General features: G+C 72.5%; 46 protein-coding genes and 5 pseudogenes (1 of these 51 running past the window's edge). 24 read left to right on the forward strand and 27 right to left on the reverse strand.

The features are described 5' to 3' along the window. Positions 1-177: 177 nt before the first annotated feature. From I8N67_RS05525 to I8N67_RS05540, 4 genes are all read right to left on the reverse strand, one after another. Complete coding sequence (locus I8N67_RS05525) at positions 178-369, reverse strand: hypothetical protein (RefSeq protein WP_200301447.1); 192 nt, start codon at positions 367-369, stop codon at positions 178-180. 99 nt (positions 370-468) lie between these two features. Then, on the reverse strand, positions 469-912 hold the full coding sequence (locus I8N67_RS05530) for an STAS domain-containing protein (protein WP_200301448.1): 444 nt from the start codon (positions 910-912) through the stop codon (positions 469-471). A 246-nt stretch (positions 913-1,158) separates the two neighbouring features. Continuing rightward, positions 1,159-1,344 (reverse strand): hypothetical protein, encoded by a 186-nt coding sequence (locus tag I8N67_RS05535; protein ID WP_200301449.1) that lies wholly within the window; start codon positions 1,342-1,344, stop codon positions 1,159-1,161. Positions 1,345-1,400: 56 nt separating this feature from the next. Further along, positions 1,401-2,435, reverse strand: coding sequence for a Ppx/GppA family phosphatase (locus I8N67_RS05540; protein ID WP_234045157.1), 1,035 nt, complete (start codon positions 2,433-2,435; stop codon positions 1,401-1,403). 200 nt (positions 2,436-2,635) lie between these two features. On the opposite strand from I8N67_RS05540, the gene I8N67_RS05545 reads away from it, so the two are divergent. The 5 genes and pseudogenes from I8N67_RS05545 to I8N67_RS44510 form a co-directional block, all read left to right on the forward strand. After that, the gene (locus tag I8N67_RS05545; protein WP_200301450.1) at positions 2,636-3,205 is read left to right on the forward strand and encodes a GNAT family N-acetyltransferase; all 570 of its coding nucleotides are present in this window, start codon (positions 2,636-2,638) and stop codon (positions 3,203-3,205) included. Positions 3,206-3,256: 51 nt separating this feature from the next. Beyond that, on the forward strand, positions 3,257-4,744 hold the full coding sequence (locus I8N67_RS05550) for an ABC transporter substrate-binding protein (protein ID WP_200301451.1): 1,488 nt from the start codon (positions 3,257-3,259) through the stop codon (positions 4,742-4,744). 299 nt (positions 4,745-5,043) lie between these two features. Next, positions 5,044-6,507 (forward strand): ABC transporter permease subunit, encoded by a 1,464-nt coding sequence (locus I8N67_RS05555; RefSeq protein ID WP_234045176.1) that lies wholly within the window; start codon positions 5,044-5,046, stop codon positions 6,505-6,507. Between the two features lie 158 nt (positions 6,508-6,665). Continuing rightward, positions 6,666-7,904, forward strand: a complete 1,239-nt coding sequence (locus I8N67_RS05560) for an MDR family MFS transporter (RefSeq protein WP_504740363.1) — start codon at positions 6,666-6,668, stop codon at positions 7,902-7,904. 583 nt (positions 7,905-8,487) lie between these two features. Continuing rightward, positions 8,488-9,084, forward strand: a pseudogene (locus I8N67_RS44510) (alpha/beta fold hydrolase); the annotation flags it as partial. Between the two features lie 56 nt (positions 9,085-9,140). Here the strand turns inward: I8N67_RS44510 and I8N67_RS44515 are convergent. Further along, positions 9,141-9,302: a hypothetical protein gene (locus tag I8N67_RS44515; protein WP_372443640.1), complete on the reverse strand. Its 162-nt coding sequence runs from the start codon at positions 9,300-9,302 to the stop codon at positions 9,141-9,143. A gap of 46 nt (positions 9,303-9,348) precedes the next feature. Between I8N67_RS44515 and I8N67_RS44520 the strand changes: the two are divergent. Together I8N67_RS44520 and I8N67_RS44525 are read left to right on the forward strand one after the other, a co-directional pair. Further along, a pseudogene (locus I8N67_RS44520) lies at positions 9,349-9,441 on the forward strand (hypothetical protein); the annotation flags it as partial. 116 nt (positions 9,442-9,557) lie between these two features. Further along, the gene (locus tag I8N67_RS44525) at positions 9,558-9,638 is read left to right on the forward strand and encodes a hypothetical protein (RefSeq protein ID WP_372443648.1); all 81 of its coding nucleotides are present in this window, start codon (positions 9,558-9,560) and stop codon (positions 9,636-9,638) included. A gap of 73 nt (positions 9,639-9,711) precedes the next feature. Here I8N67_RS44525 and I8N67_RS05570 read toward each other — a convergent pair whose 3' ends face one another. The 4 genes from I8N67_RS05570 to I8N67_RS05585 all read right to left on the reverse strand — a co-directional run bounded on the left by I8N67_RS05570 (position 9,712) and on the right by I8N67_RS05585 (position 15,896). Then, positions 9,712-12,534 (reverse strand): NHLP bacteriocin export ABC transporter permease/ATPase subunit, encoded by a 2,823-nt coding sequence (locus I8N67_RS05570; protein ID WP_200301453.1) that lies wholly within the window; start codon positions 12,532-12,534, stop codon positions 9,712-9,714. A gap of 1 nt (position 12,535) precedes the next feature. Beyond that, positions 12,536-14,773 (reverse strand): NHLP family bacteriocin export ABC transporter peptidase/permease/ATPase subunit, encoded by a 2,238-nt coding sequence (locus tag I8N67_RS05575; protein WP_200301454.1) that lies wholly within the window; start codon positions 14,771-14,773, stop codon positions 12,536-12,538. Beyond that, positions 14,770-15,576, reverse strand: coding sequence for an HlyD family efflux transporter periplasmic adaptor subunit (locus tag I8N67_RS05580; RefSeq protein WP_200301455.1), 807 nt, complete (start codon positions 15,574-15,576; stop codon positions 14,770-14,772). The genes I8N67_RS05575 and I8N67_RS05580 overlap by 4 nt, the downstream gene beginning before the upstream one ends. A 104-nt stretch (positions 15,577-15,680) precedes the next feature. Then, positions 15,681-15,896 (reverse strand): type A2 lantipeptide, encoded by a 216-nt coding sequence (locus I8N67_RS05585; protein WP_200301456.1) that lies wholly within the window; start codon positions 15,894-15,896, stop codon positions 15,681-15,683. A gap of 790 nt (positions 15,897-16,686) precedes the next feature. Between I8N67_RS05585 and I8N67_RS05590 the strand changes: the two genes are divergently transcribed. Continuing rightward, positions 16,687-18,042 (forward strand): S1 family peptidase, encoded by a 1,356-nt coding sequence (locus tag I8N67_RS05590; RefSeq protein WP_200301457.1) that lies wholly within the window; start codon positions 16,687-16,689, stop codon positions 18,040-18,042. A gap of 203 nt (positions 18,043-18,245) precedes the next feature. On the opposite strand, the gene I8N67_RS05595 is transcribed toward I8N67_RS05590, so the two are convergent. Further along, positions 18,246-20,390, reverse strand: a complete 2,145-nt coding sequence (locus I8N67_RS05595) for a SpoIIE family protein phosphatase (RefSeq protein ID WP_200301458.1) — start codon at positions 20,388-20,390, stop codon at positions 18,246-18,248. Positions 20,391-20,576: 186 nt separating this feature from the next. On the opposite strand from I8N67_RS05595, the pseudogene I8N67_RS05600 reads away from it, so the two are divergent. Further along, positions 20,577-21,200, forward strand: a pseudogene (locus tag I8N67_RS05600) (LuxR C-terminal-related transcriptional regulator); the annotation flags it as partial. On the opposite strand, the gene I8N67_RS44125 reads toward I8N67_RS05600, so the two are convergent. The 4 genes from I8N67_RS44125 to lanKC form a co-directional block, all read right to left on the reverse strand. Continuing rightward, positions 21,126-22,967 (reverse strand): ATP-binding cassette domain-containing protein, encoded by a 1,842-nt coding sequence (locus I8N67_RS44125; protein ID WP_307835162.1) that lies wholly within the window; start codon positions 22,965-22,967, stop codon positions 21,126-21,128. The pseudogene I8N67_RS05600 and the gene I8N67_RS44125 overlap by 75 nt on opposite strands. 116 nt (positions 22,968-23,083) lie before the next feature. Then, complete coding sequence (locus tag I8N67_RS05610) at positions 23,084-24,799, reverse strand: ABC transporter ATP-binding protein (protein ID WP_200301460.1); 1,716 nt, start codon at positions 24,797-24,799, stop codon at positions 23,084-23,086. Between the two features lie 112 nt (positions 24,800-24,911). Further along, entirely contained in the window at positions 24,912-25,028 is a 117-nt protein-coding gene (locus tag I8N67_RS05615; protein ID WP_005483995.1) for a SapB/AmfS family lanthipeptide, read from the reverse strand. Positions 25,029-25,123: 95 nt separating this feature from the next. Continuing rightward, positions 25,124-28,534, reverse strand: a complete 3,411-nt coding sequence (lanKC, locus tag I8N67_RS05625; protein ID WP_234045159.1) for a class III lanthionine synthetase LanKC — start codon at positions 28,532-28,534, stop codon at positions 25,124-25,126. A 273-nt stretch (positions 28,535-28,807) separates the two neighbouring features. Between lanKC and I8N67_RS05630 the strand changes: the two genes are divergently transcribed. Further along, positions 28,808-31,246 (forward strand): SpoIIE family protein phosphatase, encoded by a 2,439-nt coding sequence (locus I8N67_RS05630; protein WP_200301461.1) that lies wholly within the window; start codon positions 28,808-28,810, stop codon positions 31,244-31,246. A 4-nt stretch (positions 31,247-31,250) separates the two neighbouring features. Further along, on the forward strand, positions 31,251-31,754 hold the full coding sequence (locus I8N67_RS05635) for a metallophosphoesterase family protein (protein WP_200301462.1): 504 nt from the start codon (positions 31,251-31,253) through the stop codon (positions 31,752-31,754). A gap of 4 nt (positions 31,755-31,758) precedes the next feature. Here the strand turns inward: I8N67_RS05635 and I8N67_RS05640 are convergent, their stop codons facing one another. After that, entirely contained in the window at positions 31,759-32,883 is a 1,125-nt protein-coding gene (locus tag I8N67_RS05640) for an XdhC family protein (RefSeq protein ID WP_200301463.1), read from the reverse strand. A 410-nt stretch (positions 32,884-33,293) separates the two neighbouring features. Between I8N67_RS05640 and I8N67_RS05645 the strand changes: the two genes are divergently transcribed. Then, entirely contained in the window at positions 33,294-35,165 is a 1,872-nt protein-coding gene (locus tag I8N67_RS05645; protein WP_234045160.1) for a glycoside hydrolase family 5 protein, read from the forward strand. 3 nt (positions 35,166-35,168) lie between these two features. Here I8N67_RS05645 and I8N67_RS05650 read toward each other — a convergent pair whose 3' ends face one another. Further along, positions 35,169-36,431 carry a YncE family protein gene (locus I8N67_RS05650; RefSeq protein ID WP_200301465.1) on the reverse strand — a complete coding sequence of 421 codons (1,263 nt, stop codon included), beginning with the start codon at positions 36,429-36,431 and terminating at the stop codon, positions 35,169-35,171. 182 nt (positions 36,432-36,613) lie between these two features. After that, complete coding sequence (locus tag I8N67_RS05655) at positions 36,614-37,843, reverse strand: glycosyltransferase (RefSeq protein ID WP_200301579.1); 1,230 nt, start codon at positions 37,841-37,843, stop codon at positions 36,614-36,616. Between the two features lie 341 nt (positions 37,844-38,184). Between I8N67_RS05655 and I8N67_RS05660 the strand changes: the two genes are divergently transcribed. From I8N67_RS05660 to I8N67_RS05670, 3 genes and pseudogenes are all read left to right on the forward strand, one after another. Beyond that, a complete protein-coding gene (locus I8N67_RS05660; protein WP_200301466.1) occupies positions 38,185-38,643 on the forward strand; it encodes a HEAT repeat domain-containing protein in 459 nt (152 codons plus the stop codon). Then, the gene (locus I8N67_RS05665; protein WP_200301467.1) at positions 38,544-39,266 is read left to right on the forward strand and encodes a hypothetical protein; all 723 of its coding nucleotides are present in this window, start codon (positions 38,544-38,546) and stop codon (positions 39,264-39,266) included. The genes I8N67_RS05660 and I8N67_RS05665 overlap by 100 nt, the downstream gene beginning before the upstream one ends. Continuing rightward, positions 39,259-39,774, forward strand: a pseudogene (locus I8N67_RS05670) (RNA-guided endonuclease TnpB family protein); the annotation flags it as partial. The gene I8N67_RS05665 and the pseudogene I8N67_RS05670, both read left to right, overlap by 8 nt. A 57-nt stretch (positions 39,775-39,831) precedes the next feature. Here the strand turns inward: I8N67_RS05670 and I8N67_RS05675 are convergent. Further along, positions 39,832-40,197 carry a nuclear transport factor 2 family protein gene (locus I8N67_RS05675; protein WP_200301468.1) on the reverse strand — a complete coding sequence of 122 codons (366 nt, stop codon included), beginning with the start codon at positions 40,195-40,197 and terminating at the stop codon, positions 39,832-39,834. A gap of 305 nt (positions 40,198-40,502) precedes the next feature. Here I8N67_RS05675 and I8N67_RS05680 point away from each other — a divergent pair, with 305 nt between their 5' ends. Next, positions 40,503-41,963 (forward strand): aldehyde dehydrogenase family protein, encoded by a 1,461-nt coding sequence (locus I8N67_RS05680; RefSeq protein ID WP_200301469.1) that lies wholly within the window; start codon positions 40,503-40,505, stop codon positions 41,961-41,963. 9 nt (positions 41,964-41,972) lie between these two features. Here I8N67_RS05680 and I8N67_RS05685 read toward each other — a convergent pair whose 3' ends face one another. The 4 genes from I8N67_RS05685 to I8N67_RS05700 form a co-directional block, all read right to left on the reverse strand. After that, the gene (locus I8N67_RS05685; protein ID WP_200301470.1) at positions 41,973-43,733 is read right to left on the reverse strand and encodes an ABC transporter ATP-binding protein; all 1,761 of its coding nucleotides are present in this window, start codon (positions 43,731-43,733) and stop codon (positions 41,973-41,975) included. Positions 43,734-43,820: 87 nt separating this feature from the next. Next, a complete protein-coding gene (locus I8N67_RS05690; RefSeq protein ID WP_307835156.1) occupies positions 43,821-45,329 on the reverse strand; it encodes a TIGR00730 family Rossman fold protein in 1,509 nt (502 codons plus the stop codon). Continuing rightward, positions 45,326-46,672: an FAD-binding protein gene (locus tag I8N67_RS05695; RefSeq protein WP_200301472.1), complete on the reverse strand. Its 1,347-nt coding sequence runs from the start codon at positions 46,670-46,672 to the stop codon at positions 45,326-45,328. Before I8N67_RS05695 ends, I8N67_RS05690 begins: the two co-directional genes overlap by 4 nt. After that, the gene (locus tag I8N67_RS05700; protein WP_200301473.1) at positions 46,669-47,445 is read right to left on the reverse strand and encodes an isopentenyl transferase family protein; all 777 of its coding nucleotides are present in this window, start codon (positions 47,443-47,445) and stop codon (positions 46,669-46,671) included. The genes I8N67_RS05695 and I8N67_RS05700 overlap by 4 nt, the downstream gene beginning before the upstream one ends. Before the next feature lie 298 nt (positions 47,446-47,743). On the opposite strand from I8N67_RS05700, the gene I8N67_RS05705 reads away from it, so the two are divergent. Next, entirely contained in the window at positions 47,744-48,352 is a 609-nt protein-coding gene (locus tag I8N67_RS05705; RefSeq protein WP_200301474.1) for a transketolase, read from the forward strand. A 78-nt stretch (positions 48,353-48,430) separates the two neighbouring features. On the opposite strand, the gene I8N67_RS05710 is transcribed toward I8N67_RS05705, so the two are convergent. Further along, positions 48,431-49,090 (reverse strand): rhodanese-like domain-containing protein, encoded by a 660-nt coding sequence (locus tag I8N67_RS05710; protein ID WP_200301475.1) that lies wholly within the window; start codon positions 49,088-49,090, stop codon positions 48,431-48,433. A gap of 70 nt (positions 49,091-49,160) precedes the next feature. Here I8N67_RS05710 and I8N67_RS05715 point away from each other — a divergent pair, with 70 nt between their 5' ends. Continuing rightward, positions 49,161-49,448, forward strand: a complete 288-nt coding sequence (locus I8N67_RS05715) for a metal-sensitive transcriptional regulator (RefSeq protein WP_200301476.1) — start codon at positions 49,161-49,163, stop codon at positions 49,446-49,448. An 87-nt stretch (positions 49,449-49,535) separates the two neighbouring features. On the opposite strand, the gene I8N67_RS05720 is transcribed toward I8N67_RS05715, so the two are convergent. Continuing rightward, positions 49,536-50,282 (reverse strand): sulfite exporter TauE/SafE family protein, encoded by a 747-nt coding sequence (locus tag I8N67_RS05720; protein ID WP_200301477.1) that lies wholly within the window; start codon positions 50,280-50,282, stop codon positions 49,536-49,538. Then, the gene (locus tag I8N67_RS05725; protein ID WP_200301478.1) at positions 50,279-51,691 is read right to left on the reverse strand and encodes an MBL fold metallo-hydrolase; all 1,413 of its coding nucleotides are present in this window, start codon (positions 51,689-51,691) and stop codon (positions 50,279-50,281) included. The genes I8N67_RS05720 and I8N67_RS05725 overlap by 4 nt, the downstream gene beginning before the upstream one ends. A 222-nt stretch (positions 51,692-51,913) precedes the next feature. Between I8N67_RS05725 and I8N67_RS05730 the strand changes: the two genes are divergently transcribed. The 3 genes from I8N67_RS05730 (at position 51,914) to I8N67_RS05740 (ending at position 54,780) form a co-directional block, all read left to right on the forward strand. Then, positions 51,914-53,002 (forward strand): S-(hydroxymethyl)mycothiol dehydrogenase, encoded by a 1,089-nt coding sequence (locus tag I8N67_RS05730; RefSeq protein WP_200301479.1) that lies wholly within the window; start codon positions 51,914-51,916, stop codon positions 53,000-53,002. After that, positions 53,002-53,634, forward strand: a complete 633-nt coding sequence (locus tag I8N67_RS05735; protein ID WP_200301480.1) for an MBL fold metallo-hydrolase — start codon at positions 53,002-53,004, stop codon at positions 53,632-53,634. Before I8N67_RS05730 ends, I8N67_RS05735 begins: the two co-directional genes overlap by 1 nt. A 231-nt stretch (positions 53,635-53,865) precedes the next feature. Continuing rightward, entirely contained in the window at positions 53,866-54,780 is a 915-nt protein-coding gene (locus tag I8N67_RS05740; RefSeq protein ID WP_200301580.1) for an SDR family oxidoreductase, read from the forward strand. 8 nt (positions 54,781-54,788) lie between these two features. Here I8N67_RS05740 and I8N67_RS05745 read toward each other — a convergent pair whose 3' ends face one another. Beyond that, positions 54,789-55,379, reverse strand: coding sequence for a hypothetical protein (locus I8N67_RS05745; protein WP_200301481.1), 591 nt, complete (start codon positions 55,377-55,379; stop codon positions 54,789-54,791). Positions 55,380-55,522: 143 nt separating this feature from the next. On the opposite strand from I8N67_RS05745, the pseudogene I8N67_RS42300 reads away from it, so the two are divergent. Further along, positions 55,523-55,666: pseudogene (locus I8N67_RS42300) on the forward strand (oxidoreductase); the annotation flags it as partial. A 113-nt stretch (positions 55,667-55,779) separates the two neighbouring features. Here the strand turns inward: I8N67_RS42300 and I8N67_RS05750 are convergent. Then, on the reverse strand, positions 55,780-56,559 hold the full coding sequence (locus I8N67_RS05750; RefSeq protein ID WP_200301482.1) for a DUF3050 domain-containing protein: 780 nt from the start codon (positions 56,557-56,559) through the stop codon (positions 55,780-55,782). Between the two features lie 236 nt (positions 56,560-56,795). Here I8N67_RS05750 and I8N67_RS05755 point away from each other — a divergent pair, with 236 nt between their 5' ends. Further along, positions 56,796-57,380, forward strand: a complete 585-nt coding sequence (locus I8N67_RS05755) for a putative antibiotic biosynthesis monooxygenase (RefSeq protein WP_307835163.1) — start codon at positions 56,796-56,798, stop codon at positions 57,378-57,380. 31 nt (positions 57,381-57,411) lie between these two features. Next, positions 57,412-57,671, forward strand: the 5' end (the start) of a protein-coding gene (gene pabB / locus I8N67_RS05760) for an aminodeoxychorismate synthase component I (protein WP_200301483.1). It continues 1,861 nt past the right edge of the window; only the first 260 of its 2,121 coding nucleotides appear in the window; it begins with the start codon at positions 57,412-57,414; its stop codon lies beyond the right edge, outside the window.

Here is a 57,671-nt window from a genome sequence, read left to right on the forward strand (position 1 = left end):
CTAGCCGTACCTTCCGGAGCCGGGGTCGCGTGGACCCGCGAATGATGAGCGAGGGCCCGTGGCTGGGGAGCGCGAGCCCTGTCGCGGTGTGTCACGCGATCCCTGTCCGGGGGCCGGCCGAGCAGAGTGGGGCTGACGGCCGGCCCCCGGCATCACACGCCGATGACTCTCAACGGGTCACTCGGAGGTGACCGTCCAGCGTCCGACCTCCTGATGGCCGGAGTCGTACAGGGGCTGGCCGTCGCCGGGTTCGATCTCGCAGTGCCGGAGGTTGCCGCCCCAGTAGCGCAGGATGCGCTCCAACTCCTGGACGGTGGTGCCTTCGTCCCAGTCCGTGCTGTCCAGGTCGACCTCGAGAAGGAACTTCACTTCACGCGTCTCCACTTCTGTATGGCTCGGATTCCGCGCCGGGGTCGGGCGGAACGGTGTGCGCCTGCCGGTAGGTCCTTCAATCGTTTCATTGAACTGCTACTTGAGACTTGGCCGGTGCGGCGGCTGGGACGCCGGGGGCGCCGGCGGCAGGTCCGGGAGCGGCGGGAAGCGGCCGAGCAACCGGGCGGCGCGCAGGAGCCGGTGGATCCGATGCTGGTCGGAGACGAGACGGAGCCGGCCGCCGCGCGCCTGCGCCGTGGCCTCCGCCCGGCACAGCACGCGCAGACCCGAGCAGTCGAAGAAGGTGACCCGGCGCAGGTCGACGAGGACGTCCGGCGCTGCGGCCCCGGTGGTGGCGGCCGTCAGATGTTCGGCCACGAAGCCCGCCGACGCCATGTCGATCTCGCCCGAGACCTCGACCACGGTGAACGCGCCGGTGCGGCGGGTGCGGGCGTACGGGTTCGCCGCCGCGGGGCCGGCTCCGGCGGCCGCGCCGCCCTCGGGCGGCGGAGCGGCACGGTCGTGGGCTTCCGGAGTCATGGCGGCTCCACCTTGTCAGGGGCAGGCGCATTCGAGCCCGGAAGCTACCCCAGCGCGGTCCCTGCCATCCCTGTCGCGCCCCGCGCAAGATCTGCAACACCCGAAATGGTGAATTCCGGTTCCCGGTATTGACATTTCATGGGGCCAGTAAGCAAAGCGCTCTGATCGAGCGGATGTTGGACGGTCCCAGCCGACCAGGACGGCTGGGACCACTGCCGGGCGGCGTACCGGGGCCTGTAACAGGCCCTAGTCGTGGCGGGACTGCTCCTGTGCCTGCTCGTTGGGCGTGATGGCCTCGCCTGCCTCGCCCCGGCGGCGGCGCTGTTCCTCGGAGTCGGTGACACGGGTCTCGGCCTCTTCCACTTCGTGGAGGACCTCGCCCAGGGCGGTGTCGGGCTTGTCGTCGGGGTTTCGCCTGTTCCGGTGGGCCATGGGGTTCTCCTCGCCTGTGAAGTCGGCGTGTGTCCGAAGCCGGCGGTCCGGGGGAGTCAGCGGGCCGGGGTGGCGATGCGTAGCGCCGTCGTGCCCGCTGAATTCGGCGTCGGGACGGCGGTCGTCGTGCCGTCGGGGGTCACCTTGCGGGTGACCTCCGACCACCAGGCCGGGCCGTCCTCTATGTGCCGCAGGAGCACACCCTCGCGGATCGCCCAGGGGCAGATGGTCACGGTCCTCAGGCCGGTGAGCTTCATGGTGGTGTGCCCGACGAGAGCGCCGGCGAGGCTCTGCGCCGCGCGCGGGGCGGAGATGCCGGGGAGTGCGGACCGCTCGGCGACCGGGAGAGCGGACAGGCGGGTGATCGCGCGGCTCAGGTCGGCGCGGCTCAACTCCCGCTCCACGAACGGCCCGTGGCGGCCGGGCGCCGATCCGCACAGCCGTGACAGCTGCTGGAAGGTGCGCGAGGTGGCCACGGCGGTGCGCGGCCCCTCCCAACGGATGCGCGCGGAGACGTCCCGGAGTTCATGACGGACCTTGCGTCGCAGCGCCTTGACGCTGTCCGCCGACGGCGGGTCCTGGCCTTGGAAGTACTCATGGGTCAACCGGCCCGCGCCCAGCGGCAGCGACGCCACGAAGTCCGGCAGCCGGCCACGCCCGAAGGCCACTTCCAGCGAACCGCCCCCGATGTCCAGCAGCGCGAGCGGCCCCGATCGCCAGCCCATCCACCGCCGCGCCCCGAGGAAGGTCAGCTCCGCCTCCACCTCGCCGGGCAGGGTGCAGATCCGTACCCCGGTCTCCGCACGTACGGTACGCAGCACGTCCTGGCAGTTCGGCGCGGAGCGCACCACGGCGGTCGCGAACGCCAGCGGGGTCGACGCCCCCCACCGCTCCGCCGTGCGCGCCGCGGCCGTGACCGCGTCGCACAGCTGCCGTACGGCCTCCTCGGGCACATTCCCGCCGGGCGGGACCTGTTCGGACAGCCTCAGGCGCCACTTGGCGGTGTGTGCCGGCAGCGGTACACCCCCCTCGGCGTCCGCCACCACAAGCCGTACGGTGTTCGATCCCACATCAACCACGCTCATCCGCATGACCGACGGAGTACCCGAAAGCCGTCTCGGCACGCACGTTCCGTACGGCGGCCGGTGACGCACGGTCGTGTACAGGCCGTCGGGGCGCTCTCGTTCACCACCCCGGGGAGTGCGCACACCACGTGGCGGAGGCCGGCCGATCGCAGGCCTGAATCGCACCCCTGATCGGAACGATCAGAGTTATTGCATATGATGCGCAGGTGCAGTACTACGACATCAGGGTGGCAGGCCCCGACGAACTCGACAGCGCCCGGACGGTGATGCTCGACACCGTCTACCGGGATTTCGGCACGGGCTATGTGCCGCGCTGGCACGGGGACATCATCGATCTCCACGGCGCGTACGTCGCCCCCGACCGCCATGTGCTCCTGGTGGCGGTCGACGGACGGGACGGCACGGTCGTCGCCACCGGCGCGCTGGACTCCCGGGGGCCCGCCCATCCGCCCAACCCCCGTTGGCTGGCCGAGCGTTACCCGTCCGGGGAGACCGCCCAGCTGCGGCGCGTGTACGTGCGCCCCGAGCACCGGCGGCGCGGACTGGCCCGGCGGCTGGTCGCCGCGCTGCTGGACTTCGTGGCGGCCGACGGCGGTTACCGCTCCGTCTATCTGCACACCGACCCCGCGGTGCGCGGCGCCGAGGACTTCTGGCTCTCGCAGGGCGTGGCCGTGTGCGACGAGCGCGAGGCGACCGGGGAGCGGGTCGTGCACTTCGAGATACCGGTACCGCCTGTCACCCGCACCCTCGCCGGCTGGTGCCGCGGCACCAGCTGAGAGTCATGTCCCGCCGGCACCCCATCCGTCCCCCACAGAGAACCAAGGACCATGCGCTCTCCCCGCCGCCGCGTCGTCGCCGGCCTGCTCCTCGCCCCCGTGCTGACCGGCTGCTTCGCCTCGGGCGGTGACACCGACGTCGACTCCGCCGAGGGCTCGCGGCTGCGGGTGGCGCTCGCCTTCCCGCCCGCCGAGAACTTCTCCCCGTACGGCGCCGACGCCACCCTCCTCAGCCGGCTCGGCGTCACCGAAGGGCTCACGAAACTGGACGCCAACGGCGCCGCCGCACCCGCGCTCGCCGAGTCCTGGACCCGCGAGAACGACCGGAACTGGCTCTTCACTCTGCGAGAGGCCACCTTCCAGGACGGCACCGAGGTCACCCCGGCCACCGTGGCCGCCGCCCTCACCCATGCCACCGAGGCCGAGCCCGTCACCGCCGCGCTCTCCGGCGTCACGCTCACCGCGAAGAAGAGCGGCGACCGCCAGGTCCGCGTCACCACCGAGGATCCGGACCCGGCCCTGCCGCTCCGCCTCACCAGCCCCGGCCTCGCGATCCTCTCCGCCAAGGCCTACGCCGCCGAGCGCGTGAACCCGGTCGGCACGGCCACCGGCCCCTTCGAGGTCACCAAGGTGACCGGCACCACCGCGGCCACCCTGGACCGCTTCGACGAGTACTGGGGCGGCCGTGCCCAGGCCTCCGGCGTCGACGCCCGGTTCATAGCCGACGGCACCGCCCGCACCAACGCCCTGCGCACCGACCAGGTCGACCTGGCGGAGGCCGTCCCGGTGTCACAGGCGTCCACCCTCGACAAGGGCACCCGCCACGAGACGGCCACCACCCGCACCACCAGCCTCCTCCTCAACACCAAGAGCGGCGCCTTCAAGGACCCGAAGCTCCGGGCCGCCGCCCGCGAGGCCGTCGACGGCTCCGTACTCGCCAAGGACGTGTACGAGGGATACGCGGACGCCGGCGCCGGCATCTTCGGGCCCGCCGTGACCTGGGCAGCGGACAAGCGTCTCGAACCGTCCGGGCGGGCGAAGGCCACCGATCCCGACGGCACCTCGGTGACCATCGCGACGTACGACAACCGGCCCGAACTGCCCGAGGTCGCCCAGGTGCTGCAACAGCAGCTCCAGAAGGCCGGATTCAAGGTGAAGCTGGAGGTGCGCGAGTACTCGCGGCTGGAGAGCGACGCCCTGGCCGGCGAGTTCGACGCCTTCGTCGGCGCTCGCAACTCCCTGCTGGACACCGGTGATCCCGTCTCCATCCTCGCCAGCGACTTCAGCTGCGCCGGCAGCTACAACCTCGCCCTGCTGTGCGACAAGAAGGTGGACCGGGCCGTCGCCGCCGCCGAGAAGGAGTCCGACACCGCGAAGCGGCAGCAGGCGGCCATGAACGCCGAGGCGGCGATCCTCGCCACCGACGCCACCGTCCCGCTCGTCCACCAGCAGATCATCACCGGCGTCGCCACCTCCGTGCGGGGCGTGACCTACGACCCCTACGAGCGCACTCTCATCGGAACGGGGACCCGGCGCTGAGGCGGGCACTCTGGCGCCTCCTGCTTGCCGCCGCCCTGCTGTGCGGCATCGGCCTGCTGCCGTGGCTGTCGCACACGGATCCGGCGCTCACGGTCCTCAAGGCGCGCTCGGCCGAACGCGACCCCACGCCGGAGGTGCTGGCGGCCGTACGGGACGAACTCGGGCTCGACGCGGGCCCGTCGAAGCTGCTGGGGGAGTGGCTCGGCGGGCTGGCGCGGGGGGACGCGGGGCGCTCGTGGATCTCCGGCGGCGAGGTCACGCCGTCCGTCGTCCAGGCGCTGGGCGTCTCGCTGCTGCTGATGGCCGCCGCGCTCGTCGTGGCGGCGGTCACCGCCGCCGCGGTGTGCGCCCGCACCCTGTGGCTGGGCGCGCACCGCCGACTCGGCGACCGTTCCGGCGGCAGCGTGGCCGCGATGACGGCCGCCCTGCCGGAGTTCCTCACCGCGTCCGTGCTCGCCACCGCCGTCGGCGTGCACCTCGGCTGGCTGCCCGCGCTCGGCTGGTACGGACCGCGGTGGATGGTGCTGCCCGCCCTCGCCCTCGGTCTGCCCGCCGGCGCGCTGCTCGGCCGGATGCTCGACGACCTGCTGCCCGGCGCCTTCGCCGAGCCCTGGGCACTGGCCGCCGCCGCCCGAGGCATACCCGGGCGGGTCATCGCCCGCCAGACCGTACGCCGCTGCATACCCGGACTGCTGCCGAACACCGGCCTGTTCGTGGTCGGCCTCACCGGCGGCGCGGTCACCGTCGAGCAGATATTCGACATACCCGGTCTGGGCCGCACCACCCTCCAGGCCGCCATCGCCCAGGACCTCCCCGTCCTCCAGGCCGGCACCCTCGCCCTCGTCCTGCTGGCCGCCGTCGCCGGAGCCCTCGCCCGGCCCGCCGCCCGGCTCCTCATCGGCCCGGCCCTGCGTGACGGTGCCCTCCACTCCCTGCACCGCCCGAAGCCACCCGCACCACGACGCACCCCGCTGCTCCACGGAACGCTGCTCCTCGCGGTCGTCGTGCTCGGCCTGGCCCGCGACCCGCTCGCCCTCGACACCGGCGCCCGGCTCCAACCCCCTTCCTGGGCCCACCCGTTGGGCACCGACGCCCTCGGCCGTGACCTCCTCGCCCGGATCGGCCACGGCGCGTTCACGACCCTCGCCCTGGCCGTCGCGATCAGCGCGGCGGCGCTGCTGACGGGCCTCCTGCTCGGACTGCTGCCCCGGCTCTCCGGACCGCTCGTCGACACCGTCAACGCCGTACCGGCCGTCCTCGCGGGCCTCCTCGTCGCCGGTGTCGCCGGCAGCGGAGCGGCGACACCCGCGCCGGCCGTGGCCGCCGTCGCCTGGGTGCCCCTCGCCGCGCACACCACGGCCCTGCTCGAACAGGAACGGGCCACCACACACATCACCGCCACCAAGGGCCTCGGCGCGGGCCACGCCCATCTGCTCCGCCATGAACTCCTCCCCGCCGTCCTGCCTCCGGTCGCCCGCCACGCCCTCCTCCGGCTGCCCGCCGTGGCCCTCGCCCTGACCTCCCTCGGCTTCCTCGGCCTCGGCAGCCGGCCCCCGGCCCCCGAGTGGGGCCTCCTCCTCGCCGAGAACCAGCCGTACGCCGAACGCGCCCCCTGGGCCGTCCTCGCCCCCGCCGCCGCACTCGCCCTGCTGGGCGCGCTCGCCGTCACCGCGGCGGACGGCGTTCGCCTGCCCCGCCCCTTCGCCGGCGCCCCGCGCCGACCGAAGCCCGCCGTCGCCCCCCTCGTCGGAGAAACCGGATGACCGAGCCCCAGCAGCAACCGCGCGGCACAGCTCGGCGCCAACCGACCGGGACGCCTGAACGATGTCCGTCCGAGACGCCGGTGCGATATCCGTCCGAGACACCTGAGGGAGAACCGTCCGAGACGCCGGAGCGGCAACCCACCGCCCCGCCCCGGCCGGTGGCCGGCAAGCGCTCCCGCCGGCACACCTGGGCGCGGCTCAACCCGCTCCTGAGGCTGCTGATCCTCACCCAACTCGCCTTCAACATCGGCTTCTACGCCGTGCTGCCGTTCCTCGCCGAACACCTCGGCACGGCGATCGGCATGGCCGGCTGGATGGTCGGCTTCGTGCTCGGGCTGCGGACCTTCAGCCAGCAGGGCCTGTTCGTGGTGGGCGGCGCGCTCGCCGACCGCTACGGCGTACGGCCCGTCGTCCTCGCCGGGTGTGTGCTGCGGATCGCCGGGTTCGCGTGGCTCGGATACGCCGACGCGGACTGGTCGGTCATCGGCTCCGTCCTCCTCATCGGTTTCGCCGCCGCGCTGTTCTCCCCGGCCGTCGAGTCCGAGGTCGCCCGGCAGGCCGTCGTCTGGGAGGAGTCGGGCGGCGGCCCCCGTACGGGCGTGCTCGCGCTGTTCACGGTGGCGGGACAGGCCGGGGCGTTCGTCGGACCGCTCATCGGCGCGCTGCTGCTCGCCGTGGACTACCGCGTGGTGTGTCTCGTGGGCGCGGGGGTCTTCGTCCTCGTCCTGGCCGGGCACTTCTGGCTGCTGCCGCAGCACATCCCGGGCCGGGAGCGGGTGGCGGTGAAGGGCGGTCTGGGCGGGCTGCTGCGCAACCGCCGCTTCCTCGCGCTGTGCTGCGCGTACGGCGCCTACCTGCTCGCGTACAACCAGCTGTACCTCCTCCTCCCCGACGAGGTCGAGCGGGCCACGGGCTCCCAGTCGGCGCTGGCCTGGCTGTTCGGGCTGTCCTCGCTGCTCGTCGTCACCGCCCAGCTGCCGGTGACCCGCTGGGCGGCGGACCGGCTCGACCTGCGCCGGTCCATGTCCGCGGGGCTGCTGTTGATATCCGCCGGGTTCGCGGTGGTGGCCGCGGCCCGGCCCGCCGAGTGGACCGGCGACGCGGGGCTGCTGCCCGCCGCCGGTCTCGTGGTCCTGCTGACGCTCGGGCAGATGCTGGTGGCTCCGGCCGCCCGCGCGTGGGTGCCGGATCTCGCGGTGGAGGGGCGACTGGGCCTCTACACCGGCGCGATGTCCTCCGTCTCGGGCCTGATCGTGCTGGTCGGCAGCGCGGGCACGGGTTCCCTCATGGACACGGGGTTGCCCGGGGCCGTGCCGTGGCTGGTCCTCGCCGTGATTCCGGTCGCCGCGATCGTGCTGATCCCGCGCGGGGGAACGGTCCGGGGCCAGGCCGTGTAGTCCTGGGCGTACTGACCCGTGAGGTTGGGGACGCGGCTGACGGGCCGTCCGAGACTGCGACAGAGCCCTTCCCCTGACCAGACCCCGACCGTTTTCGCCTGCGCCCCGATCGCCCCTGAGCGGTCCCCGAGCCGACCCGGAAATGTCCCTGAGAGGGGCACCACAGGGGCGACAGGACACCTGACGTGACGACGGTGCCCCGGCCGGGTCCGCACGCCTGACACAACCGCTCTCTTCACGAGGAGGACCCATGCCGTTCAGGGGCAGATCCGCACTGCCGCGCATCGCCGCGCGGGGCACGGCCATGGCCGTGGGCGCCACCATGGCCGTCATCACCGGCCTCGCCGCCGCTCCCGCGGTCCACGCGGCGCCGTCTGCCACCGGGGCCCTGCGGTGGGCACCGTGTGACGAGCCGGCAGAGCCGGGAGCCGAGTGCGCCACGCTTTCGGTGCCGGTCGACCGGGCCCGCCCGGACAGGCCGAGACTCGACCTGGCCGTGGCCCGCCGCAAGGCCACCGACCCCGGCGCACGCGTCGGCTCGATGGTGTTCGGCCCCGGCGGGCCGGGCGACTCGGGCGTGGAGATGGTGGTGCGCCGTATCAGCCGGTTCAGCCCCGAGGTCCGCCGCAGGTTCGACATCGTCAGCTTCGACCCGCGCGGCGTGGGCGGCAGCAACCCGGTCACCTGCTCCGGCGACCTGCTCGCCGAGCGGCCGTCACCGGAGCTGAAGAGCCAGGCGGACTTCGACGCCACCATGGCGTACAACAGGCGGCTCCGTGCCGACTGCCGGGCCCGTACCGGCCCGGTGTTCGACCACCTTGACACCGCCCAGACGGTCCGGGACCTGGACGCCCTCCGGGCCGCCCTCGGTGAGCGGAAACTGACCTTCCACGGCAGCTCGTACGGCACGCTGCTCGGCGCGCAGTACGCCGAGACCTACCCCCGCCGCGTGCGCGCGATGGTGCTGGAGAGCGTCATGGACCACAGCGTCCCGACCGCCCGTGACTTCCTGCGGTCCGAGGCGGCCACGGCAGAGGATTCGTTCCAGGAGTTCGTGAAGTGGTGCGACGGTGCCGCGGACTGCGCGCTGCACGGCCGCGCCGTCCGCGCCGTCTGGCAGGGCCTGTTGGCCCGGGCCGGGCGCGGCGAGCTGGCGGACCCGGCGAAGCCGGGCACCTCGCTGTCGTATTCGGACCTGGTCAACAAGATCGCGTTCCGGAAGTTCTACCAGGCCGACTACGCGGGCCTGGCCACGGCGATCGCGGGGATGGGCGCGAGCAGGCCGCTGCCCGCGTCGCCCACCTCGATGGCGCCGCTGCCTTCGGCCACCCCGGTCTTCTGCTCGGACTGGCACCTGCCGGTGCGCGACCACCAGGAGTACGCCTCGCTCGTCGCCATGATGAACATGACCGCGCCCGACCTGCCTCACCTGCTGCCGATCCACATGGCAGCGGCGTGTCTGGGCGCGCCGACCGCCAACCCGCAGCACCGCCTGGACGCACACGGTGCCCCGCCGATCCTGGTGTCCAACGCGCTGCACGACCCCGCCACCGGCTACCCGTGGGCGGTCTCGGTGGCCCGGCAGCTCGGCCGCAGCGGCGTGCCCTCACCTACAAGGGCCACGGCCACGGCAGCGTCACCAGCGGCCCGTGTATGGAGGACGCCGTGGACAGCTACCTCACCGACCTGGCAGTCCCACCACGGGGCACCAGCTGCCCCGCAGTGCCGTCCTGATCGGTACGGCCCGTACCCCGAGCGGCCGCGGGATCAGTTCGAGGGGGTGATCCGGCGGTTCAGGACAGGGGGACTACGCCACCTGCCGACGAACCAGCTCCCAGAGCCGCCCACCCGTGTTCGCGAGCAACTGCGCCGGCGGACCGACCTCCGCGACCTTGCCGTCCTCCATGACCACCACACGGTCCGCGTCGAGGACCGTGGACAGCCGGTGGGCGATGACGATGCGGGTGGCGTTCAGGGCGCGGGTGCTTTCGATGACCGTGCGCTGCGTCTCGTTGTCGAGGGCGCTGGTCGCCTCGTCGAAGAAGAGGATGCGAGGGCGGCGGATGAGCGCCTGGGCGATCATCAGGCGCTGGCGCTGCCCGCCGGAGATCGCGCCGTTGCCCTGGACGATGGTGTGCAGCCCCATCGGCATCCGCTTGATGTCCTCGGCGAGGCCCGCCATCTCGGCCGCCGCCATCGCCTCCTCGGGCGTGAACGGCTCGGTGCCGCAGATGACGTCGAGGATCGAGCCGGTGAAGGGCTGGGCGTGCTGGAGAACGACCCCGCATTGCCGGCGTACGGCGGACTGGTCGAGGGCGCCGAGATCCTGACCGTCGTAGAGGACGCTCCCGGAGACCGGCTTGTCGAAGCCGATGAGCAGCCGCAGGAGCGTGGACTTGCCGCAGCCGCTGGGCCCGACGATCGCGACGAACTCGCCGGCGCGGATGTCGAACGACACGTCGTCCAGCACCAACGGGCCGTCGTCCGCGTAGCGGAAGGAGAGCCGGCGGGCCTCGATCGCGCCGGACAGCACACCGGGGCGGGTACTGGCCGTGCGCACCTCGGGGGCCGCCTCCAGCACCGGCCTGATCTCCTCGAAGAGGGGGAGCACGGCGACCGCCGAGACGAACGCGCCGGTGAGCTGGGTGACCGAGGTCAGCAGCATCGTCACCGACGTGTTGAACGTCAGGAACGCCGCCGCCGACATCGAACCCCGCGCCGGGCCCGCCAGCAGCATGAACATCAGCAGGGTGCACAGCGGGAGATACACCGTGCCCAGCACCGAGTTGAGGTTCTTGATCCCGCCGACCTTCTGCTGGAGCTCCCGGCTGCGCGCGAACTCGCCCGCCCAGGCGGCGTACGCGTAGTTCTCGGCCGCAGCCACCCGCAGCTTCGGCAGCCCGCGCAGCGTCTGGAAGGCCTGGTTGTTCAGTTTGTTGCTGAGCACCACCAGACGGCGCTGCCAGCGGACCTGCCACAGGCCGAGCCCGAGGAAGACGGAGGCCACCACGACGAGCATGCCGATCGCCGCCAGCGCCATCGGGACGCTGTACCAGAGCAGCAGAGCGAGGTTCACGGCACCGATGGTCACCGACTGGGCGACCACCGGGCCCACCCCCGCCAGCGTGCGCCGGATCGCGCTGATGCCCATGGCAGCGCTGGCCAGTTCACCGGTGGAGCGGGAGGCGAAGAACTTGGTCGGCAGCCTCAACAGGCGGTCCCAGACGGCCGGTTGGAGGGTGGCCTCGATGCGGCCCTCCAGCCGGAGCATCGTCAGGTTCTGCAACAGCAGGAACGCCGCCGACACCACGCTCGCCAGCATCACCGCCAGGCAGACCTGCACGATCAGGTCCTCCTGCGCCTTCGGCACGTACTCGCCGAGGATCTTGCCCGTGGCGATCGGCACCAGCGAGCCGAGGAGGACCGTCACCAGACCGCTGAGCAGGAGGCCCGTCATGTCGCCGCCGGTGCCGTGGAGACTGAACCGCATCAGGCGCAGCGGGCTCAGCACCCGCTCGGGCAGCGGCCGGTAGAACATCACGGCACGCGGCTCGAACTCCGCCACGTTCGCCTTCTCGATCGGCGTCTCCCGGCCCGACGACGGCTGCACGGCCACATAGCCGCCACGCCGCCACAGCAGGGCCACCGGCGCGCCGGACAGGGCCCGTTGCCCGACCAGCGGGCCCACGTTCTCCCGCCACCAGCTCCCGGTGAGGCGTACGGCACGGACCCGGACCCGGGAGGCGAGCGCGATGCGTTCCACCGGGTCGAGCCGGTCGCTCTCGGTGCCGCTCTGCGCGGGTTCGCAGAGGGCGATCCCGGCCGCCCGGGCGACCAGCCCGCAGGCCGCGTACGTGGCGTCCGCGTCGGCGGCGGTCGTCCGGCGGGCCGCGGAGGACTTGCCGATGGAGGCGAGGAGCGTCCGGTCGGCCTGGACGCGTACCGCCTCACCGGCCTTGATGCCCGCGGCCGTACGGTCCTCGTGGGTGCGCTCCAGCTGCTCGATCCAGCGGTCCAGCGTGGCCAGCAGCCGGTACTGCTGGTCGACCATGCTCTGCCAGACACCGGGGTCCATCAGCAGATCGGCCGCCGCCTCCGCGCCGTACAGCGAGCCGTACTGGACGCTGCCGGGCGGCACCTGCATCCAGAACACGTCGTCGTCGGTGAGGGCGGCGGCCTGTTCGGTGGCCATCGGTGCCTGGAAGAGGATGGACAGACCACGGCCGACGCCCAGGGCGAGGGCGTACTCCAGCGGGCTCGTCCGCGGGGGCACCAGCTGGGGGTTGCCCCATTCGTCGTACGACCAGGTCTCGGTGTCCGCCTGCTGGTACAGCTCGCGCAGGCCGATGCGCCGGACCACGCAGTCGCGGAGCGGGCGGGCGACCAGGGTGTGCTGCGGCCCGGTGACCGGGCCGAGCAGCAACGCGCCCGCTTCGAGGCGGCCGAGGTGGTGCCAGTGGCCCTGCTGGACGGCGTCGACCGCGAACAGGTCGAGGGCGCCGGAGGCCACCAGCCACAGCACCTGGGGGCCTTCGAGGTCGAGGCGGGTGCGGCCGGCGCAGTCGACGGGCATACCCATGCCGCCCAGCGCGCCGAGGACGAGGTCGCCCTCCTCAGGTACGGACGTCATCTCATCGCTCCCTGACCAGCTGGGCGTACGCGCCGCCGCGTGCCACCAGCTCCTCGTGCCGGCCACGCTCCACGATCGTGCCGTGGTGAAGGACGACGATCTCGTCGCTGTCGCGGACCGTGCTGAGCCGGTGGGCGATCACCACACAGGCGCAGCCCCGCTTGCGCAGGTTGTCCATGACGGTCAGCTCGGTCTCCGCGTCGAGCGCGCTGGTCACCTCGTCGAGCACCAGGATGCTGGGCCTGCGGACCAACGCCCGGGCGATCTCCAGGCGTTGGCGCTGCCCGCCGGAGAAGTTCCGCCCGTCCTGCTCGACCCTGCTGTTGATACCGCCGGGCCGACGCGTCACCACGTCGTACAGCGCCGCGTCCCGCAACGCCTCCACCACGGCCTCGTCCGGGATCGACGGGTCCCACAGGGCCACGTTGTCGCGGACCGTGCCCTCGAAGAGGAAGACCTCCTGGTCGACGAAGGAGACGGAGGCGGCGAGCGCGCCGCGCGGGATGTCCTCCAGACGCCGGCCGTCGATACGGATCACGCCCTCCCAGGGCGCGTACAGGCCCGAGATCAGCCGGGACACCGTCGACTTGCCGCTGCCGGAGCCGCCGACCAGCGCCACCTGCCGGCCGGGGCCGACGGTGAGGTCGAAGCCGGTGAGCAGCGGCTTGTCGAGGGGGCTGTAGCCGAAGGTGATGTTCTCCAGCTCGACGTGGCCCTGCAGACGGCGGGTGGACTCGGTGGCGTCCGGGCGGGCGTACAGCGGGTCCGCCTGGAAGTTCTCCACGTCCTTCAGCCGGGCCACGTCGGCCGCGAAGTCCTGGATGCGGCCCGCGACACCGTTGAGCCGGGTGATCGGCGCGGTGAAACGGGTGACCAGCGCCTGGAAGGCGACCAGCAGGCCGACGGATATGTGGCCCTCGACCGCGCGCATACCGCCGATCCAGAGGATGAGCGCGCTGTTGAGGGTGGCGAGGGTCGGGGCGACGACCCCCAGCCAGGCGCTCGGCACCCCGAGCCGCTGCTGCTCCTCCAGGGTGGTGGCGTGCTGCCCCGCCCACTTGCGGAAGTAGCCGTCCTCGCCGCCGGTCGCCTTCATCGTCTCGATCAACTGCAGACCCGTGTACGCCGTGTTGGTGAGCCGGGCGCTGTCGGCCCGCAGCTTCGCCGTACGCGTCGCGCGCAGCCGGATCACCACCCGCATCGCCACCACGTTCAGCAGCGCCACCGAGATGCCGACGGCGGTGAGCTGTGGGTCGTACGTATAGAGGAGTACGGCGTAGAGGACCACGACGACCGCGTCCACACCGGCCGCCGCGAGATCGCGGGCCAGGGTCTCGGCGACCGCGTCGTTGGACTGGAGCCGCTGGACGAGGTCGGCGGGGCTGCGCTGGGAGAAGAACGTGACGGGCAGGCGCAGGAGATGCCGAAGGAAGCGGGCGCTGGACAGGGTGGAGGAGATCAGCCGGCCGCGCAGCAGGTTCGCCTGCTGCAGCCAGGTCAGCAGGACCGTCAGCAGCACGCACGCGCCCATCGACGCGAACAGCACGCCCAGCAGGGAGGTCTGGCCGCCGATCAGGAACATGTCGATGTAGGTGCGGCTCAGCGCGGGCACCGCCGCGCCGACCGCCACCAGGAGCAGGCTCGCCAGGACGGCGGCGGGCAGCGTGCCGGAGGTGCCGCGCATCCGGGCGGGCATGGCGCCCAGGACACCGGGCTTGCGGCCGCCCTTGGTGAAACCGTCGCCCGGCTCCATGACGAGGACGACACCGGTGAAGCTCGCGTCGAAGTCCTCCATCGGCACGAACCGGCGGCCCTTGCCCGGGTCGTTGATGTGCACGCCGCGCCGGCCGAAGCGGCGCCCCATCCCGTCGTAGACGACGTAGTGGTTGAACTCCCAGAACAGGATGGCCGGCGCCCTCACCTCGGCGAGGGCGGCCACGTCCATCTGCATGCCCTTGGCGGTGAAGCCGTAACTGCGGGCCGCCTTCAGGAGGTTGCTCGCGCGGGAGCCGTCCCGGGAGACACCGCAGGCGATGCGCAGCTCCTCCAGCGGGATGTGCCGCCCGTAGTGGCCGAGGACCATGGCGAGGGAGGCGGCGCCGCACTCCACGGCCTCCATCTGGAGGACGGTCGGTGTGCGGACGGTCCTCTGCCTGCCCTTGGGCACCGGCCGTTTCTGCGGGGCCGCCTTGCGTCTGCCGCGCGCCGGTGGCGGCGCGGTGTCCTGGGAGGGGGTCACGGGAGCAGCCAATCGATCGGACGCTCGTCGGCCAGCCGGATCGAACCCGTGGCCATGGTCATGGAGGTCAGCTCGAACGGCGGCCCGTCCTGCGAGGACCACTCGTAGCCCGACTCGGTCGACGCCTTACGGTCCAGCCGTACGGTGACGGCCACCGGCCTGCCCTTCTTGGTGAACTGCTCGCCCAGCTGGCTGTCGCCGAGGAACGCGCCGATCGACTGCGGGGTCTGCGCCGCGCGGTCGACCTTCTTCACATGGCCGCGCAGCACGCCGTACCGCTGGGTGGGCGCCGACTGCACGGTGAGGTCCACCGCGGCGTTCTTCGGGATCGAGGCGGCGTTCTCGGCCGGGACGTACACCGTGGCGTAGAGCGGGTCGTCGGCGTCGGCGACCTTCTCGATGGCCGCGACATCGGCGCCGGTGGAGATGATCTGGCCGATCGTGGCGGCGAGCGCGGAGACCCGGCCGGCCGCGACGGAACGGACGACGGTCTCACCCTCGGCGGTGGCGACCTTCAGGACCGGGGCCTTGGCGGGCAGCCGCTCGCCCTGCTTCGCGAGCACCGCGGTGACCTGACCCGCGACCGGGCTCTGGAGGACGTAACTGCCCTGCCCGTGGGTGAGGACGGCGGGCGCGCCGACCGTGGACGTGGCGGAACCCGTGACGGCCCACACGGACGCGGCGGCCATGGCGGCCACCGTCACGGACAGCACCAGCCAGCCCTGCGGGCGGGCGAAGCGCACCGGGAGGTCGAGTTCCTCCGGTGACTGGAGCTTGGCGAGGGCCTGCTGGCGGAACTGCACGGGACTTCCCTCACCTGCGCAACGTGAGACAAAGGACTTTCAGAGCGCCCGAGAGCCCCGGAACCTGTCAGATGGTTCCGGGACTCGGCGGCGCTAGGACTCGGTCAGAGACCGGCGACCAGGTTCGTGACCGGCGCGGTGTTCAGGCCGGTGGCACCCTCGAAGGTGCCGACGCACGTGCCGAGCAGGCCGGAGACCGGGACGATGCCGTCAACCAGGTCGGTGACGGTGCCGACGGCGTGGACGGACAGGCCACCGGAAACGGCGTCGAGGGCGGCGTCCGAGATCTCGGCGGTCTCAACCTGGGGGGTGGAGTTCATGATGGAACTTCCCTTCGTATAGCTATTCATAAGGGGGGAGCGGCCCCCTTCTGGGGACAGAGCGACGGCCGCACACGTGGGTGCCCCACATCTCGTTTCCGAGAGCTTCGCGGCCCCCGCGATGCGATGGATCAAAGCAGATCGCCGATGCTCACATCCAATCAACGTTGCTCCTCACCAGGGCACTTGGTGACCATGACGGCTCATCCGTGCAGGCTCACGCACACGGTGGGGGCAAGTTCTTCACGCGGTTCCCGGCATCGCCATACGCCGTTCATTGCCGGCGGGAAAACGAATTGGACAGTTCCGCCTCAAAGGCACGGAAAGCGAGTCGCGGCTGTGCGGATCCCTTGCGGCCCGTGACTTCACTGGGTATTCGGTGTGGAGATTCCCCGAAGCCGGTTTTGCGGCCGGAGTTGAGAACGGATCGCTACCGACCGGTGGCCGCATGTGTCGACCGGGCCGGCTCGTCGACCGCTGGACCGTCCTCGTCGGTACGAGGCGCCGTGCGCCGGACCGCGCGCCCCTCGTCCCGCGGCCCCCGGCAGGGGAGCGAGGGCGTGAAGTCGTGAAATGCCACGCGAACTGCGGCCGTACCGCACTTCGCGAAATGGAAGATCGAAATCTTTTCGCTGGGCGTTGAACACCCCACCGGAACCATCCGTACCAACTGGCAACCAGGCGCCCCCAGTTCACCCGCCGGACGGCGGCACGGACCCCGTCCCCAGGAGGTCAAGAGTTGAGTCACAAACGAGCCACCAAGCGTAAGGCCTTTATAGCCGCAGGCGGCGTGGCGGCACTCGGAGCGGCGGCCCTCATCCTGCCGAACGCGATGGCGTCGCAGACAGAGTCGAACACCCCCGCGGCCAAGACGCTCGAAGCGAGCGGCGCCTCGGATCTCGCCTCCCAGCTGGAGGATCTGCTGGGCGACGCGTTCGCAGGCGCGTACTACGACTCGGGCGAGAAGCAGCTCGTCATCAACGTCATCGACGGTCTTGAGATCGACGGCGACGACAACAACGTGATCATCCAGGCGAAGAAGGCCGGTGCGGTGGTCCGTGAGGTCGACAACAGCCTCGCCGAGCTGGAGGCCGGCGCGCAGACGCTGAAGGCGGAGGCGACCATCCCGGGCACCGCCTGGGGCGTCGACCCCCGCACGAACAAGATCCAGGTAACCGCCGACTCCACGGTCACGGGCGAGAACTGGGACACCATCGAGTCGACGGTCAAGTCCCTCGGCTCGGGCATGGCGACCATCAAGAAGTCCGCCGGCACGTTCAAGCCCCTCCTGGAGGGCGGCGACGCCATCTTCGGCGGCGGCGCGCGCTGCTCGGCCGGCTTCAACGTCACCAACGCCGACGGCACCCCCGGCTTCCTGACCGCCGGTCACTGCGGTGTCGCGGTGGCCGAGTGGTCCGAGGAAGAGGGCGGCGCGCCGATCGCCACCGTCGACGCGGAGACCGCCACGTTCCCCGGCGCCGGTGACTTCGCCCTGGTCAAGTACAACGACGCGGCGACCCAGGCGGCCAGCACGGTCGACCTCGGCAACGGCCAGACGGTGGACATCAACGCGGCCGGTGACGCCGCGGTCGGCCTCCAGGTCTTCCGCATGGGCAGCACCACCGGTCTCGCCGACGGCGAGGTCCTGGCTCTCGACGCCACGGTGAACTACCCCGAGGGCACGGTCACCGGCCTCATCCAGACCAACGTCTGCGCCGAGCCCGGCGACAGCGGCGGCTCGCTCTTCACCGAGGACGGCCAGGCCATCGGCCTGACCTCCGGCGGCAGCGGCGACTGCACCGTCGGCGGCGAGACCTTCTTCCAGCCGGTCACCACCGCCCTCGCGGCGGTCGGCGCGACCATCGGTGACGGTGGCGCGGCCGGCGGCGAGGAGGCCGCCGGTGGCGCCGCCGCCGGGGCCGGCGAGGAAGAGGGCGCCGCCGCCGGGGCCGGCGAGGAAGAGGGCGCCGCGGCCGGCGCCGGTGAGGAAGCCGGCGACGTCGCGGGTGCGGGCGACGCGGCCGGTGCCGGTGAAGAGGCCGGTGCGGGCGAGGAGCAGGGCGTCGGCGAGCAGGGTGTCGGCGAGGAAGAGGAAGCCGGCGCCGCCGAAGGCGTGGACGACGGCTCCGAGGTCAGCGGCCACTGACACCGGGGGCGTCGAGCCCACGACCCCACCTGCCGGCGCCGCCTCACAGCGGTCCGGCCGGCAGGTGGAACGGTCCGGCCCTCCGGCGGGAGGGCCGGACCCATTCGTGTTTCGCCGGGCGCGCCCCAGAAAGGGGCGGGTGGGAACCGCCCGACCAGCACGACGAACCCACGGCCGACGACCGACCCCCGGAGCCAAGGCGCTCAGCCACCCCCTCCAGTCGCCCGCAACAGCAGCAACGCCACATCGTCCGCCCGCTCCTCCGCCGCCTCCGTCTCCCTCACGAGACTGTCGGCCAGCGCGTCCAACGGCCGCTCCCCGGCCGAGGCGAGCCGCTCACCGAGGCCGGCCAGCGCGTCCTCGATGTCGACGCCCGGCGACTCGATCAGCCCGTCGGTGTAGAGGGCGAGCACGGACCCCTCGGTGAGCGCGACCTCGGTCGTCGGATACGTCGCGGCCGCGTCGATGCCGAGCAGCGGACCGCCCGCGAGGTCGAGCACCTTCACCTTCCCGTCCGGCCGGCGCAGCAACGGCGGCGGATGCCCCGCCCGCGCCATCACGGCCGTCCCGTGCGCCGGATCGAGCCGCAGGTACAGACAACTGGCGAACAGCTCGGAACCGAGGTCGATCAGCAGCCGGTTGGTGCTGCTCATCACCTCCCCGGGCGCCTGCCCGACGGTCGTGTACGCGCGCACCGCCGTACGGATCTGCCCCATCAGGCCCGCCGCCGTCACGTTGTGCCCCTGCACGTCGCCGATCACGGCCGAGGCCCGCCCGTGCGAGAGGACCAGGTCGAAGAAGTCGCCGCCGATGTCCATGCCCCGGGTGGCGGGCAGATAGCGCGAGGCCGCCTCGATACCCGGGATCGACGGCAGGGAGTGCGGCAGCAGGGCCTGCTGCAGCCCGTGCGCCAGCTGGTGCTTGACGTCGTACAGCTGCGCCCGCTCCAGGGCCTGGGCGATGAAACCGCTGAGGCTGGTCAGCACCGCGCGCTCGTCGGCCGGGAAGGGATGCGGTTCCGCGTACCCGAGGACCCAGGTGCCCACCGGCCGCCCCGAGGCGATCAGCGGGAGGTACGCCCAGGCGCCCAGCCCGTCCGGGGTGCCCCGCTCGATCGGATAGAGGTGCTCCAGCTGGTGCCGGGACTCGAAGAAGGCGGGCACCCCGGTGGTCAGGACATGCGTCCCGGGCGTCGGCGAGGTGAGCGGCATACCGTCGAAGTGCTCGACGAGGTGCGGATCCGCGTAACCCCGGTGGCCGAGCACATGCAGGCGGCCGGCGTGCGAGCCGAGCAGCACGAGCGCCTGGCCGCCGACGGCCGGCACGATCTCGCCCGCGACCAGCTCCACCACGTCCTGCACGCCCACCGCCTCGGTGAGCGCGCTCGCCAGCGCCAGCACATGGTTGATCGTCACCAGGCGGCCCGGCCCGCCGTCCTCCTGCCGGGCGGCCCCCGCCTCGTCGGCGACCGCCCGGGCCCGCGAGATACGCACGGTCAGCCCGTTCGTCCCCGGATACAGGCGGAACGACAGCCAGTCGCCCGGCGGTCTGAGCGCCACGAACGACGCCACCTGCTGACTCATCAGCGCCGCCCGGTACCGGTCCTCGTAGGAGGGGTCGTTGAGCCACGGCACGGACGCCCACAGCTGGGTGCCCAGCAGAGCGCTGACCGGGATGCCCAGCAGCTCCGCCGTCGCCGCGTTGGCGAAGGAGATCCGTCCGTGCAGATCGAGCGCGCACATCCCGTACGGCAGCCGCGCCACCATCCGCGCCGCCTCCACCGTGCCGAGCGTCCCGGCGACCGTGGTCGCCGACGGCGCCGACAGGTCCGGCTCCGGCAGCACCGGCCGGCCCTCCTCCTCCGCGCGCCGCAGCCGGAGCGCGAGCCGGTCGCAGGCCGCGGTGAGGTGGTCCCGCTCACGCTCGCTGAGCTCCGGCGGATGCGAGCCGGGCCAGGTCACGTACACGGCGCCGTACGTGGTGTCGCGGGTCGCCACCGGCAGCGCGGCCAGGGCGAACGGGTAGGGCAGGACCATGGCGATCCGGGGATAACGGCGGGCCATCTGCTCCTCACCGCTGACCCACACCAGCCGCTGACCCCGCACGGCCTCGGAGACCGGGACCGGCGAGCTCAGCCCCACCCGCTCCCACGGCGCGGCGAACGACCTCGGCAGCCCCGCCATGACCGCCATCTCCAGGACCGGCTCGTCGGGCGTCAGCAGATAGACCGCGCCGGAGTGGGCCTCGACGTCGTCCATCATCGCGGCCAGGGCCAGCGACAGCAGCGGATGCCCTACGCGGCCCGTCTCCACGGTCGTCCGCGCCCGGTACGCGTGGACGTCGGGCATCCCGACCACCTCCTCGCACGGCCGCGCGACGGGCCCCAGGGTCAAGGCTCCCCCTTGGGGGCCGCCCGCGCACGGCGAACGCCGCGCCGTGGGGGAACCGCGGTACCCCTTCTCGCCCGGGCCATGCCCGCTCGGTGATGCGCGGCCTCGCGCACGGGCGCCGCGAGTGCGCCCCCACGCACCCCGATGGCTGGTTCTTCGCGCCCGGGCGCGGTCGGGGGCGCCAACAATGGGCACGCGCTGAGACGGAGAAAGACGGCGAAAGCGGCGGTCGGGAGGCGGAGGGCGAACGTGATCCGGGTACTGCTCGTGCACGACGAGTGTCTGGTCCGGTCGGTACTGGCGGAGTGGCTGCGCCGGGAACCGGACCTGGCGGTGTACGACGCGCCCTGGCGTACCGCGCCGGGGCGCGTCCGTTCCTTACGGCCCGACGTCTGCGCGGCGGACCTCGACTGCGCCGACGCCGTCGGCATCCCGCCCCTCGCCGACCTGCGCGGCGCGAACGGCCCGGCCCCCGGACTCCTGGTCCTCGCCCACGCGAGCAGACCCGGGCTGCTCAAGCGCGCGGCGGAGGCCGGGGCACTCGGCTACGTGGACAAGGAGGGCTCCCCGGCGCGTCTGGTGTCCGCGATCCGCGAGGTCGCCCGAGGGAAACGCTTCATCGACGACTCCCTGGGCTTCGGCTTCCTCAAGGCCGCCGAAATGCCGCTCACCCGCCGCGAGTTGAGCGTCCTGTCACTGGCCGCCGAGGGTGCCTCCGTCGCCGAGATCGCCGGCAGCCTGCACCTTTCCCACGGCACCGTGCGCAACTACATGGCCGCCATCACCCGCAAGACCGGGGCGCGCAACAGGATCGACGCCATCCGGATCTCGCAGGGGGAGGGCTGGCTCTGACGCGCGGGAACCGGGCGGCCCCGGCGCCGGCAGGGGGGAGCGGTCCGGCCGCGGTGCCGGTGACCAGGCGCCGGCCAGGTCCCGGTAGAGCGGCGAGCGCGTCACCAACTCGTCGTGCTCCCCGTACGCGACGCACCGCCCGTCCATGACCAGCACCCGGTCCGCCCGGCGGGCCGAACTGACCCGATGGGCGACCACCACGAGCGTCGTACCCGGCCGCCGCGCGAAGGCCAGCTCCGCGCGCTCCTCTGCCTCCGCGTCCAGGTGACAGGTCGCCTCGTCGAGGATCACGACCGGCGCGTACGACAGATACGCCCGGGCCAGCGCGACGAGCTGCCGCTCCCCGGCGGACAGCGCGCCCGGGTCGACCTCCGCCGCCGGGCCGCCCAGCCGGACCATCAGTTCGGTGAGCCCCACCGCCTCCGCCGCGGCCCACAGCTCCGCCTCGGGCACGGGTTTCGGCCGCAGCTCGCCGAGGTTTTCCGCGAGGGATCCCCTGAAGACGTACGCCTCCTGCGGAATGAGCACCCGGTGTGCGCGGGATGTGGCGCCCGGTACCGGCTGCCCACACAAGTGGACGGTGCCCTGCCGGGGGCGCAGGAGACCCGCGACGAGCCCGGTGAGGGTGGACTTGCCGATGCCGCTGGGACCGACGACGGCCAGGTGCGTGCCGTGGGGGACGCGGAGGTCGAGTCCGTCGATGACGGGGGTGCCGGCGGAGCCGTAGGCGAAGGTGACGGAGGAGAGGGCGAGGGCGTCGGCGGCGGGGTGGGGCGGGGAAGTGGCGCCGGAGGGCGTGGGAGCGGTGTCGCAGGGTGGTGGAGGCGGGCCGGAGGGCGGGGGAGTGGCGTCGGCGGTCGACGGCTCGCCCGGCGGTGCCAGCCTGCGCAGCACCACCGCGAGCCGGGAGCCGCTGGTGCCCAGGCCGTGCACCAGGTTCTGGAGGGCGGGGAGCAGGGACTGGGTGATGTAGGCGAGCGCGCCGACAAGGGCGCCCGGGGTGACGCCGTGGTCCAGGAGCCAGGGGGCGGTCGCCAGGAGCAGGACGACGGGCAGTTGGCCGCCGACCGTGAGCGAGGCGACGCGTACGACGCCCCAGTGGGCCAGCGAGCGCGCGGCCCGCCGCTCGGCGTCGACGCTCCGGCCGGTGTCGGCGGCGACCGGCTCCTCGGCGCCGGCCGCCGTGATGTCCCGCAACGCCGGGCAGACGGTGCCCAGTCGGTCGGCGAGAGCCTCGTCGGCCACGAGGAACGCCTCCTGCCTGCGGGCCAGGGGCCGCAGTGTCGCCAGGAAGAGACCCACACCGACGACCAGCGGGAGCGCCACGACGAGCAGCAGCGCGGGCGCGAGAGAGAACAGCCCGATGAGCGCCCCCGCGGCGGTGAACAGGAACGAGCGGGACACCATCACCAGCCCGGCGAAGGTGTCCCGGGCGATCTCCACCTGCTGGGTGAGCCCGGACAACGCCCCACCGTCCGCCTCCCGCACCCCCCGCTCGACCACCCCCCGCACCAGCCGGTCCCGCAACGGCTCCACCAGCGCGGCCACACACCCGTACACCCGCCCGGTCCCGTACGCCCCGACGGCCACGGCCACCGCCCCGACCCCGAGCCACCCCAGCCCGACGTCCGCCCGCCCCGCGAGAAACCCGTCGTCGAGGGCCCGGGCCACCGCGTACCCCATGAGAAACGTCTGTCCTGTCTCCAGCACGGACCACAGCCCGAGGCGCCCGACCACCCGCGCGCGGCGCCGCAGGAAGCGGAGGCCGCGACGCGGGATGCCGAGTTCGGTGTTCCCGTTCACCGGAACAACTCCCGATAGCCCGCCACCCGCCACAGCTCCGCATGCGCCCCCACCGCCCGCACCCGCCCCTCGTCCAGCCACGCCACCCGGTCCGCGCTGGCGGCCGTGGCCGCCCGGTGGGCGATGATCAGGCGGCCGGCGGCGGTGGTGTGGTGGAGGGCGTCGGTGATGTGGTGCTCGGTGACGGTGTCGAGGCTGGAGAGGGCGTCGTCGAGGACGAGGAGGCGGCAGTCGCGGGCGAACGCGCGGGCGAGGCCGAGGCGTTGGGCCTCGCCGCCCGACAGCGGGGCGTCGGCGCACGGCGTGGCGTAGCCGTCGGGCAGGCGGCGGACGAAGGCGTCCGCGTGCGCGGAGCGGGCGGCCTCGCGGACGCGGGCCGGGGAGGGCCGGGGGACACCGAGGGCGATGGTGTCCTCGACGGACCCGCCGAGCAGGGCCGGGCGTTCGAAGGCGTGGGCGATCGCCCGGCGCAGCTCCCGGCGGTCCAGTTCGCGCAGGGGTACGCCGTCGAGCCGTACCTCTCCCTCGTCCGGGTCCGTGAGCCGTCCGGCGACGGCGGCGAGCAGCGACTTGCCCGCGCCCGAACGGCCGACGACGGCGAGCGTGGTCCCGGCCGGTACGACGAGGTCGACACCGTCCAGGACGGTGCGCCCGCCCCGGCCGACGCTCACGCCGCACAGCTCCAACCGCCCTTGCCCGGAGGGCGGGAGCAGACGCTCGCCGTACGTGGTCGGCGGTTCGGCCAGGATCTCGTCGAGCCGCCGGGCCGCCGCGCGGGCCCGGACCAGCCCCGAGAGCTGCCCGACCAGTACGCCGACGCCCGCCGCCAGCACGGCGTAGCGGGACGCGGCCAGCAACTCACCGACAGAAAGCCGCTGTTGGGAAAGGAGAACGCCCGCGCCGGCCACGACGCCGAGCTGTAGCAGGGGCGCCAGGGCGGCCGCCCGTGCGGCGGCGCGGCCCTGCACCCGCCACACGCGGTGCCCTTCACGGGAGAGTTCGGGCAGCGGGCGGAGAACCCGTGCGACGGTCCGGGCGGCCGTTCCGGCGGCCGCGATCGTACGGAACCCGGCGACGGCCTCGGCCAGACCGCTCGCGATACGGCCCTGCGCCCGCTGGTAGCGCGTCACGCACTCGGCGGAGTCCCGGGCGAGCGCGCGCAGCAGCAGGACGAGCGGCGGAGCGCCGAGAAGGAACACCGTCGCGAGCCAGGGGCTGATCAGCCACAGGGCCACCACCGCGCCCACCGGCCCGGCGAGCCCGGCGACGAGCGCGGCGACCGTGGTGGGCGCCGTCCCCGCCTGGGCAGCGTTCCCGACGAGCCGGGCCACCAGGTCCCCCGGCCCGAACCGGCCGACGGCCCGTGGCCCCACCGCCAGCACATGCCCGACCAGCCGCCGCCGCAGCCACGCCGTGGTCCGGGCGTCGGTGGTCCCGCCGAGCACGGTCTCGACCGCGTCCAGCACCGCGAGGGCGACGACCAGCCCGGTGCACCACAGCACCCGGCGCGAGCCTTCCGGGTCACCGGCCAGCAGCAGATCCAGGGCCTGCCCCAGCACCAGCGGCAGAGCCAGGTTCGCCCCCGTGGCCGCCACGGCCACGAGCGCCAGGACCGCGCAACGGGGGGCGGAGTTCCGTACGGCCGCACGCCCCAGGGCGGCGGACACGGCCGCCGGGCCGGGGGCACCGCCGGTCTCGGTGAGGGTCGTCATACCCGTCCTGACGTGGGATGACCGGGCCCCGGACGGCCCCACCCCGGACAAGGGGGCGGAGCCGTCCGGAACCCTGGCGCGGCTCAGCGGCCGCTTCGGGTCGGAGTCCGAGTCAGAGGCAGAGCGTGATGCTGGCCGCGCTGACACAGGACAGGACGCTCAGGGAGCTGGGGCCGCCGGTGCCGGTGGTCTCGTCGGCTTCCATCGTCTGCAGGTCGAGAAGTGCCATGTCGATTCCTTTCGGTTGGTGCCCCGTGCCGTACAGATCCGGGGCCATGGGGACGGGGGTGTTGCGTCACGACGCCGCCGGGTGGCGGAGCCGCGTCATTGGAGCCGCCGTCGCAGCGGCGGCAGGAACGGCAGCTGCGGCCTGACCTCGTCATCGGCGGCCAGCGCCGAACCGAGCGCCAGCAGACACCCCGCCGTTCCGGTACCGAGGTCCATGGAGAGCCGCATCAAGTGGTTCCCCGGGAAAGCCAGTTGCCCCTGATACGGCATCGCATGCCAGCCGAGCGCGGCGATCTGCGCCACCGTCCACTCCCAGGGAGCGCCCGTCCGCCCGAGATGAAGAACCATCCCGGCCCGCCCCTCGAACAGCCCCGGCTGCGCGTAGAAGCGATAGCCCGCAGCAGCACGGATGCCGACGCGCGCCCGCATGAACTCGCCGACCCGGCCGCCGCCTGCACCGGTTGCGCCGCCTGCACCGGTTGCGCCGCCCGTGCCGGTTGCGCCGCCCGTGCCGGTCGTGCCGCCCGTGCCGGTCGTGCCGCCCGTGCCGGTCGTGCCGCCCGTGCCGGTCGTGCCGGCCGTGCCGCTCGCGCCAGTGCTGCCGATCATGCCAGCCGGGCCGACTGTGCCGGTCGCGCCCGTACGGCCGATCGTGCCGGTTGCGCCGCGCGTGCCGCCCGTGTCGCCCAGGCCAGCGGTGCCGCCCGCGCCGACGGCGCCAGCGGTGCCGGTCGCGTCAGCCGTGCCGCCCGTGTCGCCCAGGCCGACGGTGTCAGCCGTGCCGCCCGCGCCCGTACGGCCGGCCGGGCCGACCGTGCCGGCCGGGCCGACCGTGCCGGCCGGGCCGACCGTGCCGGCCGGGCCGACCGTGCCGGCCGGGCCGACTGTGCCAGCCGCGCCGCCCGCGCCGACGGCGCCAGCAGTGCCGGTCGTGCCAGCCGGGCCAACCGTGTCGACCAACCCGGGGGCGCCACCCGTGTCGCCCAATGCGGCGGCGCCACCCGTGTCGCCCAATCCGGCGGGGCCAGCCGTGTCGCCCAACGCGGCGGCGCCACCCGTGTCGCCCAACGCGGCGGGGCCAGCCACCTCTGCCGCCAGATAGTCGTCGAGCACCATCCCCACGCCCACGCTCCCGTCGCCGAGGTACGGCATCGTTCGCCATCCCTCGTCGACGGCCAGCCCGCCGTTCTTCTGCTCGACCAGGCACTCCAGGTCCTGGCGCAACGCCTCGCCCGCCGCGTCGAGCAGCATGCGGTCGCCCGTCGCCTCGTACCGGCGCAGCAGGAACAGGGCGGGACCGCTCGCGCCGCGCAGCAGGCCGGCGCGTCGGCGGGGCGGGGCCGGGCGGGGCTCGGCGAGGCGGTGTACGAGGAGGTGCGCGGCCTCGGCCGCGCGTTCGCGCAGTTCGGACTCGCCGGTGGTGAGTGCCAGCCGGTCGAGGACCAGACCGAGGCCGGCGAGACCCCCGCTCAGGTCGGACGACAGCTTCTGCCACTTCTCGGCGAGGATCAGCTCGACCAGGTCCAGGGCCCGCTGCCGGTGTCCGAGCCGGTCCAGGACGTAGGCGACGCCCGCGAGGCCGTCGTACAGGCCGAGCGGGGTGCCGACCGGCACCGGGTCGGTGTGGTCGAGCAGCCAGCGCTCGCCCTCCTCGTAGCGCTCCGCCCCGGTCTCGGCGAGCGCGTACAGCACGCCCGCGGCGCCGTGCGCGAGGCCGAGGCCACCGCCGTCGGAGAACTGGGCGACATCGCCGGGGAAGAGCCGGTCGTCGCGCTCCGGTGTGGCCGAGGCCAGGATCGCCTTGACCATCGAGTCACGGCTGTACGGCCAGTCACCGGGCTCGGCGAGAGAGCCGAACGGCGAGGCGGACGGGCCACTCGGCGCCGGTGCCGCCGTGGCGGTGGCCCGGTGCAGCCCGGACGCGGCGGTCTCGTGGTTCCCGGACGCGGCGGTCCGGGAAAGCCCCGACGCGCCGGCCCCCGCCCCCTCCGCACGGGCCGGCGCGTGACCCCCGCCGCTCGTCCCGACGACGCCCCCGGCGCTCCTCGCGCTCCCCGCGCCCCCACGGAGGATCTCCGCGACCGCCTCGTCCAGGAACCCCCGCGGCACCGCCGGGAACTGCCCCGCGATCACCTCCGCCAGATGCGCGGCCTTCCCCCGGTCCACCACGAACAGCGAGGTGACCGGGAGGAACAGCGCGAGGCGCAGACAGGCGAGGGCGTAGCGGTCGACGTCCGGGCCCGTGCGGTCCGGGGGCGCCAGGAAACCGGGGTGGGCGACGATCTGGCGGCCGTTCTCCTCGGCCGGTGCCGCCGCCTCGAAGTCCAGCAGGGACACCGAGCGCTCGTCGGGCGCGACCATGACGTTGAAGACATGCAGGTCGTTGAAGACGATCCCGCGCGAGTGCACCGCCTCGACCGCCTCCTCGACGGCCCGGTGGATACGTAACGCCCAGTCCGTGTACGCGGCGACCGCGCCCGGCTCAGGGTCCGGCGCCAGCAGCGGGTGGCGTTCGGCGACGTACGAGTTGAGCGGGCGGCCCTCGACGAAGTCCATGACGAGGAAGCGGTGGTCGCCGAGCGTGAACCGGTCGCGCACCTCGGGGACGACCCCGAGCCCCGCCAGCCGCTCCAGCGCGTCCCCCTCCCGCTCCAGCCGGGTCACCGCGTCGGCCCCGTCGGCGGCCAGCCCGGCGTGCGGGCGCCCCTCCTTGAGGACCACCCGGCGGCCGTCCCGGGTGTCGGTACCGACGTACACCCCGCCGCCGTTGGAGAAGTGCAGCGCCTTCTCGATGCGGTACGGCAGATCGCCGACCGTGGTCGTGTTGCGGGCCGCGAGCTGCGGTTCGAGGAACGCGGGCAGCGTCACCCACCCGGGCACATGGAAGGTCGGCTTCCGCTGGTCCGGCACCAGCGTCCCCCCGCCGTCGCGGACGGCCGGGACGAGCGTGCCCCGCTCGTCGACGACGAAGGAGCGCGTGAAGGCGCCGTAGCGGACGTACAGCGGTCCGGCGTTCCAGCGCAGATCGGTGAGGATGTACGGCCCGTCGAACCCGTCGAGGAGTTCGCCCAGCTCGCGCAGGACGAGGTGCAGCCGCTCCTCGTCGGCAGGGTAGAGCGTCACGAACTTGCCGCTGGTGTCGCGGCCCGCGTACTTGGCGTTGCGCAGGTGCAGCAGATGCGGGCCCGGCACGAACTTGAAAGGGATCAGCCGGGGCACGCAGTAGTCCCACACGATCGCCGCGATCCGGTCCGCGTTCGCCCGGGTGGCGCAGGCGTGCACCTTCCATCCCTGGGTGGGCCCCGGACGCGGCCGCCCGCCGTCGTCGACCGGGGTCAGCGTCAGCCAGTCCCCGATCCGGGCCGCCCGCCAGCCCTCGGGCACCGCCCGCCGGGCCGTCTCGTAGCCGGGCGCCGCCGTGGCGTCGCCCGCGCCGGACGACAGCCGGTCCGGCGTCTCGTAGAAGTGTCTGTCGGCGAGCGCGTACGCCTCGTACCGCTTGTCCATGCCAGTTCCCCCGGGTCGGTGTCGCCGTCTCCCCCTGGGCCGAATGACGTCGAGCCTTCCAGCCGGCCCGGGGCGCCGGACAGTCACAGCTGTCACCAGAAACCCGTCACGCGTGTCACGCGATCACCGTGCGGAACGCACGCGTAAAGACCTGTTCGGGGCCTTTCGGTCGCGGACGCCCGGAGTACCCGCGGTGCCCGGAGTGCGGACCCCGGCTCCACGGAGCGGTCGCGGGGGCTGCGCGACCGTGCCGGAAGCGCTGTAATTGCGGATGTGGTCAGTGAGGGCGCAGCGGAACGCGGCACGAGGACGCTGCGTGCCGAGCTTGCCCTCAAGGCGCTCACCGGCGAGCTCGATCCGCAGGAGCGACTGCACGCCATCCTCGAACAGGTGCTCGTCTTCGCGGACGCGACCGTCGCCGCCGTGTTCGTCCCGAACGGCGACGGGGACCTGCTGTCCCTGGTCTCCGCGGCCGGCGTACCGAGGAGCCTGTACGGGCTGCGCGACAGCTACCCGGCCGCCGGGACCGCCCCGTTCGCCGAGGCGTGCCGCGCCGGACAGCCGCGCTGGCTCGGCTCCGCGGAGCTCCACCGGGACGCCGACGCCCGCCGCGCGCACCCCAGGGACTTCTCACTGGCCGTGCTGCCGCTGCGCGAGCGCGGCTGCCTGGTCGCCGTCACCGACGCCACGGACGGCTTCGGCGCCGAGGAACGGCACTGCCTCGACCTGCTCGCCGAGGCGGTCACCGCTGCCGCCCCCGCCCCGCCCGCCGGGCCCGGCGCCTCGTTCGACCTGGCCATGGACACCGGGCGGGTCGAGGTCACCGGCGAGCTGCTCGAGCTGTTCGGGATGGGCCCGGACGACTTCGACGGCCGCGTCGAGACCCTGCTCGCGCTCACCGTGCCCGAGGATCTGCCCGCGCTGATGTCCGTCGTGGAGGCGGACCACATGTCCATCGGCGATCGAGAGCTGGAGTTCCGCATCCTGCATCCCTCCGGCGGGCAGAAGTGGCTGCGGCTGCGCGGCCGGATGCTGCCCGGCAGCTCCGGGGACCCGGACCGCCCCACCCGCCTGGTGGGCACCGTCGCCGACGCCTCCATCCTGCGCGGCGGCCGGGGCGACGTGGCCCGTATCCAGCGCCTCGCCGCCGCGCTGGCCACCGCCGGCACCGTCCGCGACGTCAGCCAGGCCGTCGTCACCGCCCTGCGCAAACCGCTGCACGCCGACCGGATCGCCCTCGCCGAGCTGGAGGCCGACCGTCTCGTCGTCACCGTCCTCGACCCGCCGCAGCCGGAGCACTGGCCCGAGGTGTGGCGCTCCGAATGGCGCTCCGAGTGGCCGGACGCGCCGGTGCGCACCATGCCGACCCTCGCCGCCGCCCTGCGCGAGGGACGCATCGCGATCTGGCCCGCCGACACCGCCCTGGAACCCGCCCTCGCCGAGGTCGGCCCCGGCGGCCTCGCCGTCCTCCCGCTGCCCGCCGGCGGACGCATGGCCGGAGCCTGCTTGATCGGCTGGGACAGCCCCCACGACTTCGCCCCCGAGGAGCGCGCGCTGCTCACCGCCGCCTCCGGCCTCGCCGGGCAGGCCCTGATGCGCGCCCACGCCTTCGACGCCGAGCACGAACTCATCGGCACGCTCCAGCGCACCCTCCTCCCACGCCGCCTGCCCCAGCTCCCCGGCGCGGCCGCCGTCGCCCGCTACCTGCCCACCACCGCCGGTCTGGAGGTCGGCGGCGACTGGTACGACGTCATCCCGCTGCCCGACAACCACGTCGCCCTCGTCATCGGCGACGTCCAGGGCCACAACGCGGGCGCCGCCACCCTCATGGGCCAGATGCGCACCGCCCTGCGCGCGTACGCCGTCGAAGGGCACCCCCCGGACGTCGTCGTCTCGCACGCCAACCGGCTGCTCGTGGACATGGAGACCGACCTCTTCGCCACCTGCTGCTATGTCGACATCGACATGGAGGAGGGCTCCGCCTGGTACGTACGCGCCGGCCATCTGCCGCCGGTGCTGCGTCACCCGGACGGCGGCACCGAGATCACCGAGTCGGAGGGCGGACCGCCGCTCGGCGTCGTCCTGCGGGCCGACTTCCCCATGAGCCCGCTGCGCCTGGCCCCCGGCACCCTGCTCGCCCTCACCACGGACGGCCTCGTGGAATCCGCCGACCTGGACGTCGAGGACGGACTCGACCAGATGGCCGACAAACTCTCCGGGGCCGACCCCGCCCACCTCGGCGCGGTCGCCGACACCCTGCTCAGCGGCGCCAACCGCGACGACGACGTCGCCCTGCTCCTCATGCGCTACGACGGCATGGCCCTGCGCCCGCAGCGCGAGAACTGGAGCGTGTGGCGCGTCCCCCAGGCGGTCGGCCAGGCCCGCCGCTACACCCGGCGCGTCCTGCGCGCCTGGGGCGTGGAGTCCGAGGCCGACACCGTGCTCCTCGTCGTCTCCGAACTCGTCACCAACGCCCTCGTCCACACCGACGGCCGGGTCCGCCTCGACCTCACCCTCCTCAGCGACCGCCTGCGCGTCGCGGTCGCCGACGCCTCACCCCGTACGCCGGTCAAGCCCACCAGCATCGGCTGGGAGGCCACCGGCGGCCGTGGCATCCTCCTCGTCGAGGCCATGTCGTCGGCCTGGGGCACCGTCCCGGTCAGCGGCGGCAAGCAGGTGTGGGCGCAGGTCCCCCTTCGGGTGACACCCTGACGGTGTGCGCCTGCTTCTCATGTCCGACACCCATCTGCCCAAGCGCGCGAAAGAGCTGCCCGGGCGACTCCTCGACGAACTCCCGCACGCCGACGTGGTCGTCCACGCCGGCGACTGGGTCGACGAGGCCACCCTCGACCTCCTCGAAAGCCGCTCCCACCGCCTGATCGGCGTGTACGGCAACAACGACGGCCCCGCCCTGCGCGCCCGCCTCCCCGAAGTGGCCCGCGCCGAACTGGCCGGCCTGCGCCTCGCCGTCGTCCACGAGACGGGCCCCGCCCAGGGCCGCGAACGCCGCTGCGCCGACCGCTTCCCCGACTGCGACGTTCTCGTCTTCGGCCACAGCCACATCCCCTGGGACACCACCACGACCACCGGCCTCCGCCTCCTCAACCCCGGCTCCCCGACGGACCGCCGCCGCCGGCCCCACTGCACCTACCTCACGGCGACCGTGACGAACGGCGCCCTGACGGACGTACACCTGCACCGCCTGCCACCCCGGACCTGACCACTTAGGCCATGTGTGGCGGATGGATCACCCCGGTCGTCGCCGTCAGCGGCACGCCGCTGCCGCCCCACCGGAGCGCCACGATCTCCGCCGCGACGGACACGGCCACCTCCTCGGGCGTACGGGCGCCGAGGTCGAGGCCGACCGGGGAGCGCAGCCGGGACAGCTCGGCCGCGCCGAGCCCCGCCTCCCGCAGCCGTTCCGTACGGTCGTCGTGCGTACGGCGGCTGCCCATCGCCCCGATGTAGGCGGCCGGCCGGCGCAGGGCCTCCTCGAGGAGCGGCACGTCGAACTTGGGGTCGTGGGTGAGGACGCAGATCACCGTGCGGTCGTCGGTGGGGGTGCCGCGCAGATAGCGGTGCGGCCAGTCGACGACCACCTCGACGGCGGCGGGGAACCGTTTCGAGGTGGCGAACACCGGGCGGGCGTCGCACACCGTGACGCGGTAGCCGAGGAAGTCGCCGATCCGGGCGACCGCCGCCGCGTAGTCGATCGCGCCGAACACCAGCATCCGGGGCGGCGGCGCGAAGGAGTGCAGGAAGACGGTGACGGAGTCCTCGCGCCGCTCGCCGCCGGGCCCGTAGTGCCGCTGCCCGGTGGCGCCCTGGGCGAGTTCGCCGCGCGCGTCGGCGGTGACGGCCGCGTCGAGGCCCGCCGAGCCGAGCGTGCCATGTGCGCCGTGGGCGCCGGTCGGCTCGTCCGGCCACACGGCGAGGGTGGCGCCGAGTGGCGCCGGCCCGTCGATCACGGTCGCCACGGTCACCGGGTCCCCGGCGCCCACGGACTCCACGACCGGTCCGAACGACGGGTCCTCGGCGGCCGTCATCCGCCGCACGAGGAGAGTGATCTCCCCGCCGCACGTCAGCCCCACGGCGAACGCGTCCTCGTCGCTGTACCCGAACGTCTCCAGGCGCGCCTCGCCGGACGCCACCACCTCCTGGGCCAGCTCGAACACCGCGCCCTCCACACAGCCGCCGGACACACTGCCCACGACCTCGTCACCGGGCCCGACCGCCATCGCGGCCCCCGGCCCGCGCGGCGCGCTCCGGCTGACCGCTACGACGGTGGCGAGGCCGAAGGGGGAGCCCGCCGCGTACCACTCGCCGAGCGCCGGGAGGATCTCACGCATGGCGGGCCACCCGAACAGGGGATCCAGCTGCGAGCTTCAAGGGTCCACTCCTCTCACCACCACCGCCGGACGCTCCGGCGCGGCCGGCTGTGCCGGGCGCGTGACCGGGGCGGGCCTTGAGGCGATCGGCCCGGATCACCCCGGTGCGCGAGCCGGTGCCAGCCTCGCATCCGCCCCGCGAACGCCGCCGGACCGCCACGCTCCGACCCGCCCGACAGGACCACGACGACCGCGCCCCGTGGGGCGCCCGCCCGGAGGGCCGTGCGAGGACCCGCCGGGTCGTCCCAGGCAAAGAATCAGCCGTGACAGGTGAACTCTTCTGAGAAATCGGGTACTTACTCGTGCGTCAGTTGCTATTGACTGCTCGCCTGCCCATTGGGACGGTAGGGGACATGTCGAATGTGGCGGACATGTCAAGATTGCGCATACGTCTGCTCGGTGTCCTGGTACTCGTCACCGGCTTCCTGACCACGGCGGGCCCCATCCAGCCCGCCTCCGCTCTCACTGATGAACTCTGGTTCGACTCGCAGGCCGCGGCCACCCTCACGGTCGACGGCGGCCGCTTCAAGGACGGCCTCGGCCGCGAGGTCGTCCTGCGCGGCTACAACGTCTCGGGTGAGACGAAACTCAAGGAGAACAACGGTCTGCCCTTCGCCTCGGTCGCCGACGCGAAGAAGTCGGCGACCGCGCTGAGGGCACTCGGCGGCGGCAACTCCGTCCGCTTCCTGCTCTCCTGGGCGTACGCGGAACCGGTGCGCGGGCAGGTGAACAACGCCTACCTCGCGGCGGCCACCGCGCAGATGGGTGCCTTCCTCGACGCGGGCATCCGCGTCTACCCGGACTTCCACCAGGACCTCTACTCCCGGTGGCTGTTCGACTCGGACAGCTGGTACACCGGCGACGGCGCCCCCAAATGGGCCGTCGACCTCGGCGACTACCCTGACGAGTACTGCGGGATCTGCCCGTTCTGGGGCCAGAACATCACCTCCAACGCGGCGGTGACGGAGGCGACGTACGACTTCTGGCACAACACCTACGGGCTCCAGGACTCCTTCCTGGACACCGCGCAGAAGACGATGACGTACGTGAAGGCCAACCTCACGACCGCCCAGTTCCAGGGCGTCGTCGGCTTCGACCCGTGGAACGAGCCGCACCCGGGGACTCTCGACTCGGGCCAGACCAGCAGGGCGTGGGAGAAGGACGTCATGTGGCCCTTCTACGTCAAGTTCCGCGCCCGCATGGACGCGGCGGGCTGGCAGTCGAAGCCGGCCTTCGTCGAGCCGAACCTCTTCTGGAACGCCAACCTCGACTTCCAGAAACAGGAGGGCGGACTCCTCGACGCGGGCACGATCGGACCGCGCTACGTCTTCAACACCCACTTCTACGACCAGAAGGCGATCTCCGGCGTCTTCATGTGGGGCAAGGCGGAGGACGGCCAGTACGTGACCGACTTCGGGACCGTGCGTGACCGGGCCGCCGCAGGCGGTACGACGGCGATCGTCAGCGAGTTCGGACACCCCCTCGTCGGCTCGGTGTCCGACAAGGCGCCCACGGTCTACAAGGCCATGTACCAGGCGCTCGACTCCCGGGTGAAGGGCGCGAACTGGTGGGCCGACCCGGCCTCCTCCGGCCCTATCCTCTCCGGCTCCCAGTGGCAGTGGGACATCTACAACGGCCGCCACAACGAGCTGATGAACGACAACCCCGACGAGGTCAAGGTCGAGGGGGACGCCTGGAACGACGAGGACCTCTCCGCCGTACGCCTCGACGACTCCGGTACGGCCGTGCTCCGGCAGGACGCCCGGATGCTCGACCGGATCTACCCGAGCGCCACGGCGGGCAGCGCGGTCGCCTTCACCTATGAGGACCGCTCGCGCGACGGTTCCACGACGCTGACGTGGAACCCGGTGCCCAGTTCGTTGCCGAACGTCTCCTCGCTCGTCGGTTCGGGTCAGTACTCCTTGCTGGTCTGGCGCTCGGACGGCAGCTCCGAACCGACCGAGCTGCACCTCCCGGCGTCCTTCCCCACCGCGTCCACCACGGTGGTGTCCGACCTCGGGGTGACGGCCGCGCCGCCGGCCTACACCACCTCGACGCCCATCGCCGCCGCCAAGGAACCGGGCGGCACCGGCAGCCGCCGACTGCTCCTCACCGCCGCCGACTCGGGCAAGCTGCACTACGCCCTGGTCACCAACGGCGCGACAGCCCCGTCCGCCACGCAGTTGAGCGCGGCACGGACGGAGCTGTCGGGGTGGCTGGCGTCGGAGTTCAGCCAGTCCTGAAGGTCAGTTGGAAGGTCCGGTCCAGTCGGCGGGCACATGAGCCAGGCGCACGCGCTGCGGGTGGTCGCCGACTGCGACGGACACGGTCTTGCGGCCGGTGGCGAAGTCGATCGCCGTGACCTGGTCGGCGCCGCTCTCGGAGACCACACAGGACTTGCCGTCACCGCTGACGGTCGCCCAGTACGGCTTGGAGACGGGGACGAGCGGGCCCTCCTGGAGGGTCGCACGGTCCACGACGGTCGCGTAGTCGTCCATCGTGCCCGCGACACACAGCTTGGTGCCGTCCGGCTTCATCGAGATGCCGTGGTGGCGCGAGTCGTTGACGAACGTGGTCCGGTCGTCGCTGGTCGCCGAATTCTTCGGCAGGGTCTTCGTACGCGTGATCTTGTCGGTGGCGATGTCGTACTCGAAGAAGCCGTTGAAGAACGACACCTGGAAGTACAGCTTCGTCTCGTCCGGGGAGAACGCGGCGGGGCGGACCGCGTCGGAGTAGTCGCTCAGCCCGATCGCGTCGAGCCGCGCCCGCATGTCGATCACCTTGACCTGCTGGAAGGTGCTCGCGTCGATGACCGTGATCTTCCGGTCGCCCTTCGTCCAGTCCAGCCAGGGCGCGTCGGTCGCGGTGTTCACATCGCCGATCGCCATGTTCCAGATGTACTTGCCGTCACTGGTGAAGACGTTCTCGTGCGGCTTGTCACCGGTGGCGAACGAACCGAGCTGCCGGCCGGTGACGATGTCCAGCACATGCACCGTGTTCGACGTCGAGGCCGAGACCGCGACGCGCTTGCCGTCGGGGGAGACCGCCATGTGGTCGGAGCGGTAACCGGACACGGGGAAACGCCAGTTGATGGCGCCGGTGGTCAGATTGATGGAGACCACGTCGGCGAAGCTCGGGCGGGAGACCACCATCGACGAGCCGTCCGGCGTGGCGTACATGTCGTCCACGAACTGGTCGTGGCCCTCGCCCACGCTGTTGCGGATCGTCATGAAGGCGATCCATCTGATCGGATCGGCGTTGATCTCCGCCATCCGCTCGTCCTTGTCCGGGATGACGTTGACCCGGCCGATCTTCGCGAAGTCACCGGAGGACTTGATGACGTCCGCCGTGCCCTCCCAGTTGTTGCCCACGAACATCACCTCCCGCAGATCGGCCGCGGCCGAGGCGGGAGTGGCGGTCACGGCGGCGGAGGCGGTCAGGGCGAGAACGGCGGCGACGGCACCGAGGTGCCGGGTCCTGCGACGGCGGGGGCTGGAGGTGGCAGACATGGTCGGTTCCTCTTGTTGGCTGAAGCATGACAAGGCGGCTCGGGGAAGCGAGGGAGGAGAGGGGCGGGACTCCGAACAGGTCTGGTTCAGAGTTGACTTACTGGAAAGTAAGGAACGGTCGCACCTCACCACAAGACCAGGGACACGACAAAATCATCAGACGACCGAATCGCGGGTCCGCCTCAGCCCGCCAAGCGGTCCAAGGCGTCACGGACCGGCCCCACCCCGTCCTCCGTCCGCACCTCCTCGGCCAGGGCCCGGGCGCGACGCCCGTACGACGGATCGCCGGTCGCCCGCCGCAGCGCGGCCGTCAGACCGGCGGCCGTGAACCCCCGCAGCGGTACGGCGCCGGGCGACACCCCGAGGGCGACGAGCCGCGCGGCCCAGAAACCCTCGTCGAACTGGACCGGCACGGGCATGGCCGGAACCCCGGCCCGCAGGCCCGCCGCCGTGGTGCCCGCACCCGCGTGGTGGACGACCGCCGCCGTCCTGGGAAAGAGCAGGGAGTGCGGTACCTCGCCCACCGTGAACATGTCGTCGCCCTCGCCGCGCAGCCCGCCCCAACCCCGCTGGATCACCCCGCGCAGCCCGGCCGCCCGCAGAGCCCGTACGACCTCGGAGCTCATCCGCTCGGGATCGGGCACGGTCGCGCTGCCCAGACCCACGAACACCGGCGGCGGCCCGGCGTCGAGAAAGTCCAGCAGCGGGCCGGACAGCCGGTCCTCGCGGTCGTACGGCCACCAGTAGCCGGTGACGTCCAGCCCGGCCCGCCAGTCGCCGGGGCGGGGGACCACCCGGGGGCTGAAACCGTGGAACACCGGCCAGCCCAGCCGCTCCCGGGTCCGGTGCGCGGCCACCCGGCCGGTGCGCGGCAGCCCGTACTCGGCGCGCAGCCTCCGCACCTCCTCGGTGAAGATCCACTCGACGGAGAGGTTCACCGCGTGTCCCGCCGCCCGGTTGACGACCGGGCCCCACGAGCGGACGCCGGTCATCGGCGGCGCGAACTCCCTGGTGGGAGCCAGCGGTTGGAGGTTCACACCCAGACTCGGGATCGACAGCCCCTGGGCGACGGTGTGCCCGAGCGGCGCGAGCGTCCCCGCCAGCAGCAGCACGTCACTGGCGCGGGCGGCGGCCACCAGGTCGTCGGCCATCCGCCCCACCAGACTCCGGGCCATCTCCACCGCCCGGTACAGCTTCCCGGCCCCGGTGGCACTGCGGTGCAGCCCCCGCCCGCGCTCCGACTCCAGCTCGGCCCGAGGATCCACCGGCAGGGCGTGGAAGCCGACCCCCGACCCCGACACCAGCGCCTCGAAGCGGGCATGCGTCACCAGCGTGACCTCGTGCCCGGCCCGCACCAGCCCGTGTCCCAGCCCGGTGTACGGCGCCACATCGCCCCGGGAACCCGCCGTCATGATCGCTACGCGCACGTCCGTCAGTATGGCGGCGCGGCCACGCCCTGACGGGCAGACCGGACCAGGATGACCCGAAAGCGCCCCTGCCCGAGAACCCCTGAGCGGTTTTCTACGGGGGCGGTACTGCTCACAGTGGATGTCACCGTGGTCCGCAGGGTGATCGGTCGATACGACGGGGGAGTCGACGGTGACGAACACGCGGGGCGAGATTCTGCAGGGGCTGGCCCGGAACGAGGGTGCGAGCAGTGCTGTGTTGCTGCGCCTGCTGGCGTCCGAGGCCAAGGCGGCCTGGAGATTGCTGTTCATGCGGCGTGAACTGCCCGCCGACGTGCGTCGACGCGATGGTGACCCACCCCGAGTGGCGGATGCTTGGCGGGTTCGCCGAGAGCTGGGTGGTCGCGGCCGACCGGGTGCGGCTCGTGAACGATCCCGTACCCGAGGTGCGGGCGATCGTGGCCTACGGCCCGCTGCTGTACCGCACGACGGTCGAGCCGCTGCTCGACGAGGCGTACGCGCGACTGCTGGCCGACCCGGACGCGTCGGTACGCGAGTCGGCGGCGGAGTACTCCATCGTTCCGCACCGGATCCTGGTCGAGTACGCCGATCACGCCGACGTCGGCGTCCGCAGGCAGGTCTGCCGGCCTGGGAGGAACTCGCCCCGCATGTCCGTGACGAGCTGCTCGCCGACCCCGATGCCTCCGTGCGGCGGGCCGCCGCCCTGTGGGCCTGCCGGAGCGACGCGGCCCGTAGCGACGAACTCCTCGCCGTCGTCAAGGACTTCGAGTGCCACACCGTCCTGAAGCACGGCCGGTTGGCCCGCGCGACGACCGCACGCCTGGTGGGCCTGGAGGACGAGTACGAGCGGCAGCTGCTCGCGCAGAACCCGTCACTACCGCCCGACCTGGTGGAACGGCTCGCCTCGGACCCGGAACACGACGTGCGCCGACAGGTGTCGGCACGGCCCGGACTGACCGAGGCACAGCGGGCGGCCATCGACCACCGGATCGACTCCAAGGACCGGCTGGGCACACTCGACTGGTTCCTCGACCTCACCGGCGACTCCGCCGCCCTGCGCGCCTGTGCGACCTCCGCCCACCCGTGGCTGCGTCGGAGCGCGGCCCGCCACCCGGCGCTGCCGGCCGACCTCGTCGGACTGCTGGCCGGTGACGAGGACTTCGCGGTCCGCCTGCTCATCTGCGAGTCCCATCCCGGCGTCCCGCCCGAGGCGCTGCTGCGGATGGTCCTGGAATGGGACGGTTATTCGAGCTACAACAGGCTGCGCATGCCGCAGTTCCCGAGGAAGGGCCTCGCCCGCTACGCGGACCGTCCCGACGTGCTCCGGCGTCGGCTCGCCGTCCACGACCCCGACGCGTCGCCCGAGTTGATCGACCGTCTCAGCCGTGACGAACACGTGTGGGTTTAAGAACCGCCAGAAAGCCCGCCTGAAGGTGGCCCGCGCGCACGCGCAGGTCGCCGACGCGCGCCGCGAGTTCCACCACCAGCTCTCCACCAGGCTGATCCGCGAGAATCAAGCGGTCGCCGTGGAGGACCTGGCGGTCAGGGGCCTGGCGCGCACCAGACTGGCCAAGAGCATCCACGACGCGGGCTGGTCGAAGTTCGTGAACATGCTGACCTACAAGGCCGCCCGGTACGGACGCACCTTCGTCAGGATCGGACGGTTCGAGCCCACCAGCCAGGTCTGCTCCACCTGCGGTGCGAACAGCGGGCCCAAACCCCTCGACGTACGTGAGTGGACCTGCACCGACTGCGGGAGTGTCCACGACCGGGACCACAACGCCGCGATCAACGTCAGACAGGTCGCCGGACTGGCGGTTACAGCCTGTGGAGCGCAGGTAGGACCAGAACCCGTTCTGGCACAGCGCCGTGAAGCAGGAAGCCATGGAAGCCCGCCCGATGCCCGTGCCGCGTAGCGGCACAGGCATCCAGCGGGCAGGCCAGAATCCTCGGACTTCAACCCGAGGAGCAAGTCAATCGTCCCAGGCCTGCACCATGGTGTGGTCGACGATCTTGCCGTCGCGCAGGGACATCATCGAACTCGCCAGGACCCGCACCCCGTCGGGGTACTCGCAGGACTCGGTGACGGCGACCTGGTCGCCCTGGACGACGCACTGCTCCACCTTGTGGGTCATGTCCCGGCCGCAGACCTCCTCCAGCATCTCGGCGATCTCGCCCCGGCCGTGCAGGACCTTGGGATGGCTGGGCTGGGTGTTGCGGTCCACGACGCGCATCTCGGCGTCGTCCGCGTAGAGCGACAGCAGTGTCGCCGCGTTCGCTTGTTCCGTGCCCCGGCGCAGCGCTTCGGTGTCGAAGGCGGGGCTGGTCGCGGTACCCATGGGTGACCTCCTTGGAAGCCCGTGGGCCCGGCGGGGGCGCAGGGCCGCGAAAGGCCTCTCCTCCGAGGCTCCTCCGCCGCGCGGGACCGGGCAAGCGCAGCCGGGAACGTGCGCATGATCTCAACTCGACGTATCGCCGCCGCACCCCGTCGCGCGGACACCGCGGCGGGGCTCTTGACATTGCCGGGGCCTGGGCAGAGCATCACGGAAAGGTAACGTGAATTGAATTTCACATCACGAACGCGCCGGAGCGATCATGCTCCATCACGTACCGTCGTCGCTACGTACCCCGAGGAAAGCGCCCCATGGCCATAACCCGTGACCTGTTGATCGGCGGCAAGGACGTGCCCGCCACGTCCGGCCGCACCACCGAAGACCTCGACCCCTACACAGGGGACGTGTACGCGACCGTCGCCGCGGCCGGGCCGGAGGACGTCCGGCGAGCCGTCGACGCCGCCGACGCCGCGTTCGAGGAGTGGGCCGCGCTGGCGCCGTTCGCCCGGCGCGCGATCTTCTTCAAGGCCGCCGATCTGCTGGAGGGCCGGGGCGACCAGGTCGCCGACATCATGGCCCGGGAGGCGGGCGGCACCCGGCCGTGGGCGTACTTCAACGTGGCGCTGGCGGCGAACATCCTGCGCGAGGCCGCGGCCGCGATCACCGCGCCGCGCGGTGAGGTCCTCAGCAGCCAGAAGGAGGGCGCGCTCGGCCTCGCGGTGCGCGAACCCCTGGGCGTGGTCGCCGCGTTCGCGCCGTGGAACGCGCCCGTCATCCTCGGCGTACGGGCGGTCGCGGCACCGCTGGCCGCCGGCAACACCGTCGTCGTCAAGCCCAGCGAGGACGCGCCGATCGCCTGCGGGCTGCTGGTCGCCGATGTGTTCCGGGAGGCCGGGCTGCCCGACGGCGTGCTCAACGTGGTCACCAACGCCCCCGAGGACGCGGCGGAGATCGCCGAGGCGCTGATCTCCGACGAGCGGGTGCGCGCGGTGAACTTCACCGGCTCCACCGGCGTCGGCCGGATCATCGGCGAGCACGCGGCCCGCCATCTCAAGCCCGCCGTACTGGAGTTGGGCGGCAAGAACTCGGTGATCGTGCTCGCCGACGCCGACGTGGACTACGCCGTGGACGCCGTCACCTTCAGCGTCTTCATGAACGCCGGGCAGATCTGCATGTCCGGCGACCGGATCCTCGTCCACGAGTCGCTGGCCGAGGAGTTCGCGCAGAAGTTCACCGCCAAGGTCGCCACCCTCCAGGCCGGTGACCCGGGCCATCCGCACACGGTGGTCGGGCCGCTGGTCAGCGCCGACGCCGCCCGACGGATCGCGGCGCTGGTGAAGGACGCGGTCGCCAAGGGCGCCACCGTGCTCACCGGCGGTGGACAGCCGGAGGGCGCGGTGCACCCGGCGACCGTGCTCACGGACGTCCCCAAGGACGCCGACCTCTACTACCAGGAGTCCTTCGGCCCGCTCTGCGTCCTGCAGACGTTCGCCGCCGACGAGAGCGCCGTGGCCGTCGCCAACGACACCGCCAACGGCCTGAGCTGCGGCATCATCACCGAGAACGCCACACACGGACTGGCCGTCGCCCGCCGCGTCCGCACCGGCATCGTGCACATCAACGACCAGTCCGTGGCCGACGAACCGCAGGCCCCCTTCGGCGGCGTGAAGGCCTCCGGCTACGGGCGCTTCGGCGGCCGCTGGGGCATCGAGGCGTTCTCCAACACCCGCTGGGTGACCATCGCCACCCAGCAGGCGCACTACCCCTTCTGACGCCTCCGGTCAGCCGACCGTCGCGAGGAACTGAGTGGCCGCCAACTCCGCGTAGAGCGGGTCGGCGGCCACCAGCTCGCGATGGGTGCCGACCGCGCGCACCCGCCCCGCGTCCATCACCACGATGCGGTCGGCCATCGTCACCGTGGACAGCCGGTGGGCCACGACCAGCACCGTGGTCGTCCGGGCCACATCGGCGACCGTGTCGCGCAGCGCCGCCTCGTTCACCGCGTCCAGCTGACTCGTCGCCTCGTCGAGCAGCAGCAGCCGGGGGCGGCGCAGCAGGGCCCGCGCGATGGCGACCCGCTGGCGCTCACCGCCGGACAGCTTGGTGCCCCGGTGACCGACCAGGGTCTCCAGGCCCTGCGGCAGCTTGGCTACCAGGCCGTCCAGCCGGGTCGTCTTCAACACCCGCGCGACATCGCTCTCGTCGGCCCGCGGGTTGCCGAGCAGCAGGTTGTCGCGCAGGCTCCCGGACAGCACGGGCGCGTCCTGCTCGACGTAGCCGATCGCGGACCGCAGCCGGGGCAGGTCCCATTCGGTGACATTCCGGCCGTCGACCGTGATGAGGCCCGCCTCGGGGTCGTAGAACCGCTCGATGAGCGAGAAGACCGTGGTCTTGCCCGCGCCCGACGGGCCCACGAACGCCGTCATGCCCCGGGCCGGGACGTCGAAGGTCACCCCGTGGTGGACGTACGGCAGGTCGTCGGCGTACCGGAAGCGGACGTCGTCGAAGGCGAGCGCCGCGGGCGCCGCGTCCGGGGACGGCAGCGGGGCCGGCCGGGCGGCCGGCTCGGCGGGCAGCCCCAGCGCCTCCTGGATGCGGGCCAGCGCGGCGGCGCCCGTCTGGTACTGGGTGATCGCGCCGACGACCTGCTGTATCGGCGACATCAGATAGAAGACGTACAGCAGGAACGCCACCAGCGTGCCCACGTCGATCGCGCCGGTCGCGACCCGGGCGCCACCCACCGCCAGCACGGTGATGAACGCGATCTGCATGGCGAGCCCCGCCGTGTTGCCGGCGGCCGCCGTCCACTTGGCCGCCTTGACGCTCTGCCGCCACGACTCCTCGGCCGCCGCGTGGATGGCCTCCTCCTCGCGGTGCTCGGCACCGGACGCCTTCACCGTGCGCAGCGCGCCGAGGATCCGCTCCAGCGAGGCGCCCATCGCGCCGACCGCGTCCTGCGCCGCCCGGCTCGCCCGGTTGATGCGCGGCACGATCACCCCGAACACCACACCGGCGGCGACGATCACACCCAGGGTCACGGTCAGCAGCACCGGGTCCACCAGCCCCATCAGCACCACCGTCGCGACCAGCGTCAGCCCACCCGTGCCCAGGCCCACGAGCGTGTCGGTGGTGACCTCGCGCAGCAGCGTGGTGTCGGAGGTGATCCGCGCCATCAGGTCGCCCGGCTCGCTGCGGTCCACCGCGGTGATCCGCAGCCGCAGCAGATACGACGACAGGGCGCGCCGCGCGCCGAGCACCACCGACTCGGCCGTGCGCCGCAGCACGTACGAACCGAACGCGCCCACCGCCGCGTTGCCGACGACCAGCGCCGACATCAGCAGCAGAGCCCAGGTGATGGTCCGGTCGTGCGAGAGGTCGTCGATCAACTCGCGGGCCACCAGCGGCAGGGCGAGCCCGGTGGCGCCGGTGAGCAGGGACAGCAGCGCGCCCAGCAGCAGCGCCCAACGATGGGGTCTTACATAGCCGAGCAGCAGCCGCCAGGTGGGCTGCTGCTGCTCGGCTCGGTTCTCAGGGGTGCTCACGAGGCTCCTCGGCAGGTCGGTCGGGGAGTGGGGACCGGGCGCGGAGCTTCAGCCTACGTCGGGTGTGCGGAGCACCGGGAACGACTTTCAACCGCCCAGCAGCATCCTCCGGTCCCGGGCCACGGTCAGCACGGCCGGCGGCCTGTCCGTCCCGGCGTCGGAGGTGGGCGGGTAGTCGTCGAGCATCCGCGCCAGGACCTCGCCCGGACCCAGTTCGAGATACGTCTCCACCCCGTCCCGGCGGAGCAGGTCGACGGCGTCCGAGAACCGGACGGGATCGCGCAACTCCCGTACCCAGAACTCCGGTTCGGTGGCCTCGGCCTCCACCGGCTTCGCCGTGATGTCGGAGATCAGGGGGGTGTGCGGGACCCGCAGGTCCATGGTCCGCAGGGTGTGGCGGAACTCGTCCAGGAGGGGGTCGAGGTGCGGCGAGTGCGTGGCCAGGTCCACGCGGAGCAGCCGGGTCCGGCGGCCCCGGGCCGCCCACCTGTCGTGCACCGCCGTCACCGCGTCCCGGTCGCCCGAGACGACCAGGGACCGGGGGCCGTTGACCGCCGCGACCACCACACCGGGCGCCGGCTCCAGCTCCTCCGGGGCGGCCTCGATCGCCGCCATGGCACCCGGCGTCGACACCGCGCCCATGAGCCGGGACAGCGTGCCCACCGCCTGGCACACCTGGGGCAGGGTGAAGACCCCGGCGGCGTGGGCGGCGGCCATCCGCCCGGCCGAGTACCCGAACACCACGTCCGGCTTCAGGCCCCGGCTCGCCAGGAGCCGGTACTGCGCGACCTGGAGCGCGAAGATCGCCGGGTTGCCGAAGACGATCCGGTCGAGCAGCGCGGCCGTGCGTGTACCCGCCTCGGCGAACATCACGTCCCGCAGCGGCACGTCCAGGTAGGGGTCCAGGGTCGCGCAGACCTCGTCGAGGGCCGCCGCGAACACCGGGTAGGACTCGTACAGTTCGCGTCCCATGCCCGGCTGCTGCGAACCGGCGCCCGAGAACAGGAACGCGGTCCGGCCCAGCTCCGGCGCGGCGGAGCCGGACGGGACGGCCGCGGGCGCGGCCGTCAGCCGCTCGACCACCTCCCGCGCCGACCCGCACACCACGATCCGCTCCAGGTCCCCGGGATGCAGGAACCCCTCGTCCCGGACATTGCGGAGGAAGGCGAGCAGCGGCCGGTAGAAGCCGGTCGGGTCGAGCAGCAGACAGGGCTTGCGGTGGATGCGCATCTGCGCCCACGCCAGCGCCTCGAACAGTTCCTCCGCCGTGCCCAGACCGCCGGGCAGTGTCACGAACGCATGCCCCAACTCGGCCATCCGCGCCTTGCGTTCATGGAGGCCGTCCACCACCTGGAGCTCGGTGAGCCCGCGGTGGGCGATCTCGTAGGGCAGCATGCGGCGCGGTATCACCCCGGTCACCTCGCCCCCGGCGGCCAGGGCGGCGTCCGCGACCGCGCCCATCAGGCCGGTGCGGGCGCCGCCGTAGACCAGCCGGAGACCGGCCCCGGCGAGCGCCTCGCCCAGTTCGGCGGCGGTCCGCAGATGCTCGGGGCGGTGTCCGGGGGAGGCACCGCAGAACACGGTCACGCCGGTCACCGCCACAGTCCGTACCCCCGGGTGAGGATCCGGTACGGGTCGTACTGCTCCTTGGCGCGGGCGAGACCGTCGTACGCGTGCCCGAAGTGCGCCCGCCAGTCCTCGGGTGCCATCGGCACGGCGCTGGCCGGGTACAGGACCCCGCCGAGCTCCCGCGCGCGTTCGTACACCGCCCGGTTGGCGGCCACCAACCGCCGTACGCCGTCCGGGTCCTGGGGTGGTGCGGTGCGCATCAGCGAGAGCAGGCAGAGGCGTTCGCCGGCGGGCCTGCGCAGCAGCGGGGCGCGCAGGGCGGCGCGCTCCAGCGGGCGGAGCTGGACCATTCCGCAGGTGCGCAGCCCGTGCTGGGCCGTGTCGCCGAGGACGGCCGGGACGAGGGAGACGGCGGCCTCCTCCGCCAGCAGCAACGTGAGCCACGGATGCGGTCGGCTCCACTCACCGGTGACCCGCAGGATCCGCTCGTCACGGGCCGGCCGCCGCAGATACTCCTCGTACGACAGGTCCTCGATCTCCTCCAGGTCCCGGTCGTGGGCCAGGTCGCCGATCAACAGGGCGTCGTCGCAGGGCAGTCGGCCAGGATGCGGGGCCACGGCCTCGATCACGTAGTCCCAGCTGCCGCCGAGGGCGGGGCGCGCCTGCCCGGAGACATGGCTGAAGCGGTCGTCGCGGGAGAGCCGGCGCTGGTCGGTGAAGTAGGCGGCCGGGTCCTCGTAGTACAGGCGGTAGCGGCGGACGAGTGCGGGCGCGGGCATCAGGTGGAGGGTGGCCCGGACGATCAGCGCGCACTGGCCGAGGCCCGCGAGGACGGCGTGGAACAGGTCCCGGTGCCGTTCGCGGGAGCAGGTCACCGCCTCACCGGTGCCGGTGACCACGTCCAGCTCCCGCACCTGGTCGGCGACCAGACCGCACCGGTGGCTGGAGCCGCCGAAGCCGCCGGTGGTGAGCACTCCGCCGACGCTGCCGCCGAGGTGGTCGGGCAGCACGGGCGGGGTCAGTCCCTCGGCGAGGGCGACGCGTACGACATCGCTCCACAGCGCACCCGCTCCGGCGACCAGGACGCGCTCAGCGGGCAGACAGCGCGTCCCGTCGAGCCGGCCCATGTCGACGACGCAGCCGCCGTCGACCTGCCCCTGCCCGTACAGCGCGTACCCACCGCCGCGCGCGGAGACCGGCAGCCGGCGGGGGCCGGCGTGCGCGAGGACGTCCTGGATCTCGGCGGCCGACCGGGGCGTGCGGACGCTCAGCGGCCGGGAGGTCACGATGTGGCCGAAATCGTCCGCGGCCCGTGCCAGTTCCGCGGCGGGGGCGTCCGGCCGGGAAACAAGTTCGGATATGCCGGTCATGCCGCACGCTCCAGTGCGCCGAAGTCGAAGCCGAGCCCGGCACCGGAAATCGGGGTTTCGAAAATTTCAGTGAAGACCTGATGCTGGAGGAATCCGTGCTCGGCGTGGCGCTCGGCGATCAATCCGGCCATGCGTGCCAGTATGTGCTCCGGAAGATTCCGTTTGTGGAGGGTTTCCACATTCAGTGAATACTTCGCACAGCATTCCAGGACGGCCTCGAACCCGTTGACGGAAGCCGCGAAGTAGCGCTGCTGTGGATCTTGCCAGAGTGTGGCGAGTTCGTCGAGCAGACCCCGGTCGGGGGCCGGCGGGGCGAGCATCACACGGGCCCGGCGGGTGAGCGCGGCGACGTACTCGGCGCGCTCGGGGACCGGCAGCAGCCGGACGGTCAGCCGCCAGTCGAGAGCGGCGCGGCGGGCGGACAGCTCACGCAGCAGCGAGATCGAACCGCCCTCGACGATCACGAAACGATGCCGGGCGCCCAGCCCCTCCACCAGCTTGACCAGCGCGTCCGTCGCCCGCGCCGCCGAGAGGTCGCCGTCGGCCACCGTGCGGTCGCCCAGCCAGTACCGGTGGACGCCCGGCTCCGCCGCGCCCGCGCGGGCGCTCGTGGTGGCCAGATCCGTGAAGCACTGCAACCGGTCCGCGACCACGACGGGGGCGCCGGTCACCCGGGCCAGATCCGTGGCAGCCGCGCTCTTCCCGACGCCGGTCGGCCCCGCGATGAGGTGGACGAAGGGTGGTGCCTCGGAGGGTGTTCCGCTGTCGGCCATGGCTGGGTGCCGCCTCCCGTTCCTGGAGCTTGCACGTGAAAATTGATCAGCATCAAGTTACGCAGCACCGGTCCGCGTAGACACCAGAAGTACGCCTCGACAAGGCAAAGAGATGGCCACATTCCTCTCGCTTCGTTAAAGATTGAAATTCACCTGTCGGAGCGTTGGATTCCGGGGCGTGGGGCGCGATATGAGAGAGCGGCAGCTTGTTTTCCGGCCGACTTTTTTAACGTGTTTCTCATGTTTCTGTCGTGCGTTTCTGTCGTGCGAAACAATCCGTTAACAGAAGGGCCCCGCCATGCAGACCGACATGCTCCTCGCGCTCACCGAGACCGTTCCCGAGTCCGGGAAGAGGGAGGCGTCCACCCGGCCCGCCGGCCCGCCCGGAACCGTACTGATCGGCTACGGAGCCCTGGACGAACTGAACCGGTACGCCGCCACGCCCGGCTGGACGGTGCACGTCCCCGGCCACCCCGACGAGGTGCGCGACGCGGTCGCTGGCGCCATGACCCGCGGGGAGCGCGCGTACGTCCATGTCTCCGCCCGCTCCAACGCCGAACCACGCGATGCCACGGGCGGATTCCAGCTCATACGACCGGGCCTCGACGGCGTGGTCCTCACCGTGGGCGCGGCCCTCGACCCCGTCCTGTGCGCCACGGCCGGACTGGACCTGGCCGTCCTGTACACGGCCACCCTCCGGCCCTTCGACGACATCGGCCTGCGTACGGCCGTCCTCGCCGCCGACCACGCCGACGTCGTCCTGGTCGAGCCCTGCCTCCCCGGCACCTCCGCCGGCTGTGTCGCCGAGACCCTCGTCCACGTACCGCACCGCGTGCTGGCCCTGGGCGGTGCGGACGAGCTGGACGAGGGCGGGATCGCGCTGGCGGTGCGGGAGTTCATGCGCTGAGGGGGCGACGGGGGCCGGCGGGGGCGGTGGGAGGTGCGGCTCGTCGTGGTCCGCGGCTCCCACCGGGCCCGGCTCCGTTCAGGGTCTGCCGCCTGCCGCCTGCCGCCTGCCGCCTGCCGCCTGCCGCCTGCCGCCTGCCGCCTGCCGCCTGCCGCCTGCCGCCTGCCGTGTCCCGAGTGCCGCGAGCGTGGCATCGAGATCGGCGGGCCGGGGGCGGTTGTGCGGCAGCTTCCCCAGGGCCATCGCCATCCCGCAGGTGTCGGTGACCGCCGAGAAGACGAGGCCGCCCGCGATCCCCGCCGACAGCAACTGCCAGGCCGGGTGCAGCAGTCCGAGGCCCAATCCGACGAGGACGAGAGCGCCGGCGGTGAACCGGACCTGACGCTCCATGGCCCAGGTGGTCCGGGCGCCGCCGGCCGGACGGTGCAGCTCGTGACCGCCGGCCGCCCAGGCGAGGGTGCCGCCGGTGAGTGTGGCGGCCGTGACCCCGTGCTCGGCGAGCAGCACGCACGCCTTCGCGGACCGGGCCCCCGACCGGCAGACCATCAGCAGCTCGGCGGTGGACTCCTTCAGTGCGGGCAGGGCGCGCTCCAGCTGGTCGAGGGGGACGTTCAGGGCGCCGGGCAGATGCCCGGAGGCGTACTCGCCGGGCGTACGGACATCGACGACGGTCAGTTCGGACAGCCGCGCGCGGGCCTGGTCGATGGTGACGGGGCGGGGTGTGAGAGGAGTGGACATGCTGTGCTGCGATCCTTTCCTGCGGGGGGCGTTAAAATACCCCCACGGGTATATAGAGGAGTGTGTGGTCGTGGAGCTGCAGTTCGAAGGCGATGAGCTCAAGTCGGTGCTGAACCGGCTGCGTAGGGCCCAGGGGCAGATCTCCGGGGTCGTCAAGATGATCGAGGAGGGGCGCGACTGCGAGGACGTCGTCACCCAGCTCGCCGCGGCCTCCCGCGCCCTGGACCGGGCGGGCTTCGCGATCATCGCCACCGGGCTGCAGCAGTGCCTCACCGATACGGAGAAGGGCCGGCGCGACGGGGAGACGAAGGAGCAGATGCGAGCGCGACTGGAGAAGCTGTTCCTGTCGCTGGCGTGACGTATCGGGTGCGCCGCCCGTGCTTCTCGCGATGGCGTCGACGGTTCACACCGTCGTGTCGACGCTTCACACGGTCTTGTCGACACCTCACACGATCGCGTCGATCAGCACGAACGCGGCCACCGCCAGCAGCATCCAGGCGAAGATCCGGCGGAGGGTGTCCCCGGAGACCTTGGCCGCCAGCCGTCTGCCGTCCCAGGCGCCGAGGATCGCGGCCCCGGCGAAGGGTGCGACGACCGCCCAGTCGAGCTGCTCGGCGGCCCCCGTCCGGGCCGCGAGCGCGGCCATCGAGTTGACGGTGATGACGAGGAGGCTGGTGCCGACGGCGTCGCGCATCCGCAGGCCCACCACGTTCACCAGGGCCGGTACGGCGAGGAAGCCGCCGCCCACGCCGAGGACCCCGGTGACCGCGCCGAGCCCCGCGCCGGACAGGGCGACCCGGCTCGGCCGTACGGTCGACGCCTCCCGCCGAGTGTCCGAGGGGCGCAGCATCCGGTGCGCGGCCAGGCCCGCGACCAGGGCGAACGTCCCGGTCAGGAGCGTGGGCGGCAGCCTCGCCGACAGTGCGCCGCCCACTGCCGCGGGCACCAGACCGGCCGCCGCGAACAGGGCCCCGCCGCGTCGGCGGACCGTGCCCGCCCTCAGGTGCGCGGCCAGCGCGGTCGCCGAGGTGAGCGTGACGATCACCAGGCTCGCGGTGGCCGCGGCGGCCGGGCCGAAGCCGAGCAGATAGATCAGCGCGGGCACGGCGAGTACGCTTCCGCCCCCGCCCAGCGCCCCGAGCGAGAGCCCGATCACGCCCCCGGCGAACAGGGCGAGAACGAGATCGCTCATGCCGCTGGGCCACCGGTCGACGCGAGGGCCGTGGCGCGTGCCGGGGCGGTGTGGGCCATGGGCAACCCGGCCTCGGCCGCCGCGCCGAAGCCGTCGTCCACGGCCACCACGTCCCGGCCGGCCGCGTCGAGGAGCGAGGCGGCGATGCCGGCCCGCATGCCGCCTGCGCAGTGCACCCACACCGTGCCGTCGGGCAGTTCGCCGAGCCGGTCGCGCAGCTGGTGCACGGGTATGTGCGCCGACCCCGCGATATGGCCGGAGGCGACCCGCTCGGACTCGCGCCGGACGTCGAGTACCACGATCCCGTCGCCCTCACGGACCTTCGCCAGACCGGCGAACGTACCGCGCGGGAAGGAACGCGGCCGCTCACCCGCGCGCAGCCAGTCGACGGGCGACCCGGTCCCGGCGGCGGCGGGACGGTCGATGCCGACCCGCACCAACTCCCGCTGAGCATGGGCGAGTTGCTCAGGGGACTCGGCGAGCAGCGTCACCGGCTTGCCCCACGGCAACAGCCAGGCCAGATACGTGGCGAGCTGCCCCTCCGCCTCGAAGTTCACCGCCCCGGCGACATGCCCCTCGGCGAACGCGACCCGGTTGCGCAGATCCACGACCCACTCGCCGGCCGCCAGCCGCGCGGCGATCTCCTCGGCACCGGCCGGCGCGGGCGGCGTGAGATCCACCGGGGCGGGCCCCGCCGCGTTGGCGGGACCCATGTGCGCGTAGTAGGCCGGTACGTCGTCGAGGCCCGCCAGCAGCTCCGCGACGAACGTGTCCACGTCCTTGACCAGGGCCTCGTTGGTCGCGCGCTCGTGCCCGATGGTCGTACTGTCGCCCGCCGATCGCCCGGCCGAACAGAAACTGCCGAAGCCGTGCGTGGGCAGGACCGCCGTGCCCTCGGGCAGCCCCTCGGCCAGCCGGTGCGCCGAGGCGTGCTGCGCGCGGGCCAGCTCGTCCGTGAGCCGGGGCTCGACGAGATCCGGGCGGCCGACCGTGCCGATCAGCAGGGAGCCGCCGGTGAACGCGGCCACCGCGACACCGGCCTCGTCCAGGACGTACGCGGTGTGGTGCGGGGTGTGCCCGGGCGTGGCCACCGCGCGCAGCGTCAGATCCGCGTCGATTCCCACCTGGTCGCCGTTGTGCACCGGAACCCGCTCGTAGGCGACCCGTGCCCCGGCCGGCACCAGGTAGGCGGCGCCGGTCAGCCGGGCGAGCTCCAGGCCGCCGGTGACGTAGTCGTTGTGGACGTGCGTCTCGACGACGTACGCGATCCGCACGTCCCGCCGGGCGGCGGCCGCGATCACCCGGTCGATGTCGCGCGGCGGATCGACCGCCACGGCGCCGCGTGGACCGCCCGCCAGATAGCTGCGGTTGCCGAGTCCCGGCACCTCGATGGTGTCGACGAAGTACACGGCAGCGCTCCTCTCCTCGTTCGATGAGTCGGTCGCCCCGAAAAATTACCCCCGGGGGTATGTGGGAACGGTAGCAGAGATACCCCTGGGGGTATTTTCGGGGTCGTCACGGGTGATCTTTCGGCCACGGTTCGGCACCCGCCGGAGCGCCTACCCGCTGGTCGGTCCGTAGGGTGACCACGGGCGGGCGACCGCCATCTCGGATCGACGGAAAGGTTCACCATGGCGCAGGAAGTACGCGGCGTGATCGCACCGGGCAAGAACGAACCGGTGCGGATCGAGACGATCGTCGTACCGGATCCGGGGCCGGGGGAGGCCGTGGTGAAGGTGCAGGCGTGCGGCGTGTGCCACACCGACCTGCACTACAAGCAGGGCGGCATCAACGACGACTTCCCCTTCCTGCTCGGCCACGAGGCGGCCGGTGTCGTGGAGTCGGTCGGCGAGGGCGTCACGGACGTGGCACCCGGCGACTTCGTCATCCTCAACTGGCGTGCGGTGTGCGGCAATTGCCGGGCCTGTCGACGCGGGCGCCCCTGGTACTGCTTCAACACCCACAACGCCACCCAGAAGATGACCCTCGCCTCCACCGGCCAGGAGCTGTCGCCCGCGCTCGGCATCGGAGCCTTCGCGGACAAGACGCTCGTCGCCGCCGGGCAGTGCACCAAGGTCGACCCGGCCGCCGCCCCCGCGGTCGCCGGACTGCTGGGCTGCGGTGTGATGGCCGGCATCGGCGCCGCCATCAACACCGGCAATGTCGGCCGGGGCGACACCGTCGCCGTCATCGGCTGCGGCGGCGTCGGTGACGCGGCCATCGCCGGGTCCCGGCTGGCCGGCGCGGCGAAGATCATCGCCGTGGACATCGACGACCGGAAGCTGGCCACCGCCAAGAACATCGGCGCCACCCACACCGTCAACTCCAAGGACACCGACGCGGTCGAGGCGATCCGCGAGCTGACCGGCGGTTTCGGCGCCGATGTCGTCATCGAGGCGGTCGGCCGCCCGGAGACGTACAAGCAGGCCTTCTACGCCCGCGACCTCGCCGGCACGGTCGTCCTCGTCGGCGTCCCGACCCCTGAGATGAAGCTGGAGCTGCCGCTGCTGGACGTCTTCGGCCGCGGCGGGGCCCTCAAGTCCTCCTGGTACGGCGACTGTCTGCCCTCCCGCGACTTCCCCATGCTGATCGACCTCCACCTCCAGGGCTGCCTGGACCTGGACGCGTTCGTCACCGAGACCATCGCCCTCGGCGACGTCGAGAAGGCCTTCGAGCGGATGCACGGCGGTGACGTCCTGCGCTCGGTGGTGGTCCTCTGATGGCCGGCGCCCGTATCGAGCATCTCGTCACCTCGGGGACGTTCTCCCTGGACGGCGGCACCTGGGACGTCGACAACAACGTGTGGATCGTCGGCGACGACCACGAGGTGATCGTCATCGACGCCGCCCACGACGCCGACGCCATCGCCGAGGCTGTGGGCGCCCGCAGGCTGTCGGCCATCATCTGCACCCACGCCCACAACGACCACATCGACGCCGCGCCCGCCCTCGCCGAGCGCACCGGCGCCGAGATCTGGCTCCACCCGGACGACCTGCCGCTCTGGAAGCAGACCCACCCGGACCGGCTGCCCGACCACTGGCTGGCCGACGGCCAGGTCATCGGGGCCGCCGGCGCCGACCTGACCGTCCTGCACACCCCCGGCCACGCGCCGGGCGCCGTCTGCCTGTACGACCCGGGCCTCGGCACCGTCTTCACCGGCGACACCCTCTTCGCCGGCGGCCCGGGCGCCACCGGCCGCTCCTACTCCCACTTCCCGACGATCATCGACTCCATCCGCGACCGGCTCCTCGCCCTCCCGCCCGACACGGTCGTCCGCACCGGCCACGGCGACAGCTCCACCATCGGGGCCGAGGCGCCGCATCTGGAGGAGTGGATCGCGCGCGGCCACTGAGCACGGATCCCGCGCCCCGGCAGGGGCGCGGGGAACTGCGCGACCAGCCACCGACGAACCCGCGGTCGCCCTGCCGCCCGAGCGGTCGAGCTCTTGGGCGGCGCCCGGCCGGGAAAACCCGACAGAAGATGTCCGGCTTCCGCGACACCCTCGTGTCGAAGGCGCGGGTAGACACCCCGCGTCCGCCAAGGTGACAGCCGTACGCACAGGAGGTCGGACATGGACTCGGACATGGCGAAGTCGCTGGAAGGCAAGGTCGCCCTCGTCGCCGGAGCCTCGCGCGGAGCGGGACGCGGCACCGCCGTGGAGCTGGGGGCGGCAGGGGCGACGGTGTATGTGACCGGGCGCTCCACACGTGAGCGACGGTCGGAGTACGACCGGCCGGAAACCCTGGAGGACACCGCCGACCTGGTCACCGAGGCGGGCGGCCACGGCATCGCCGTACCCACCGACCACCTCGAACCGGCGCGGGTACGGGCGCTGGTGGACCGGATCTCCGAGGAGCGGGGCCGCCTCGACGTGCTGGTGAACGATGTCTGGGGCGGTGAGAAGCTCTTCGAATGGGACACCCCGGTCTGGGAACACGACCTCGACAACGGTCTGAAGCTCCTGAGGCTCGCCGTCGAGACCCACGCGATCACCAGCCACCACGCGCTGCCCCTGCTGCTGCGCCACCCCGGCGGCCTGGTGGTGGAGATGACCGACGGCACCGCCGAGTACAACGGGGCCAACTACCGGAACTCCTTCTTCTACGACCTCGCCAAGGCGTCCGTCCTGCGCATGGCGTTCTCCCTCAGCCACGAACTCGGCCCGCGCGGCGCCACCGCCGTCGCCCTCACCCCGGGCTGGCTCCGCTCGGAGATGATGCTCGACAACTTCGGTGTCACCGAGGACAACTGGCGCGACGCCCTCGACCGGGTCCCCCACTTCGCCATCTCCGAGACCCCCCGCTATGTCGGCCGGGCCGTCGCCGCCCTCGCCGCCGACCCCGAGGTCGCCCGCTTCAACGGAGACTCCCTCTCCAGCGGCTCCCTCGCCCGCACCTACGGCTTCACCGACCTCGACGGCAGCCGGCCGGACGCCTGGCGCTACCTCGTCGAGGTCCAGGACGCGGGCAAGCCGGCGGACACGACGGGGTACCGCTGAGCCGTGGCTCAGGTACGACTCCCCGGCGTGGACGGCGGAGTCGGGGCCGATGGCGGAGCCGGGGTCGGCGTGGGGGTCGCCGCGAGCTGCCAGCGCGCCGAGTGGCCGGGCGGAAGTGCCAGATCCTCCCGTACCGCCGTGTAGTAGCGGTCCCGGCCGACGCGCTGCCGCTCCAGCAGGGCCTGCCAGGCAGCCGGATCACGGGTCTCGGCGCGCAGGAACTCCTCCATCTCCATCACGGTGACGACCCACGCCCGGGCCTTCTCCACCACCTCGGGGCTGCCGAGCAGCAGGAGCGCCTCACCGGAGGGGTCCCGGGCGACCGTCGCCTCCGCCATGAGGGGCGCGGCCTCCTCCGGCGACAGCGGGTGGGGATGCGGGTCGTTGCCGAGGTGGGAGGCGACCCGGTAGGTCAGGGTGACGGACCGCTTCAGCGCCCGCGCCCAGTCGGCGTAGACCGTGAGCCGCCGCTCCTCCCAACGGGCGGCCCGCTCCTGCCGGAACCGGACCTGTTCGCCCCGCATGACGACCAGATACGAGCCGAGCGCGCCGATGACCACGCCTATCAGCGCCGGGAGTTGCTGGATGAAGGCTGACATGAGCACACAAGATACGCCAACCAAGATCACGCGGTGGCCGTGTCGATGATCGCGTGGCCACTGTCCCCTCGGCCGCGTGGGCACCGTCCCCTCGATCGCGTGGCCACTGTCACCTAGATCGCGCGGGCAGCACGTTCTGCCGTATGCATGCGACGGGTGGCTTCGAGGGGTACGGGGTTCTCATCAGGGGGGCCGCGCGCGGGGTCGGCGCGGCGACCGCCCGGCGGCCGGCCGGTGAAGGGGCCCAAGTGCTGGTCACCGATGTGGACTTGGCGGCGGCCGAGCGGGCCGTGGGTCACTGCGGTGCCCCGTCAGGGGCGCGGGGAACTGCGCGACCAGCCCTATACGACCCGCGGTCGAGCAACCGCCCAAATGTCAACCCCCGCAACGCAGCCGCGCGCTACCCCATCGCCTCGACGATCCCGTCCCAGAACCGGGACCGCGCCTCCAGCGCGAGCGTCGCCGTCTCCACGGCCTCCTGCCACCGGGAATCCTCGCCCCCGCACAGATCCGCGACCATGGCCATGGCCATCGGCGTGTGTTCCTCCCCGTCCACCTCGATGTGCCGCGCGAGGTAGTCGCAGAACAGCGGGAACCGCTCCGTGCCCTCCTTCTTGATCACCTGGTCGAACATGTCCGGGATCAGGTCCTCCCGGGAGAACGCGAAGGCGGCGGCCCGGCAGTGCAGCGGCCGCTCCCCGATGATCTCGAAGGTGGTACGGACGAACTCCGCGGCGGGACCGGGCACTTGGGCGACCCGGAGCGCCGCGGGCACCTCGTGGCCCTCCCCGATGAGGCCGAGGAACGTGTCGAGACGGGAGGTGTCCGCCCCGGCCTCGCCCATGCCCGACCGGTACAGCTCGAAGTGACTGGTGAACCCGCCGTTCAGTTCGTCGCTCTCCTCGACCAGCACGATGTCGTTGATGAGCCGCCGGCTCACCTCCGAGCCACGCGGCACCCAGGGGACGTCCACACAGGTGAGGTCGCGCTGGAGGGACTTGAGGAGCGACATGAAATCCCACACCGCGAAAACGTGGTGCCCCATGAACACCGCCATGTCCGCGCGACTGTTGACGCGCTGGTAGATCGGGTGTGCGGTGACTTCTTTACGGACGGGCTCGATAGCGGTGCGCGCCCGGTCGATTCCCTCGTGGTTCATATCCCAGTCGTACCTGGACATGACTCTCCTTTCTTTCTTGCACTTTCGCGCGGAGTCCGGCGGGTCCTGTTGGCGATGGTGCGCCCGTTCCACTTCTCCCGGCAAGCGCTTCAAGGAATTGCCGGAAGTTACCCGGACGTATCTCTCGACAGAAGGAGCCGAGGCGGATGAAGGTCGCCATAGGTGCACGATCCGGACACCGCGAAAAATTTCGTGAATATTTGAACGGGGCGCGGCTCCTTTGCGTACTCGACGGCGTGAGCAGGAATCCCGTTACCGTCACCGTCGCGTATCACGTGGTGCCGGGGCGCGAGGCCGACTTCCACTCGTGGGGGTGGGCCGCGCTGCGTGCGACCGCGCAGCAGCCGGGTTTCCTGGGGGGCGTACTCGTCGACGGAGAGGCTGAGTGGCATGTCGTCTACCGCTTCGACAGCGACGATTCGGTCCAGACCTGGGAGACGTCCCTGGCCCGGGCGCAAGTCTCGGCCCGCGCCGAAGGGCTGGCCCGGGAGACCGGTCGCCGTAGCGTCGAGGACTCCAAGGCCTGGTTCGACGCCCAGATCTCCCGGGATCCCGCGCCGGCCGCCCCGCGCCCGCCTCCGAAATGGAAACTTTGGTTGGTGAATATGAGCGCGGTCTTTCCCCCCGTGCTCTTATTCAACCTGGTGATACTTCCCTATCTCAACGACCTGAATCCGCTTTTCCGTACACTTTTGCTGTGTCTGTGCGTAACGGCCATCGTCACCTGGATTCTCATGCCGAGACTCCAGCGATTTCTGAAGAAATGGCTGTACCCGCCGCTGCAGGCGTTGCGCGGTCGGCACAAACGACGGACCGCATAGGTTCGAGAACGATCAGAGGGGGGTGGGCTGGTTGAAGACCCTGCTCATCGACAATTATGACTCGTACACGTACAACCTGTTCCAGCTGATCGCCGAGGTCAATGGCGAGGAGCCGGTGGTGCTGCTCAATGACGCCACGGCCGACGCCATTCCTGATCTGCGGGAATTCGACAACGTGGTGGTGTCGCCGGGCCCCGGCCACCCCTCGGAGCCGCGTGACTTCGGTATCGCCGCCAGAGTGATCGCCGAGGCCACGATCCCCCTGCTCGGCGTCTGCCTGGGCCATCAGGG

The sequence above is a fragment of the Streptomyces adelaidensis genome, from assembly GCF_016598475.1.
Taxonomy (GTDB): Bacteria; Actinomycetota; Actinomycetes; order Streptomycetales; family Streptomycetaceae; genus Streptomyces; species Streptomyces adelaidensis.

Coding starts and splice junctions, on each gene's coding strand:
- I8N67_RS05550 (WP_200301451.1), top strand. CDS start 3,257: ATGCGCTCTCCCCGCCGCCGCGTCGTCGCCGGCCTGCTCCTCGCCCCC.
- I8N67_RS05710 (WP_200301475.1), bottom strand. CDS start 49,090: ATGTCCACTCCTCTCACACCCCGCCCCGTCACCATCGACCAGGCCCGC.
- I8N67_RS05735 (WP_200301480.1), top strand. CDS start 53,002: ATGGCCGGCGCCCGTATCGAGCATCTCGTCACCTCGGGGACGTTCTCC.
- I8N67_RS05745 (WP_200301481.1), bottom strand. CDS start 55,379: ATGTCAGCCTTCATCCAGCAACTCCCGGCGCTGATAGGCGTGGTCATC.
- I8N67_RS05595 (WP_200301458.1), bottom strand. CDS start 20,390: ATGCCCGACGTCCACGCGTACCGGGCGCGGACGACCGTGGAGACGGGC.
- I8N67_RS05655 (WP_200301579.1), bottom strand. CDS start 37,843: ATGACGGCGGGTTCCCGGGGCGATGTGGCGCCGTACACCGGGCTGGGA.
- I8N67_RS44525 (WP_372443648.1), top strand. CDS start 9,558: ATGGAGGACGCCGTGGACAGCTACCTCACCGACCTGGCAGTCCCACCA.
- I8N67_RS05555 (WP_234045176.1), top strand. CDS start 5,044: ATGGCCGCCGCGCTCGTCGTGGCGGCGGTCACCGCCGCCGCGGTGTGC.
- I8N67_RS05570 (WP_200301453.1), bottom strand. CDS start 12,534: ATGACGTCCGTACCTGAGGAGGGCGACCTCGTCCTCGGCGCGCTGGGC.
- I8N67_RS05540 (WP_234045157.1), bottom strand. CDS start 2,435: ATGCGGATGAGCGTGGTTGATGTGGGATCGAACACCGTACGGCTTGTG.
- I8N67_RS44515 (WP_372443640.1), bottom strand. CDS start 9,302: ATGGCGACGAGCGAGGCGTACTCCTGGTGGTCGCGCACCGGCAGGTGC.
- lanKC (WP_234045159.1), bottom strand. CDS start 28,534: ATGGACAAGCGGTACGAGGCGTACGCGCTCGCCGACAGACACTTCTAC.
- I8N67_RS05535 (WP_200301449.1), bottom strand. CDS start 1,344: ATGGCCCACCGGAACAGGCGAAACCCCGACGACAAGCCCGACACCGCC.
- I8N67_RS05695 (WP_200301472.1), bottom strand. CDS start 46,672: ATGACCGGCATATCCGAACTTGTTTCCCGGCCGGACGCCCCCGCCGCG.
- I8N67_RS05640 (WP_200301463.1), bottom strand. CDS start 32,883: ATGCGTGAGATCCTCCCGGCGCTCGGCGAGTGGTACGCGGCGGGCTCC.
- I8N67_RS05585 (WP_200301456.1), bottom strand. CDS start 15,896: ATGAACTCCACCCCCCAGGTTGAGACCGCCGAGATCTCGGACGCCGCC.
- I8N67_RS05650 (WP_200301465.1), bottom strand. CDS start 36,431: ATGTCTGCCACCTCCAGCCCCCGCCGTCGCAGGACCCGGCACCTCGGT.
- I8N67_RS05720 (WP_200301477.1), bottom strand. CDS start 50,282: ATGAGCGATCTCGTTCTCGCCCTGTTCGCCGGGGGCGTGATCGGGCTC.
- I8N67_RS05675 (WP_200301468.1), bottom strand. CDS start 40,197: ATGGGTACCGCGACCAGCCCCGCCTTCGACACCGAAGCGCTGCGCCGG.
- I8N67_RS44125 (WP_307835162.1), bottom strand. CDS start 22,967: ATGGGGTACGCGGTGGCCCGGGCCCTCGACGACGGGTTTCTCGCGGGG.
- I8N67_RS05645 (WP_234045160.1), top strand. CDS start 33,294: ATGTCAAGATTGCGCATACGTCTGCTCGGTGTCCTGGTACTCGTCACC.
- I8N67_RS05530 (WP_200301448.1), bottom strand. CDS start 912: ATGACTCCGGAAGCCCACGACCGTGCCGCTCCGCCGCCCGAGGGCGGC.
- I8N67_RS05680 (WP_200301469.1), top strand. CDS start 40,503: ATGGCCATAACCCGTGACCTGTTGATCGGCGGCAAGGACGTGCCCGCC.
- I8N67_RS05610 (WP_200301460.1), bottom strand. CDS start 24,799: ATGACGACCCTCACCGAGACCGGCGGTGCCCCCGGCCCGGCGGCCGTG.
- I8N67_RS05730 (WP_200301479.1), top strand. CDS start 51,914: ATGGCGCAGGAAGTACGCGGCGTGATCGCACCGGGCAAGAACGAACCG.
- I8N67_RS05705 (WP_200301474.1), top strand. CDS start 47,744: ATGCAGACCGACATGCTCCTCGCGCTCACCGAGACCGTTCCCGAGTCC.
- I8N67_RS05615 (WP_005483995.1), bottom strand. CDS start 25,028: ATGGCACTTCTCGACCTGCAGACGATGGAAGCCGACGAGACCACCGGC.
- I8N67_RS05740 (WP_200301580.1), top strand. CDS start 53,866: ATGGCGAAGTCGCTGGAAGGCAAGGTCGCCCTCGTCGCCGGAGCCTCG.
- I8N67_RS05700 (WP_200301473.1), bottom strand. CDS start 47,445: ATGGCCGACAGCGGAACACCCTCCGAGGCACCACCCTTCGTCCACCTC.
- I8N67_RS05750 (WP_200301482.1), bottom strand. CDS start 56,559: ATGTCCAGGTACGACTGGGATATGAACCACGAGGGAATCGACCGGGCG.
- I8N67_RS05660 (WP_200301466.1), top strand. CDS start 38,185: ATGGTGACCCACCCCGAGTGGCGGATGCTTGGCGGGTTCGCCGAGAGC.